At 67.9% G+C, this 48,052-nt stretch carries 48 protein-coding genes, 1 tRNA gene and 1 pseudogene (1 of these 50 only partly in view); 23 read left to right on the forward strand and 27 right to left on the reverse strand.

What is annotated here, in order from left to right; translation table 11 throughout:
- The 5 genes from GVY39_RS21370 to cobC form a co-directional block, all read right to left on the reverse strand.
- A protein-coding gene (locus GVY39_RS21370; RefSeq protein ID WP_159927283.1) for a bifunctional RNase H/acid phosphatase crosses the window boundary here: on the reverse strand, positions 1-224 show its 5' end (the start). It extends 958 nt beyond the left edge of the window; the window shows 224 of its 1,182 coding nt (coding positions 1-224); it begins with the start codon at positions 222-224; its stop codon lies off the left edge, out of view.
- A gap of 31 nt (positions 225-255) precedes the next feature.
- Positions 256-993: a zinc ribbon domain-containing protein gene (locus tag GVY39_RS21375; RefSeq protein WP_159927285.1), complete on the reverse strand. Its 738-nt coding sequence runs from the start codon at positions 991-993 to the stop codon at positions 256-258.
- 72 nt (positions 994-1,065) lie between these two features.
- On the reverse strand, positions 1,066-1,710 hold the full coding sequence (locus tag GVY39_RS21380) for a hypothetical protein (protein ID WP_159927287.1): 645 nt from the start codon (positions 1,708-1,710) through the stop codon (positions 1,066-1,068).
- 129 nt (positions 1,711-1,839) lie between these two features.
- The gene (locus tag GVY39_RS21385; protein WP_159927299.1) at positions 1,840-2,961 is read right to left on the reverse strand and encodes a Nif3-like dinuclear metal center hexameric protein; all 1,122 of its coding nucleotides are present in this window, start codon (positions 2,959-2,961) and stop codon (positions 1,840-1,842) included.
- A gap of 217 nt (positions 2,962-3,178) precedes the next feature.
- Positions 3,179-4,219, reverse strand: a complete 1,041-nt coding sequence (cobC, locus tag GVY39_RS21390) for an Rv2231c family pyridoxal phosphate-dependent protein CobC (RefSeq protein WP_159927301.1) — start codon at positions 4,217-4,219, stop codon at positions 3,179-3,181.
- Between the two features lie 44 nt (positions 4,220-4,263).
- Here cobC and GVY39_RS21395 point away from each other — a divergent pair, with 44 nt between their 5' ends.
- Both GVY39_RS21395 and GVY39_RS21400 read left to right on the forward strand, forming a co-directional pair.
- Positions 4,264-4,788, forward strand: a complete 525-nt coding sequence (locus tag GVY39_RS21395; RefSeq protein WP_159927303.1) for a low molecular weight protein-tyrosine-phosphatase — start codon at positions 4,264-4,266, stop codon at positions 4,786-4,788.
- Entirely contained in the window at positions 4,788-5,690 is a 903-nt protein-coding gene (locus tag GVY39_RS21400) for an SURF1 family protein (protein WP_159927403.1), read from the forward strand. Before GVY39_RS21395 ends, GVY39_RS21400 begins: the two co-directional genes overlap by 1 nt.
- A 61-nt stretch (positions 5,691-5,751) precedes the next feature.
- Here GVY39_RS21400 and GVY39_RS21405 read toward each other — a convergent pair whose 3' ends face one another.
- Together GVY39_RS21405 and GVY39_RS21410 are read right to left on the reverse strand one after the other, a co-directional pair.
- Positions 5,752-6,150 (reverse strand): VOC family protein, encoded by a 399-nt coding sequence (locus tag GVY39_RS21405; RefSeq protein WP_159927305.1) that lies wholly within the window; start codon positions 6,148-6,150, stop codon positions 5,752-5,754.
- 55 nt (positions 6,151-6,205) lie between these two features.
- Complete coding sequence (locus tag GVY39_RS21410) at positions 6,206-7,123, reverse strand: cobalamin biosynthesis protein (protein WP_159927307.1); 918 nt, start codon at positions 7,121-7,123, stop codon at positions 6,206-6,208.
- Between the two features lie 149 nt (positions 7,124-7,272).
- Between GVY39_RS21410 and sigJ the strand changes: the two genes are divergently transcribed.
- Entirely contained in the window at positions 7,273-8,232 is a 960-nt protein-coding gene (gene sigJ / locus GVY39_RS21415) for an RNA polymerase sigma factor SigJ (protein WP_236565579.1), read from the forward strand.
- Here sigJ and ald read toward each other — a convergent pair whose 3' ends face one another.
- Positions 8,233-9,342 carry an alanine dehydrogenase gene (gene ald, locus GVY39_RS21420; RefSeq protein ID WP_159927311.1) on the reverse strand — a complete coding sequence of 370 codons (1,110 nt, stop codon included), beginning with the start codon at positions 9,340-9,342 and terminating at the stop codon, positions 8,233-8,235.
- Positions 9,343-9,447: 105 nt separating this feature from the next.
- On the reverse strand, positions 9,448-10,251 hold the full coding sequence (locus GVY39_RS21425) for an MBL fold metallo-hydrolase (RefSeq protein WP_159927313.1): 804 nt from the start codon (positions 10,249-10,251) through the stop codon (positions 9,448-9,450).
- Between the two features lie 71 nt (positions 10,252-10,322).
- On the opposite strand from GVY39_RS21425, the gene GVY39_RS21430 reads away from it, so the two are divergent.
- The 3 genes from GVY39_RS21430 (at position 10,323) to GVY39_RS21440 (ending at position 12,150) form a co-directional block, all read left to right on the forward strand.
- Positions 10,323-11,279, forward strand: a complete 957-nt coding sequence (locus GVY39_RS21430) for a GlxA family transcriptional regulator (RefSeq protein ID WP_159927315.1) — start codon at positions 10,323-10,325, stop codon at positions 11,277-11,279.
- Positions 11,280-11,281: 2 nt separating this feature from the next.
- Positions 11,282-11,797, forward strand: a complete 516-nt coding sequence (locus tag GVY39_RS21435) for a gamma carbonic anhydrase family protein (protein WP_159927317.1) — start codon at positions 11,282-11,284, stop codon at positions 11,795-11,797.
- Between the two features lie 167 nt (positions 11,798-11,964).
- Positions 11,965-12,150 carry a hypothetical protein gene (locus GVY39_RS21440; protein ID WP_040776207.1) on the forward strand — a complete coding sequence of 62 codons (186 nt, stop codon included), beginning with the start codon at positions 11,965-11,967 and terminating at the stop codon, positions 12,148-12,150.
- 25 nt (positions 12,151-12,175) lie between these two features.
- Here the strand turns inward: GVY39_RS21440 and GVY39_RS21445 are convergent, their stop codons facing one another.
- Together GVY39_RS21445 and GVY39_RS21450 are read right to left on the reverse strand one after the other, a co-directional pair.
- Positions 12,176-13,168 (reverse strand): GAF domain-containing protein, encoded by a 993-nt coding sequence (locus tag GVY39_RS21445; RefSeq protein WP_159927319.1) that lies wholly within the window; start codon positions 13,166-13,168, stop codon positions 12,176-12,178.
- A gap of 126 nt (positions 13,169-13,294) precedes the next feature.
- Entirely contained in the window at positions 13,295-14,107 is an 813-nt protein-coding gene (locus GVY39_RS21450; RefSeq protein ID WP_159927321.1) for an SDR family oxidoreductase, read from the reverse strand.
- Positions 14,108-14,348: 241 nt separating this feature from the next.
- Here GVY39_RS21450 and GVY39_RS21455 point away from each other — a divergent pair, with 241 nt between their 5' ends.
- Entirely contained in the window at positions 14,349-14,954 is a 606-nt protein-coding gene (locus tag GVY39_RS21455) for a TetR/AcrR family transcriptional regulator (RefSeq protein ID WP_159927323.1), read from the forward strand.
- A gap of 1,215 nt (positions 14,955-16,169) precedes the next feature.
- On the opposite strand, the pseudogene GVY39_RS35315 reads toward GVY39_RS21455, so the two are convergent.
- A pseudogene (locus GVY39_RS35315) lies at positions 16,170-16,739 on the reverse strand (N-6 DNA methylase); the annotation flags it as partial.
- Between the two features lie 182 nt (positions 16,740-16,921).
- Here GVY39_RS35315 and GVY39_RS21465 point away from each other — a divergent pair.
- Positions 16,922-17,608 carry a nitroreductase gene (locus tag GVY39_RS21465; protein ID WP_159927327.1) on the forward strand — a complete coding sequence of 229 codons (687 nt, stop codon included), beginning with the start codon at positions 16,922-16,924 and terminating at the stop codon, positions 17,606-17,608.
- Positions 17,609-17,747: 139 nt separating this feature from the next.
- On the opposite strand, the gene GVY39_RS21470 is transcribed toward GVY39_RS21465, so the two are convergent.
- Together GVY39_RS21470 and GVY39_RS21475 are read right to left on the reverse strand one after the other, a co-directional pair.
- The gene (locus GVY39_RS21470; RefSeq protein ID WP_236565580.1) at positions 17,748-18,503 is read right to left on the reverse strand and encodes an SDR family oxidoreductase; all 756 of its coding nucleotides are present in this window, start codon (positions 18,501-18,503) and stop codon (positions 17,748-17,750) included.
- Between the two features lie 188 nt (positions 18,504-18,691).
- The gene (locus tag GVY39_RS21475; protein WP_159927330.1) at positions 18,692-19,174 is read right to left on the reverse strand and encodes a helix-turn-helix domain-containing protein; all 483 of its coding nucleotides are present in this window, start codon (positions 19,172-19,174) and stop codon (positions 18,692-18,694) included.
- 309 nt (positions 19,175-19,483) lie between these two features.
- On the opposite strand from GVY39_RS21475, the gene GVY39_RS21480 reads away from it, so the two are divergent.
- Together GVY39_RS21480 and GVY39_RS21485 are read left to right on the forward strand one after the other, a co-directional pair.
- Positions 19,484-20,851: a cytochrome P450 gene (locus GVY39_RS21480; RefSeq protein WP_159927332.1), complete on the forward strand. Its 1,368-nt coding sequence runs from the start codon at positions 19,484-19,486 to the stop codon at positions 20,849-20,851.
- 128 nt (positions 20,852-20,979) lie between these two features.
- Entirely contained in the window at positions 20,980-21,936 is a 957-nt protein-coding gene (locus GVY39_RS21485) for a hypothetical protein (protein ID WP_159927334.1), read from the forward strand.
- Positions 21,937-22,056: 120 nt separating this feature from the next.
- Here GVY39_RS21485 and GVY39_RS21490 read toward each other — a convergent pair whose 3' ends face one another.
- The 6 genes from GVY39_RS21490 to aceE form a co-directional block, all read right to left on the reverse strand.
- On the reverse strand, positions 22,057-23,490 hold the full coding sequence (locus GVY39_RS21490; protein WP_159927336.1) for an acyl-CoA carboxylase subunit beta: 1,434 nt from the start codon (positions 23,488-23,490) through the stop codon (positions 22,057-22,059).
- A gap of 121 nt (positions 23,491-23,611) precedes the next feature.
- Positions 23,612-24,862: a KasA/KasB family beta-ketoacyl-ACP synthase gene (locus GVY39_RS21495; RefSeq protein ID WP_159927338.1), complete on the reverse strand. Its 1,251-nt coding sequence runs from the start codon at positions 24,860-24,862 to the stop codon at positions 23,612-23,614.
- A 10-nt stretch (positions 24,863-24,872) separates the two neighbouring features.
- Entirely contained in the window at positions 24,873-25,172 is a 300-nt protein-coding gene (gene acpM / locus GVY39_RS21500) for a meromycolate extension acyl carrier protein AcpM (protein WP_014982996.1), read from the reverse strand.
- Between the two features lie 120 nt (positions 25,173-25,292).
- Positions 25,293-26,207, reverse strand: a complete 915-nt coding sequence (locus GVY39_RS21505) for an ACP S-malonyltransferase (RefSeq protein WP_159927340.1) — start codon at positions 26,205-26,207, stop codon at positions 25,293-25,295.
- Between the two features lie 128 nt (positions 26,208-26,335).
- Positions 26,336-27,670, reverse strand: a complete 1,335-nt coding sequence (locus tag GVY39_RS21510; RefSeq protein WP_236565581.1) for a CdaR family transcriptional regulator — start codon at positions 27,668-27,670, stop codon at positions 26,336-26,338.
- 11 nt (positions 27,671-27,681) lie between these two features.
- On the reverse strand, positions 27,682-30,597 hold the full coding sequence (aceE, locus tag GVY39_RS21515) for a pyruvate dehydrogenase (acetyl-transferring), homodimeric type (RefSeq protein WP_159927342.1): 2,916 nt from the start codon (positions 30,595-30,597) through the stop codon (positions 27,682-27,684).
- 214 nt (positions 30,598-30,811) lie between these two features.
- On the opposite strand from aceE, the gene GVY39_RS21520 reads away from it, so the two are divergent.
- The 4 genes from GVY39_RS21520 to GVY39_RS21535 all read left to right on the forward strand — a co-directional run bounded on the left by GVY39_RS21520 (position 30,812) and on the right by GVY39_RS21535 (position 32,551).
- Positions 30,812-31,369 (forward strand): hypothetical protein, encoded by a 558-nt coding sequence (locus tag GVY39_RS21520; RefSeq protein ID WP_159927344.1) that lies wholly within the window; start codon positions 30,812-30,814, stop codon positions 31,367-31,369.
- A gap of 126 nt (positions 31,370-31,495) precedes the next feature.
- On the forward strand, positions 31,496-31,918 hold the full coding sequence (locus GVY39_RS21525) for a DUF3052 domain-containing protein (protein WP_043688988.1): 423 nt from the start codon (positions 31,496-31,498) through the stop codon (positions 31,916-31,918).
- 78 nt (positions 31,919-31,996) lie between these two features.
- Positions 31,997-32,461 (forward strand): peroxiredoxin, encoded by a 465-nt coding sequence (locus GVY39_RS21530; protein ID WP_159927346.1) that lies wholly within the window; start codon positions 31,997-31,999, stop codon positions 32,459-32,461.
- Between the two features lie 18 nt (positions 32,462-32,479).
- Positions 32,480-32,551 (forward strand) — tRNA-Val (locus tag GVY39_RS21535).
- A 104-nt stretch (positions 32,552-32,655) separates the two neighbouring features.
- Here the strand turns inward: GVY39_RS21535 and GVY39_RS21540 are convergent.
- Positions 32,656-34,020 carry a tyrosine-type recombinase/integrase gene (locus GVY39_RS21540; protein ID WP_159927348.1) on the reverse strand — a complete coding sequence of 455 codons (1,365 nt, stop codon included), beginning with the start codon at positions 34,018-34,020 and terminating at the stop codon, positions 32,656-32,658.
- The gene (locus tag GVY39_RS21545; RefSeq protein WP_159927350.1) at positions 34,017-34,697 is read right to left on the reverse strand and encodes a hypothetical protein; all 681 of its coding nucleotides are present in this window, start codon (positions 34,695-34,697) and stop codon (positions 34,017-34,019) included. The genes GVY39_RS21540 and GVY39_RS21545 overlap by 4 nt, the downstream gene beginning before the upstream one ends.
- Before the next feature lie 56 nt (positions 34,698-34,753).
- Here GVY39_RS21545 and GVY39_RS21550 point away from each other — a divergent pair, with 56 nt between their 5' ends.
- Together GVY39_RS21550 and GVY39_RS21555 are read left to right on the forward strand one after the other, a co-directional pair.
- Positions 34,754-34,981 (forward strand): helix-turn-helix domain-containing protein, encoded by a 228-nt coding sequence (locus GVY39_RS21550; protein ID WP_159927352.1) that lies wholly within the window; start codon positions 34,754-34,756, stop codon positions 34,979-34,981.
- 393 nt (positions 34,982-35,374) lie between these two features.
- The gene (locus GVY39_RS21555) at positions 35,375-36,571 is read left to right on the forward strand and encodes an AAA family ATPase (RefSeq protein ID WP_236565582.1); all 1,197 of its coding nucleotides are present in this window, start codon (positions 35,375-35,377) and stop codon (positions 36,569-36,571) included.
- A gap of 744 nt (positions 36,572-37,315) precedes the next feature.
- Here GVY39_RS21555 and GVY39_RS21560 read toward each other — a convergent pair.
- Together GVY39_RS21560 and GVY39_RS21565 are read right to left on the reverse strand one after the other, a co-directional pair.
- Positions 37,316-37,849: a GNAT family N-acetyltransferase gene (locus GVY39_RS21560; RefSeq protein WP_159927354.1), complete on the reverse strand. Its 534-nt coding sequence runs from the start codon at positions 37,847-37,849 to the stop codon at positions 37,316-37,318.
- Between the two features lie 135 nt (positions 37,850-37,984).
- Positions 37,985-38,386: a hypothetical protein gene (locus GVY39_RS21565; RefSeq protein ID WP_236565583.1), complete on the reverse strand. Its 402-nt coding sequence runs from the start codon at positions 38,384-38,386 to the stop codon at positions 37,985-37,987.
- Between the two features lie 99 nt (positions 38,387-38,485).
- Between GVY39_RS21565 and GVY39_RS21570 the strand changes: the two genes are divergently transcribed.
- From GVY39_RS21570 to GVY39_RS21590, 5 genes are all read left to right on the forward strand, one after another.
- A complete protein-coding gene (locus GVY39_RS21570; RefSeq protein ID WP_159927356.1) occupies positions 38,486-38,818 on the forward strand; it encodes a hypothetical protein in 333 nt (110 codons plus the stop codon).
- Positions 38,796-39,323 carry a DUF6879 family protein gene (locus GVY39_RS21575; RefSeq protein ID WP_159927358.1) on the forward strand — a complete coding sequence of 176 codons (528 nt, stop codon included), beginning with the start codon at positions 38,796-38,798 and terminating at the stop codon, positions 39,321-39,323. The genes GVY39_RS21570 and GVY39_RS21575 overlap by 23 nt, the downstream gene beginning before the upstream one ends.
- Positions 39,320-40,159, forward strand: coding sequence for a helix-turn-helix transcriptional regulator (locus GVY39_RS21580; protein ID WP_159927360.1), 840 nt, complete (start codon positions 39,320-39,322; stop codon positions 40,157-40,159). The genes GVY39_RS21575 and GVY39_RS21580 overlap by 4 nt, the downstream gene beginning before the upstream one ends.
- Positions 40,160-40,200: 41 nt before the next feature.
- Positions 40,201-40,968, forward strand: a complete 768-nt coding sequence (locus tag GVY39_RS21585) for a hypothetical protein (protein ID WP_159927362.1) — start codon at positions 40,201-40,203, stop codon at positions 40,966-40,968.
- A gap of 803 nt (positions 40,969-41,771) precedes the next feature.
- Positions 41,772-43,355 (forward strand): hypothetical protein, encoded by a 1,584-nt coding sequence (locus GVY39_RS21590; protein WP_159927364.1) that lies wholly within the window; start codon positions 41,772-41,774, stop codon positions 43,353-43,355.
- Between the two features lie 385 nt (positions 43,356-43,740).
- Here the strand turns inward: GVY39_RS21590 and GVY39_RS21595 are convergent, their stop codons facing one another.
- Entirely contained in the window at positions 43,741-44,559 is an 819-nt protein-coding gene (locus tag GVY39_RS21595; protein WP_159927366.1) for a class I SAM-dependent methyltransferase, read from the reverse strand.
- 332 nt (positions 44,560-44,891) lie between these two features.
- Here GVY39_RS21595 and GVY39_RS21600 point away from each other — a divergent pair, with 332 nt between their 5' ends.
- Entirely contained in the window at positions 44,892-45,734 is an 843-nt protein-coding gene (locus GVY39_RS21600; protein ID WP_236565584.1) for a methyltransferase domain-containing protein, read from the forward strand.
- A gap of 349 nt (positions 45,735-46,083) precedes the next feature.
- Here the strand turns inward: GVY39_RS21600 and GVY39_RS21605 are convergent, their stop codons facing one another.
- Entirely contained in the window at positions 46,084-46,458 is a 375-nt protein-coding gene (locus GVY39_RS21605; protein ID WP_159927368.1) for a hypothetical protein, read from the reverse strand.
- 231 nt (positions 46,459-46,689) lie between these two features.
- On the opposite strand from GVY39_RS21605, the gene GVY39_RS21610 reads away from it, so the two are divergent.
- Positions 46,690-47,919 carry a helix-turn-helix transcriptional regulator gene (locus tag GVY39_RS21610; RefSeq protein ID WP_255466240.1) on the forward strand — a complete coding sequence of 410 codons (1,230 nt, stop codon included), beginning with the start codon at positions 46,690-46,692 and terminating at the stop codon, positions 47,917-47,919.
- Position 47,920: 1 nt separating this feature from the next.
- On the opposite strand, the gene GVY39_RS21615 is transcribed toward GVY39_RS21610, so the two are convergent.
- On the reverse strand, positions 47,921-48,052 hold a 132-nt coding region (locus tag GVY39_RS21615; protein ID WP_159927372.1), incomplete at its 5' end, for an integrase core domain-containing protein.

The following is a 48,052-nucleotide window of genomic DNA, read 5'->3' on the forward strand; positions in this document are numbered from 1 at the left end:
ATGCGCACCACGATCGACTCGGCGCCCAGCTCCGCCGCCGCTTCCAATCCGGCGATGAGCCCCCGGTATTCGGCGACGTTGTTGGTGGCTGTGCCGAGGAACTCACGACGCTCGGCGAGCACCCGGACGTGTCCGGCGTCGTAGACCACCGCGCCGTAGCCGGCCGGACCGGGGTTGCCCCGCGAACCGCCGTCGGCTTCGACGATCACCTCCGAGAAACTCATCGCACGTCCTGATCACCCGATCCCGGCGAGCTCACAGCCCCGATTCCTTGGTCCGGACCAGGATCGCCCCGCACTCCGGGCACCGCACGACCGCGTCGGGGGCGGCCTTGGCGATGCGCGCGATCTCCCCCCGATCGAGCTCGATGCGGCACGCGCCACAGCGGCGCGCCTGCAACAGCGCCGCGCCGACGCCGTGCTGTTCCCGCTGCCGGTCGTAGATCGCGAGCAGGTCGGCAGGCAGCTTGGCCACCAAGCCCGCGCGATCGGTCTCGCAGCGTGTCTGTGCCACGTCCAGATCGGCGAGCGCTTCGTCCCGATGCCTGCGCGCGGTGGCGAGCTCCTCGTCGGTCTTGCTCAACCGCGCGCCCGCGTGCTCGTGGTCGGCAGCGGAGGCCTCACGCCGTTCCATCACCTCGAGCAACTCGTCCTCCAGCACGGAGCGGCGGCGCTCCAGGCTGCCGAGCTCGTGCTGGATCTCCGAAAGTTGCTTGGCGCTCACCGTTCCCGCGGTGAGCATGTCCTTGTCGCGGTCCTCGCGCTTGCGCACCGCGTCGACCTCGCCCTCCAGCTTGCGGATGTCGCGGTCGAGGTCGTCCAGCACGATCTCCACGGCCACCGCGGCGTCGGAGTGCGCGTTGCGCTCGGCCTCCAGCCGGGCCACCTCCTGCTGCTCGGGCAGCACGGTGCGACGGTGCGCGATCCGGGTCAGCTCGGCGTCGACGGCGGCGAGCCGGAGCAGCTCGGCCTGGATCGGGGGTTCGACATTCAATGCGGACAAACTCCTGGACGGGGTGGACGAGACTGGTGTTCAACCGTACCCCGCCGGATCGGTGGACCGCCGTCAGCCGCCGACGGTGCGAGTCTTGATGGCGTCCCGGGAGATGTAGACGTCGTATTCGCCGGGCACCGCGATCACCGCGTTGCCGTACGCGGAGCGCACAAACGGCTGGGTCCACCAGCGGCCCTCGCGCATGTCGGCGAAGAAGTCGCGGTCGCCGTCGTTGAGGAAGATCTGGTTCTGCGTGGTCGCGACGCCGTCGAGGCGCTGGCCGTACAGGCGGCTGATCCGGTAGCCGGAGTGGAAACCGAGGGCGTTCACCCACGGCTCCAGCTCGACGATGCCCGCTTGCAGCACCCACATGTCGCCCTCGACCCGGTAGGTCAGGCGCTGCTCCGGGTGGTTGTCGTCGCCGTACAAGGTGAGGTCGACGTCGAGCTGGTGTTCCTGCCCGGCCACCGGCTGGGCCACCACGTGCGCCGCCTTGATCTCGCCGGTCAGCCCGAGGTAGGTCTGCACCAGGGTCGCGATCCACAGCAGCACCGCCGCCACCAGCAGGAGCGCGAGCCCGCCCGTACCGCGCGCGAGCGATGCCCGCATCCCGACCCGGCGCGCGGCGATCAGGCCGGAGACGATCAGCGCTACACCGACGACCAGCAGCAGGATCAGCCCGATCTGCACGAGCCCGAAATCAACCGGGAAGTTCATGCGGTAGTTGTACCCCGCGCGAACTACTCGATTCACGCAATCCGCCAACCTGTCCCGGTCCGGCTCGGACACGCCCCGACACGCCGTCGCCAGTTCGCCGCCGGGACAACGGCATCGGACGCTCGGCGGTCAGCTCGGGGCGTGTACCGTCCACGGGTCGGTGCGCAGTGTGGACACCCTGGTCTCCAGATCCGGCAGGGCAGTCCGGACGAATGCTTCCGCCTGTGCGCACCACGGGAACTCGGTCGCCCAGTGTGCCGCGTCGACCACCGCGGGACCGCCCTTGCGCAGGTGCTCATCGATGGGATGGTGGCGCAGGTCGGAGGTGACGTAGACATCGACGCCGAGCCCGGCGGCACGGCTCAGGTAGGAGTCGCCCGCTCCCCCGCACACCGCGACGGTGCGGACGGTGCGGTCCGGATCACCCGCGGCGCGCACGCCCCACGCGGTGTGCGGGAGTGCACGAGCCACGCGATCGGCGAAGGCGCGCAACGATTCCGGTCCCGGCAGGGTGCCGACCCGGCCGATGCCGCGCGCCGAGGGCAGCTGGGCGCGTTCGCTGATGTGGTAGGCCGGGTCCTCGTAGGGATGGGCGGCGCGCAGGGCGGCGAGCACGGCCGAGCGCGCCGAGGGCGGGGCGATCACCTCTATCCGGTCCTGCTCCGCGTGCTGGAGTTCGCCCGCGGTGCCGTGCGCCGGGTTCGCTTCGGCCATCGGCCGGAACTGCCCCGTCCCGGGCACTCGCAGCGCGCAGTCTCGGTAGTTCCCGCTCCCGCCCGCACCGGCGGCGAAGAGTGCGGCGAGCACTGCGTCGGCGTGGGCATGTGGCACCTGAATCGCCCAGTTGTCCACGGCTTCTTCTGGTTTCGCGTCCAGCGGACCGGTCACCGTGAGGCCGAGTGCCGCGGCGAGCGCGTCGGAGACGCCGGGGTCGGCGGAGTCGGCGTTGGTGTGCGCGGTGAACAGCGCGCAACCGGAGCGGATCAGCCGGTGCAGCAGCGCGCCTTTCGGCGTGCTCGCCGCGACGGTGTCGACGCCGCGCAGCAGCAGCGGGTGGTGTACCACCAGAGCTTGCGCGCGCCAATCGATCGCCTCGTCGACGACCGCCTCGGTCGCGTCGACCGCGAACAGCACCCGGGTCAACTCCTCGGCGGGGTCGCCGCAGACCAGGCCGACCGAGTCCCACGGCTCGGCCAGCGCGGGCGGGTAGGCCGCGTCCAGCACCCCGATGAGATCCGCGAGCGTGGTCATCGTCCACCTTCCTTCGCTTCGGTCCTGCACTGATTCGTTCGGTACCGGCCCGAGGCCGGGTTCCGGAACCGCACGCGGTCCGCTCCCGCGACTTCGCTGCGCAGGACACGCCCCCGCCCGCACAGCATGCGCATCGCGACCCCGGCGCGCAGTTCGCCCCACGCCCCCAGCTCGGAGGTTCGCACGACGGCCCACCGGCGCGAACGATTCCCCGCGCTCACCGCGCATCCGCCGACCGGATCGCGGCGACCAGCCGATCGACCTCCTCGGCGCCGCGAACGGCGACGCGCAGATGGTCCGGGCCGAGGCCGGGGAAGGTGTCCGCGCGGCGGACCGCGATGCCCTGGACGGCCAGGTGCTTACGCAGCAGTTCACCGTCCGCGACGCGCAGCAGCAGGAACGGTCCGTCCGCGGGCGTGTGGACGTCGACGCCGAGGGCGGTCAGGCGCTCGATCATCGCGGTCCGAGCCACGGCGAGAGCCTCGGCGCGTCGCTCGGCCTCGGCCACGGCGGCCGGGCTCGCGGTGGCGGTGATCGCTTCCAGTTGCAGGGTGCCCAGCGGCCAGTGCGGCCGTCCGTGGTCGAGGCGCGCGAGCACGTCGGGTGCGCCGAGGAAGTAGCCGCAGCGCAGACCCGCCAGCGCCCAGGTCTTGGTCAAGCTGCGCAGCACGAGCAGGTCGGGGGCGGGATCGGCGGCGAGGGAGTGCGGCTCGCCCACCACCGCGTCGGCGAAGGCCTCGTCGACCACGATCAGGCGGCCCGGCTTCCGCAGTGCCCGGATGGCCTCGGCGGGGTGCAGCACGGAGGTCGGGTTGGTCGGGTTGCCGAGCACCACCAAGTCGGCCCCGGTAGGCACCGCGGCGGGATCCAGCCGGTAGGGCGGTCCCAGCACCACCCTGGTCACGGGGACGCCCGCCTCGCGCAGCGCGAGCTCCGGCTCGGTGAACGACGGGTGCAGCACCACGGCCGAGCGCGGCGCGAGGCGGGGCAGCATCGCGAAGCCTTCCGCGGCGCCCGCCAGCAGCAGCACCTCGCCGGGCGCGCGGCCGTGCCGGGCCGCGACCGCGCGGCGGGCGGCGTCGGCGTCCTCGGCGCTCGGATAGCGGCCCAGCTCGGACAACCGCGCGGCCAGCCGCCGCAGCAGCCACTGCGGCGGCGCGGCGCCTTGGACGTTCACCGCGAAATCGAGCATGCCCGCACGTGCGTCCACGTCGCCGTGGTGACGCAGTTTCGCGCGATCGACGGTGTGCTCGGCCACGAGACCACACCCTACGTGGCGGTCCGGTAGCCGGACCGGCCAGAATGGCAGGCGTGGGCCAGCTGCACGTCTCGTTCGTCTGTACCGGCAACATCTGCCGCTCTCCGATGGCGGAGAAGATCTTCGCGTCGCACCTGTACCGGGCCGGACTGGCCAACCGGGTGCGGGTGAGCAGCGCGGGCACCGGTTCGTGGCACGTCGGGGCCGACGCCGACCCGAGAACCAGCGCCACCCTGCGTAGATACGGATACCCGACCGGCCACGTCGCCGCGTTGTTCGGCGCCGAGCACCGCGACGCCGACCTGGTCATCGCCCTGGACCGCTCGCATCATCGCGACCTCGCCCGCCTCGGCATCCCCGCCGAACGGCTGCGGTTGCTGCGCGCCTTCGACCCGGACGCCGACGGTCACGACGTGGCCGACCCCTACTACGGCGACGCGGCGGACTTCGAACTCGTGCGCGCCCAGATCGAGGCCGCCGTCCCCGGCCTGCTCGACTGGGTGCGCGCCGAACTGAGCGCCGCCGCCGAACCGCCCGATCCGCGCCTGGTCCCCGACGAGCGACCGTGATGCGCAGGCTCGCTTTCCTGTTGCGCCCCAGCTGGCTGATCCTGGCCGTGCTGGTCGCCGCGTTCGCCTACCTGTGCTTCACCGTGCTCGCGCCGTGGCAACTCGGCAAGAACACGGCCACCTCGCATCGCAACGAGCTGATCGCCGAGTCGGTGAAGGCCGATCCCGTGGACGTCACCACCGTGCTGTCCGATCCGGGCAGCGCCGCGCACACCGAGTGGCGACGTGTCACCGCTTCCGGCAGCTACGTGCCGGACTCGACGGTGCTGGTGCGGCTGCGCCACCTCGACGGCTCTCCGGGATACGCGGTGCTCGCGACCTTCCGGTTGGACGACGGCCGCGTGCTGCTGGTCGACCGCGGGCTGGTGTCAGCTGTCGACGGGACGCGCCCGCCGCAGATTCCCGAGCCACCCGCCGGGCCGCAGCGCGTCGAGGCCCGGATCCGGATGTCCGAGGGCGTCACGCCGGGTAAGGACCCCAGCGTCCAGGACGGCTATCGCCAGGTGTACTCCATCGACGTCACCCAGGAATCGACGGTTCTGCAACAGCCCTTCACCCCCGTTCCCACCGGCGGCGAGCGTGGCGGCTACCTGCAACTGAGCGAGAACCAGCCGGGCGCGTTCACACCCACCCCACTCCCCCGGCTCGACGCGGGCCCCTACCTTTCCTACGGCCTGCAATGGCTCGCCTTCGGCATCATGGCTCCCCTCGGTCTCGGCTACTTCGTCTACGCCGAGATCCGGGAACGAAGGAAAGAGAAGGCCTCCACCGCGCAGCAGCCCGGCGCGTCCGCCGCCGAACCAGCCCGATCGGCCCCGGCTTCGGCGACCACGCCGAGCGCACCCGCCGCACCGACCACGGAAGCTCGCCTCGCCGACCGCTACGGCCGCGGCCGGGGATGATCCGGCGCGACTTCTCGCCGCGAACACTGTCGACAGGCTGTGGCTCCACGCTGGAGAAGCACTACGGCTGATCCGGACCGAGCAGATCCCACCGATTCCCCGCGATGTCGAGGAAGACCGCCACCCGCCCATACGATTCGCCGCGGGGCACGCTCACGAACTCGACACCCCGCGAAACCATCCGGTCATACGCAGCCTGGAAGTCGTCGACCCGCAGGAAGAACCCGACCCTGCCCGCCACCTGCTGTCCGATCACGGCGGCTTGCGACCCACCGTCGGCCCGGGCCAGCAGGATGCCCGTTTGCGCACCGGGCGGCCTTACGACGACCCACCGTTTCGAGCGGCCGTCATTGGTGAGTGCGGGCGAGTCCTCGAGCAGCTCGAATCCCAGCGAGTCGACGAAGAAGCTGATCGCCGGGTCGTACTCCGCCACGACGATGGCCATGAGCTCGATGCGCACCCCGGAAGCCTATTGGGGTCCGCATCGCGCGGCGAGCGCTTACCGCGACGAACGCTCAGCGCCTCGTCGCGGCTACGACGGCGGCGAGCAGGGTGGCCGCGAGCTGCACGGCCTCGGAAAGGCGGACGGCGCGGCGCAGGTCGTCGACGGTAGGAGCCGGACCGTCGCCGAGCAGCGGGCGCATTTCCACGCCGTGCGGATACTCGGTGCGGCCACCCAGCCGGACGCCGAGCGCCCCGGCCATCGACGCTTCGACCACCCCCGCGTTGGGGCTGGGATGCCCGGCCGCATCGCGGCGCCAAGCGCGCAGAGCCGCTGCGGGGCGGCCGCCGATCAGCGGGGCGAGCGCGGCCGTGAGCAGCCCGGTGACGCGCGCCGGGAGCAAATTGGCCGCGTCGTCGACGCGCGCGGCGGCCCAGCCGAAACGCCGGTAGCGCGCGTTGCGGTAGCCGATCATCGCGTCGAGCGTGTTGACCGCGCGGTACCCGAGCAACCCCGGGACGCCCGCCACGGCCCCCCAGAGGACCGGGGCAACGGCCGCGTCGGAGGTGTTCTCGGCGATGGACTCCAGGGCCGCGCGGGCGAGCCCGTCCGCGTCGAGCGCTTGTGGATCGCGGCCGCACAGCGAAGGCAGCAGCGTGCGAGCGCCGTCCAGGTCACCGGCGGACAACCGGTCGGCCATGACGCGCCCGGTCCGCGCGAGGCTGTGTCCGCCCAGCACGGTCCAGGTCGCGGCGGCGGTCGCGGTCACCCCGCCGCGCCGCACGGCCAGGCCGAGCCCGACCACCGCGCCGACGGCAAGCGCCTCGTGCGCCAGCCCCGCCGCCCGCCGGTCGGCGTAGGTCACCGACTCCAAAGCCGCCACCGCCGTGCCGAATCCGGCGACCGGATGCCACCGTCGCGGGTCACCGAACACCCGGTCGAGTGCGAATCCGAGCAGCAACCCGACCGCGATGGAGGTCCCCTTCTGCACCCGGCGAGGTTAACGGGTGCCCGCCCGCGGCCGTGCACACGGCTCGCGCTGTCGGCGCCGTGTCACACTCGGTGCCCCTGCGTCGTCGACCTGGTGACGCATCCATGAACTCGCCCCGGCGGGGGCCGAACGACGAACGGCGAACAGCAGTGACTTCCGAGCAGCCCTCCTCCGAGCCCATCGACCAGGCCGAGCTGGCCAGGCGGTTCGAGGAGCACCGGCCCTATCTGCGCAGGCTCGCCTACAGCACCTTGGGCAGCCTCAGCGACGCCGACGACGTGGTGCAGGAGGCGTGGTTGCGGTTGCAGCGCCAGTACGAGGCGGGCGCCGCCGGTGAGATCGACAACCTGCGGGCGTGGCTGTCCACGGTGACCGGCCGTCTCGCCCTCGACCACCTCGGCTCCGCGCGCGTGCGCCGCGAACAGTACGTGGGCGAATGGCTGCCGGAGCCGGAGGTGACCAGCTGGGAGGACCCCGCCGACCGGATCACCCAGGACGAGCGGGTCACCACAGCCCTGCTGGTCGTGCTCGAGTCGCTCTCCCCTGCCGAGCGCACCGCGTTCGTGCTCCAGGACGTCTTCGGCATGAGCGGCCCGGAGGTCGCCGAAGTGGTCGGCCGCACCCCGGCCGCCGTCCGCCAGCTCGCTTCGCGGGCGCGCAAGCACGTCGAGAACGGCACCCCGCGTTTCCCCGCGTCCCCCGACGAGCAGAAGAGGGTGGTGTCGGCCTTCGCGCTGGCCTGGCGCTCCGGCGATCTCGGCGCTCTGCTCGGCGTCCTCGACTCGGACGCGAGCCTGACCGCCGACGGCGGCGGCAAGGTGCCCGCGATCCGGCAGCCCGTGCACGGCGCCGAACTCGTGGCCAAGCTGCTGCTCGGCTGGTACCACGCGCCGTCGGCTGTGGGCGGGTGGGGCCGCGCGGTGCTGGTCAACGGCCAGCCGGGGCTGGTGGTCTTCGACGGCACCCACACCGGCGTCTTCTCCTTCACCGTCGACGACGGCCACATCGTCGCCATCGACGTGGTCCGTAACCCGGACAAGTTGCGCGACCTGCCCACCACCGGTGAGCCCGACTGGTATCTGGGCGAGGGACGCACCGAACAGGAGTAGTCAGCCCGCGACGCCGAGCGGTCTGGAATAGCCGTGCGCGGCGGCTACTTCGCCGGAAAGCAGTCGCCCGGCGTCCGCGGTGAGCCCGTGGGCGAGATCGGGGCGCGCGGCGCACGCCTCCTGCCAGCCGAGACCAGCGATCGCCCGCACGTAGGGAAGGGTCGCGTTGGTGAGCGCGATCGTCGAGGTGTGCGGTACCGCGCCCGGCATATTGGCGACGCAGTAGAACAGCGCGTCCGCCACCCGGAAAGTCGGATTCGCGTGCGTCGTCGGGTGCGCGGAGGCGAAGCAGCCACCCTGGTCGATGGAGATGTCCACCAGCACCGCGCCGGGGCGCATGCCCGCGACGAGCTCGTCGGAGACCAGTTTCGGCGCTCGCGCGCCCGGTACCAGCACCGCGCCGATCACCAGGTCGGCCGACAGCACCGCGCGCCGGATCTCCGTGGTGTTCGACGCGACGGTGGTGACCCGACCGTCGAAGCGGGCGTCGAGTTCGCGTAACCGGCGAAGGTCGGTGTCCAGCACGCTGACGCGCGCGCCCATGCCCACGGCCACCGCGGCCGCGTTCGAGCCCGCGACGCCGCCGCCGAGCACGACCACCTCCGCCGGGCGCACGCCGGGGACGCCACCGGGCAGCAGTCCGGCGCCGCCGAGCGGAGCCATCAGGTGATAGGCGCCGACCTGGGCGCCCAGCTTGCCCGCGATCTCGCTCATGGGGGCCAGCAGCGGCAGCGACCCGTCGGCGGCACGGACCATCTCGTAGGCGATGGCGGTGATCCCCGACCGCAACACGGCATCGGTGCATTCGCGCGAAGCCGCCAAGTGCAGGAAGGTGAACAGCACCTGCCCATGGCGCATCCGCGGATACTCCTGCGCGATCGGTTCCTTCACCTTCAACACCAGCTCCGCTTCCCGCCACACCTGGTCGGCGTCCGGGACCAAGCGGGCCCCCACCGCGGCGTAATCGACGTCGGGAAACCCCGATCCGATGCCCGCGCCCGCCTGTACCACAACCTCGTGTCCGTGCCCGGCCAGCTCCCCGGCGCCCGCCGGAGTCAGGGCTACCCGGAACTCTTGCTCCTTGACCTCCCGTGGTACTCCGATCCTCATACCGCCATCGTGGCCCCGCCGACGTGCCGACGCCACGAGCGACGCGCCGGTCGCGCATGACGACCATCCGCGTCCGCTCTTCGAGCCGGTTTCTCGGCACGTTGCTCAGCTGAGCGTGGCACCGCGCTCGGCCGACTGCGGTCTCACGGCGGCCGCCCGTCCCAAGGGCGGGATGCGCAGTTGATCCCCGCGACCGGCGTAGCGGAATATCCGGCTGAGATGGTCGAGCGACTCACTGAAGTGCGCCCAGCCCTCGCCGTGCACCGGCACGATCAGGGCGTCGCCGAGCACCTCGGCGGCCAGCAGCGCGGTGCGCGCGTTCAACGTGAGGTCGGCGTCGCCGAAGTGGCCGATGTTCGCGGCGCCCACGTTGAGCACCGCGACATCGATGCGCCCGATTCGCTCGGCGATCCGCCGCACCACGTCGACGGAGGCGTTGTCACCCGAGACGTACACCGTCGGCTCTCCTTCGGCCCGCAGCACGAACCCGGTGACGAATCCGGTGAACGGTTCGCAGCCCTCGGGGCCGTGCAGGGCGGGCACGCCGGTCACCTGCACTCCGCGCACCGTCACGGTCTCCCAGTTCTGCAGTCCGCGCACGCCCTCGATGCGAGTCGCGGCGCCGGGCGTGGACAGTACGGTCGGCACGGTACGGAGGAATTCCCGGCCGGAGCTGTCCAGGTTGTCGGGGTGTTCGTCGTGGGAGAGCAGCACGACGTCCACCGGGCCGAGTTCTCGCGGCGACACTGCGGGGCCGACAAGTTTGTGCAGCGTGACGCGCCCCGGGTAGTCGCCGGGCTCGTCGAAGGTGGGGTCGGTCAGCCAAGTGCGCCCCGCGTAGCGCAACCGCAGCGTCGGCCCGCCGACGTGCAGGACTTCGAGGGCGGTGGTTTCGATCGTGTCGCTCATGTCGTCGATCCTGTCCGGCCCGCGCACCGGTCAACAGTGGCCCGGGAGCCGCTTATCGTTAAGATCGGGCCATGCGCACGGTAGCCGTCTTCGCGTTCGACGGGATCAGTCCCTTCCATTTGTCGGTGCCCAGCCTGGTTTTCGGGCGGATAGGAATCGACGGGTCCGCGCCGTATCAGGTAGACGTGTGCGCCGAGCGGCCCGGGAATTACAGCACTCCAGCCGGTTTCGACATCAATGTCCGGCACGGACTCGACACGCTGGCCCGCGCCGACACGATCGTGATCCCGAGCTGGCGGCCCGGAACGCGACTGTCCGCCGAAGTGCGCGCCGCGCTGCGCACCGCCCACGCCGGCGGCGCCAGGATCGTCGGGCTGTGCCTCGGCTCGTGGGCGGTGGCCGCCAGCGGGCTGGCCGACGGGCGCGAGGTGACAACGCACTGGGCCGCCGCCGCCGAACTGGCCCGCGCGTTCCCGGCGGTCCGCGTCCGCGCCGACACGCTGTGGACGGACCTGGGCGATGTCGTGACGTCGGCGGGCGTGGCCGCGGCCCTGGACTGCTGCCTGCACCTGGTCCGCGGCGATCTGGGCAGCAAAGCGGCCACCGAGCTGGCCCGAGCGCTGGTCACCGCCCCGCACCGCAGCGGATCGCAGGCACAGTACATCCCGGTCGCGGTCCCCGACGCCGCCGAGGACGATCCGATCGAACGCGCCATGGTGGGGGCGCGAACCCGTCTCGGCGACCCGATCGACCTGGACAGCTGGGCGCGGGTCGCACTCATGTCGCGGCGCACGTTCACCCGCCGCTTCCGCGACCGCACCGGCAGCAGCCCGCAACAGTGGCTGCTGCTCCAGCGCACCGACCGGGCGCGGCTATTGCTCGAATCCACCGCCGACACCGTGGAACGCATCGCCGTCGACACCGGGTTCGGCACGGCGGTGAGCCTGCGCCACCACTTCCACCGCCTCCTCGGCACCAGCCCGGCCGCCCACCGCGCCGGCTTCCAGGGGGCGCGGTTAAGTTCGTGACCATGCGGATTCAGCTGGGCGACTATGCGCCGGATATCGAGGACAGCGCGTGGCTCGCGCCGAACGCCACCGTGATCGGCCGCGTGCGGCTCGGGGCCGAGGTCAGCGTCTGGTACAGCGCCGTACTGCGCGGTGACCTGGAGACGATCGAGGTCGGCGCGCGCAGCAATATCCAGGACGGCTGCGTGCTGCATGCCGACCCCGGCTTCCCCCTGACCGTTGGCGCGGGAGTCTCGGTAGGACACAACGCGATCCTGCACGGGTGCACCATCGGCGACGACGTGCTCGTCGGCATGGGCGCCACCGTCCTCAACGGCGCCGTGGTCGGGCCGGGCAGCCTGATCGCGGCCAACGCACTGATCCCGGAGGGCGCGCGGATTCCGCCCGGCTCACTCGTGGCGGGCGTACCGGGCAAGGTACGCCGAGAGCTGCGCGCCGAGGAACAAGATCGCATTCGCCTGAATGCGTCTGTCTACCTAGCAAATACAGCTCAACATCGCACGGCAAATGAGGTGTGATACCGGACACACTGATCAAGTGTCCAGTAAGGTTCGCTGATAGCATTCAGCCAGCGTGCCCGGCGACCCGGGCTCTCCTGTCGACACGGTTGTCGTGCGACTTGTAGCGCAGTGGTGAACCCACCCGGGTCGGTGGGCGGGTGAGCGTGCAGGCAGGAGGTATCACGGTGTCGTACGTGCAGTCGGGTGTGCATCGGCCCAAGGGCCGGATCAGCGTGGCCGACATCGCGGCCCAACCCGGTGGAGTCGAGGCACTCCAGCGCCGGGTACATGAATTACGTTCCCGCGGCGTGGATTTCGCCGCGAACGCGATCGAGAAGGAAATGGCCGAGCTGGATCTGCCGCGCCAATGACTTCGCCTGCCACGGTCACGGCGGTTCACTCCGCGGTGACCGTGGCCAATCCGGCCGTGGTGTGCTGATCCAGCGCCATCAACGCGGCCCGTATTCGTACCGGTTGCCAACCACCGTCGATCCGGCGCAGGCGCACCGTTCCCTCGGTGCGATGCCGCGCCAGCTCTCGCGACATGGCCTTCGCGGCCTCCAGATCGTCCGGGTGGATCTGCGGTCTCGGCTGCTGCGGCAGATCCTCCCAGGCGATGTCCGGCATCGGCGCGCCGATCCACCGGATCAACCGCAACGACCGCAGATTGACGATCGCGCGGTACTCGCCGGGTTCGGTGGCGGCTTCCAGCACCGTGTACTCCAGGATCGTCGGCGGCGGCGCGGCGGCGACCGCGGTGGCCGCGCCGATGTCCTGCGTCACGCCGCGCAGGAGCACGTGACGCACGCCGGTGTCATCCGGCTCGACGACGATCCGGCAGGCGAAATGCCCGGCGCGCAGCGCGGCGTCGTCCCGACGGATAATCCAGACCGCCTGGTGCTCGGTGCCCGGCGCCGAGTTGACGATCTTGGCCAGCGCCTCGCTCTCGTCGCGGTTGGTGACCAGCCGGGTGAACGCACTGGCGATGGCCAGCTCGGCGGCCCGGTTCTCGGGCGCGACACCGTACAGGTCCAGCAGGTCGACGCTGCGCACCGAGCGGTTGGTCGTGAGGTCGAAATACCACGCGCCCATCGGGTCCGCGGCCAGGACGGGCTCCCGCACCGGACCCACCCACAGTCGAACGGCATGCGCCTGCCGCGGCGTGATGAGCAGCGGCTCGGCCCGCACCGTGCGCCGCCCGTCGTCGGAGACCTGTGCGACCGGCACACCGGTCGCACACGCCTGCCACAGCGCCGACTCCGCGTCGGCGAGCGACAGCGGGTTGCGCAGGATGTTGGCCAGCGGCACGAACGACTTCGGTGTGGACCCCAAGGCGATCACGCGTCCGGGACTACCGGAGAAACACTCGAGCAGAATCCATTTCGTCACCGAGCGGGCCTCCACGGCCCGCCGCCGGTGCGGCGCGACGCCTCACCCGTCCACCATAACGTGAGATACGTTCTGACAGTTCTCATTTCGCCATTTCCCATCTCTGACCGCGTACCCTGAGAGCGGTCAGGACCGGAATACCATGTCCAGCACCTTCTCGTGGTACGACCCGGCGATTCTTGTGACCAGGTCCACAACGACGGCGTCCAGTCCGACGAGGACCTTCGCCTCGCCGCGGGCGGCGCCGCGCAGAATGGTCCGCGCCGCCGCGGCCGGGCTCATCCGCGCCACCTGTCCTTCGAACCGGCGCACCACCTGCGCCGCGTCGACGCCCGGCGCGACCCTCGCCGACCGGGCGATCCCGGTGAGCACCCCGCCGGGATACACCCCGGTGACCCGCACGGTGCCGCCCGCCGCCCGCATGTCCTGGCGCAGCGAGTCGGTGAAGCCGCGCACGGCGAACTTGGCCGCGGTGTAGGGTGCGTGCCGCGCCACGGCCACCAACCCGAACGCCGACGAGATGTTGACGACATGCGCGCGTTCGGCAGCCAGCAGATGCGGCAGGAACGCCTTCGTTCCGTTGACCACACCCCAGAAGTCGACGGCCATCACCTCTTCGAAGTCGCTGAACGGCGACTCCAGCACGCTGCCGACGTGCAGGATGCCCGCGTTGTTGAACAGCGCCTCGACCCGCCCGAACCGCGCGACGGTCCGCTCCGCGTACGCGAACACGGCCGCGCGGTCGGTGACGTCCACCGCGCTCACCGCGGGCTCCCGGCCCGCGGCCGCGCACAGCCTCCCGGTCTCGGCGACGGCCTCCGCCGACTTGTCCGACAGCGCCAGCCACGCCCCCGCGCCGGCCAGCGCCACTGCCAATTCCCGGCCGATACCCGACCCCGCTCCGGTGACCGCCACGACGCGATCCGCGAAATATCCCATGGCTCAACCCCTTTCCGCATCGGCCGACGATGCGGCCGACACCGACCACAGGCTGCCCAGTTTATTCTGGACACGCGACCTACTGTGCGGGATCACGCGGTCGGGCGATGCCCGGTCACGCTCGGCCTACCCAATGAAATAATGAACGTCCCGTCCGCACCCGTCGCGATGCCGCGCCCACCGGCCACGGCCCGGCCACCGCGCCGAAACCACTGGAGATCCTGTGCCTTCCATCTCGCCCATGCTGCAACGCATCCTGGAGAAACCGGTCGCCGACGGCGAGAAGCTCCTGGAAAGCGCACTCTCGGCCTTCCTCGACTTCGGCATCAAGCGGACCAGTATGGGTGAGATCGCGCGCCGCGCGGGGATCAGCCCCGCCACGCTGTACCGGCGCTACGAATCCAAGAACGACCTCGTCGAGGCGGTCAGCGTCCGGGAGGCCCAGCGTTTCGTCGCCGCGATCGAGAAGCAGGTGCACACCGTCTCCGGCAACGACGATCAGCTGGTCGAGATCTTCGTCGCGTTCATCAGCGCCATCGCGGGCAACGAACTGCTGCGCAGGCTGCTGCGCACCGAGCCGGACCTGATCCTGCCCCGGCTGACCACCGAAGCGGGGCCGATCCTCGCCGTCGGCCGCGACTACCTGGCCGAGAAGCTGCGCGAGCTACGAGATGCCGGTGGCACGCACGATTTCGACGCCGACCTGGTCGCCGAGATCATGGCCCGGCTGGCGCTGTCGCTCGCGCTCACGCCCGACGGGCTGATCCCGGTGAGCGATCGAAGCGCCGCCCGCGACTTCGCCCGCCGCACCCTGCTGCCGATGGTCGGCGTCCAGGTCAGCGCGTAATCGGACGCCGAACGCCGCGGCCACGCGGTCGTCCAGCTCGGCTTGCGCCGCCGGATCGGGCATACGACCCTCGACGAACTCGCCCACCAAGTCGATCACGGCCCCCGACCGGGCTGCCGCGGGGTCGGGCACCGGCAGCCGCGACACGTACTGAGTGATCCAGCGCCGCCTGCCCGAGTACAACCGATTGCCGCAGACCGCGTCGTAGAACCGCAACCCGAGCGCCGAATTCGCCACACCCATCAGCAGATACGCCAAGCGTGTGGCCTCGGCTGGCACACCGGCCAGGTCCGGTAGCGAGATCCAATAGCAGTCGCCGTTGACCACGGCCCCCGAACTGTCCAGCGCGAAACGCGGACGGTCGCTGATGTCCGGAAAGACCAGCTTCGGCTCGCGCCACAGGTGCGGGCGCTGCGGAACCCAGATCTCGTACCAATCGCGACCGCTCTCCACGACGTAGCGTCGTCCGGCCAGCGTCTCCCGATGCGACAGCAGGTACGCGGCGGCGGCGGGAAATTCGGCGAGGTCGATGGGTGTGCGGCGCGTCCTGTCCAGGTCGTAGGGATACAGCACGCGAACGTCGCGGGCGCGGTTGGCCCGCCACGGCGTCAGATCGTGGTGGGTGATCAGATCGAGCAGCAATTCCGGTTCGGGGCACGGATCGGCGTCGGCCCAGCCGTCGGAGATGAACACGCGGTCGGCGGTGGTCTTGATGCCGACCCGGATGCGCGCCACGTCACCGAAGTCGCGCCAGGTCGCCGCCGCGATCCGCGTCAACCAGGAATCGATCGCCTCGTGCGACATCCGCCACGCGATGTCCGGTTCGCGCGCCACGCCCCGCTGTGTCCGGCGTTCCGCGGCTGACTCCGGCTGTCCGTCGTGCGCTGCCGCACCGCTCGAACTCTCGCCGCTGATCCGGTCGCCCCCGGCATGATCGAGGGGCGGCGGTGACTGGCGTCCGGTCACCAAACTGCCGACCTCGATGACGAAGGTCCGCCCGTTGTACTCGACTATCGAGCCGTACGGGTCTGCCAGCGCCTCGAAAAGCGTCTTCTCACCGGGTATCGCGCCACCGGCCTCGTAGGCGGAGACGTAGCGGCAGCCGTCGTGGTGGCTCGCGCGCCGCGCGATGGTGATCGCGGGCAGGACAGCGGCGGTGAACAACCTGGTGTCCCCCAGGTCGTACAGCTCGAGCGGAGCAAGGTCGGTCAGCAGCAGTCGCCGGATGTTCGCGCCGGCCTTGGTGGTCAGGAATCGGTTGGCGCACAACAGGCCGAGCACGCCTCGGGCGGCCAGCAACCGGGGCAGCGTCGCGACGAACGGATGCGTCAGGTCGATCCGCCCGCGCAGGCCGAACCGCTTGCTCAGCAACCGCGCGGTCGATCCGCCCAGCTGCTGGGTGCGCACGTACGGCGGGTTGGTGATCACCGCGTCGAACGAGCCGTCGGCGAGCTGGGCCTCGACCGCGAGGAAGTCGGCCCTGCGCCAGTGCGCGGCGATCCCCGCCGCGCCGGCACGCTCGCGCGCGACCGCGAGCGCGCGGGCGTCCAGGTCGTAGCCGGTCAGCACCAGCCGGGCGCCCGGGAACCGTGCCGCGGCCTCGTGCCGCACCGCGAACAGCAGCTCGCCGTCGCCGCACGCCGGATCGAGCACGCGCAGGACGCCGGTCTTCGAAACCTCCACATGGCGCAGCAGCCGCTGCGCGAGAAACCGGGCCAGCACCGGCGGCGTGTAATGCCTGCCGTGCCGTTTGCGGTCCCGCGCGGCGGGGGCTTCGGACGCCATATCGGGATTCTGCCTCGTCCGAGCCGCGCGGATCGTGCAACGCGAACAACCGGCTTCCCGCTGAGCGCGTCGCGGTCGGCTCGCCCGTCCTCGGCGATCGGCGTGCGCCTCCCGGCTTTCGCACCGGAGTGTTCGATGCTAGCGTCTGGTCTCGAAATAAGACTGCCAAAGGAGGCGGGGGAATGACAGTGACGACCGACGAGTTCACGGCGCTGACCCGGGTGCTCGACCAGCGGTGGACGTGCAGGCAATTCCGCGGGCAGCCCGTCGAGCGCGACACGGTCCGCGCCCTGCTGCGGCTGGCCCAGCGGACGCCGTCGTGGTGCAACACCCAGCCCTGGCAGGTCGTGGTGACCGAAGGCACCGGAACCGATCGCTTCCGGAAGGAACTGCTCGAACACATCGCCACCGCCACGCCCGCACCGGATTTCGCGTTTCCGGCGCAATACACCGGTGTCTACCGGGACCGCAGGCGGGAATGCGGCAAGCAACTGTATGAAAGCGTCGGCATAGCCAAAGGCGATCACGGGAAGACCATGCGGCAAGCCGTGCGGAACTTCGAACTCTTCGACGCGCCGCACGTGGCGATCGTGACCAGCGAAGCGGACCTGGGCGTCTACGGGGCGGTGGACTGCGGCCTCTATATCGGCAGTTTCCTCCTGGGCGCACAGGCCCTGGGCCTCGGCGCGGCGCCGCAGGCCGCACTGGCTACCTACTCCCCGTTCATCCGGGACTACTTCGGCATTCCCGATCACCGCAAAATAGTTTGCGGCATCTCCTTCGGCTACCCGGATACGGATCACCCGGTCAACAGTTTCCGCACCGCTCGCGCCGAGCCCGACGAGGTCGCCACCTGGTTCGCCGAGTGACGCCCCGAACCGCAGTCTCGACCACCTCCGAGCAGTAACCACCTGCTCGGAGGTGGCAGAGCAACCCACTTACGACGCACCGCCCGGCCGAACCCGAACCGAATCGGCGGGGCGCTGCACGCCGACCTCGGCGTTCGTGTCACCAGGGCAGCACACCGTATTCGTCGCCCGCCGGAGCGCCCCAACGGTATCCCCACAACTGCCCGCTCGGTCCGCCCGCCGGCAGAGTCGCGAGGTGGACGACCACCTCGGCGCCCTGCGCCGCAGCGCGAAAACCGGTGTTGCCGTTGAGATCGGTCGCACAGTAACCGGGGTTCGCCGCATTCACCTTGATCGGTGTATCCCACAGTTCCTTGGCATACATCGCGGTCACCATGGTGAGGGCGGTCTTCGAGGAGGGATACGCGATCGAAGCCATCGGCCACATGGGCCCGTCGGGATCCATCATCAAGGCCAGTGAGCCGACCTCGCTGGACACGTTGACGATACGACCGGCGTCCGCGCGGCGCAGTAGGGGCAGCATCGCATTCGTCACGGCCACGACGCCGAACACGTTGGTTTCGTACACCTCTCGCAGGATCGACAGCGCGGTGGACGAGGGCTTGCCGTCCCCGTCGAGTCGCCCCGCGATGCCCGCGTTGTTCACCAAGATGTCGAGTTCGCCGAACTCCTCCTCGATCCACGCCGCCGCTCGCGCGACCGAATCGGCGTCGGCGACGTCCAGTTGAACGAAGCGGGCGTCTGCCCCCTCGGCGTTCAGCTTGTCCGCGGCCGTGGTGCCGCGGGCGTTGTCCCTCGCCCCGACCAGCACGGTCGCGCCACGGGCGGCGAGCTGTCGAGCGGTTTCGTATCCGATGCCCTTGTTGGCGCCGGTGATCAGTGCTGTCGTCGTCACACCACGAGATTGGCAGCTGCCGATCCGGCCGGGGAGGACCGATTTGTACCACCCTCGGGCGCTGGCCGTGCGCCAGAATGTCCTCATGCCGAATCGAGCCGAGCTGGCCGCCTTTCTGCGCACGCGGCGCAGTCGGCTGCGGCCCTCGGATGTCGGGCTTCCTGACGTGGGCGCCCGGCGCACACCCTTCAGCGCGTGCTGCCCGCAGCCTTCGCACCGGTGGCGTCGAGCAGACCCGGACCCGGCTCCGGGGTGACATCGCGGGCGGTGAGTTCCTCTCCACACAAATCGCACTCGAGGCGTACATGTGCCTCGCCCGCACAGTCGCGGTGCCGGTAGCGCACCGGAGGTCCCTCGGGCGCCATGTAGGTGTCGCCCCAATCGCGGATGGCCAGCAGAATCGGGTAGATGTCGTGCCCCTTGGGAGTGAGGCGGTATTCCTCGTGTGCCCCCACGGCAGCCTTCTGCTTGACGAGGATGCCATTGTCGATCAGCCGGTCCAGCCGATCCTGCAACCTGCTGCGCGAGATACCCAGTGCGCTCTGGAACGCGTTGAACCTGCGGATGCCGGAGAAGCATGACTTGAGAATCAACAGAGTCCAGCGATCACCGAAGATCACGAGTGGGCGCGTGATCGAGCACGGCACATCGGCCAGTTCTTCGTAGCGCACCTCCCGATGCTACCGACCGCTCCCCCGCCCGCGCCCCGTGAAACCTCACTACCGCTGGGGGTGGGTGACCGGAGGTTTGCCACCACCGGGAAGCAGCGCGGCATCAGCGGTCGGACCCGAGTCCCGTTGACTCCCCGAGCGATGACGGCGGCGACTTGCGACCGACAGCCTGGTATGTGATCCATATCACGAACCATCTGGTCGGAAAGCGCCGTTGTGCGTATGCTGACGATTCGCCGAGAACGGGTGCCGCTCACGAGGTGCCGCCCCTCGGGCGCAGTGCCGGCAAGAAAGAACGAGTGCCACCTGATGAAGCGATCCGCTGCTCCCGTGATTCCGACCGCGCCGGGTGCGCTGCCTCTTATCGGCCACAGTCTGGCGCTGCTACGACAACCGTGGACATTCCTCGAGTCGTTGTCCGCCCTCGACAGTGGTTTGGTCCGGGTACGGATCGGTCCGATGGCTACCGCAGTTGTGGTGTGCGATCCGGTTCTCACCCAGCAGGTGCTGCGTAACGACCGCGTCTTCGACAAGGGCGGCCCATTGTTCGAAGTCGCTCGGCATGTCGTGGGCGACAACGTGATCACCGCCTCGCACGACGCGCACCGACGGCAACGCCGCCTGATTCAGCCTGCCTTTCATCGCGGGCGCCTACCTGGCTACGCAACCGCGATGTCCAGGGAGATCGATGCGGTGACCGGTCGATGGCGCGACGGTGAAACCATCGACGTACTGTCCGAGATGTTGCACATCACGCTTCGCAGTTTCCTGGCGGCGATGTTTTCCGAGAGTTTGACACCCGCTGCACTCGACCATGCACTGTCGGATGTCACGACGATCGTCACAGGCCTTTACCGGCAGATGTTACTTCCACGGCCACTCGATGAACTCCCGACTCGGCGCAATCTCCGTTATCACCGCGCGCGTGCCGGCCTGCGCCGGCTCGTCGATCGGATCGTCGACAAGCGGCTCGACGAGGGCGCCGACCACGGTGACCTGCTGTCGAGCCTGATCGCGGCACATGGGGGCGCTGCTCGGTGCGATAGGGACTCGCTGCACGATCAGTTGACTGCCTTTTTCATCGCGGGATCGGAAACAACCGCGAGCGTCCTGGCCTGGGCGTTGTACCTGTTGTCCCGGCACCCCGCTACCTGGCGAGCTGTGCAGCTGGAAGCAGACCGGGTATCGCTGGATGGCCATATGCGATACGGCCACGCAAGCGAGCTGACGACGACGCGCCGGGTGCTGGCCGAGACCATGCGGCTCTACCCGCCGGGGTGGCTGTTCACACGGACTGTGACCACCGAAACACTGCTCGGGGGATACCGGTTGGCTCCCGGCACCGCAGTGGTCTACAGCCCGTACCTCCTGCACCGCCTCCCCACCATGTTCCGCGAGCCGTCCCGATTCGATCCGGATCGCTGGAATGCCGATCCCGGACTCGACGACTGCCCCTCCTACATCCCATTCGGTGCCGGCGCCCGACGTTGCGCGGGTGAACACTTCGCGCTCGCCGAAGCCACGCTCACACTCGCCACAATCGCCCGCCGATGGCAGCTGCTGCCGTCTTCGATGCGGCCGGTCCGACCCGCCGTGGCCATGGCGCTGCGACCGCGCGCGTTTCGCCTCCGGGTAATGGCCCGAACTCACGCCGAGAGCGGTGTAGCGCAGTCATGATCGGATGCACACCCACCGGTCGGCACGACAACACCGTGGATGTCGACAGCCGACTCCGTCGTCTCCCCCCGATCGCCGTCTTCTGCCCGATCGAATCCGCGGTACATCCGCAGGCCGGCGAGCTCGAAATGGCGTCGATGCAGTGGCTGGCCGGCTTCGACCACCTCGGGGGCGCCGAGTACCGGCGCCGCCTGCTCGCCACGAGATCGGCCGAGTTCGCCGCACGTGTGGCGCCCCACGGCATCCTCGACAGACTGCAGATCGCGGCGGACTGGGACTACTGGGGATTCGCATTCGATGATCGCAGCGACGACGGTGCCCTCGCGAGGGATCTCGCGGGCTTCGTTGCTTATACACATCGGCTTATGCGATTGCTGGAGACGCCCGATCCCCGAACCCGCGAGACAGATCCGACGCTGGCGGCCATCGTCGATCTCTCGACACGGTTCTCGGCACAGGTCACCCACGCCCAGCATCGACGTTGGGTCGACGCGCATCGCAGCTGGTTGTTCGGGGTGACCGCCCAGATCGCGGCGGCAGGCGTACCGGATCTCGATCGGTATTTGACGATCCGCTTGAACAATGCCGCAGGCGAGGTGGTCACGGTGATGACCGAACTGGTGACCGGCTACGAGATTCCCGACTCGGAATACAGTCACCCCACGATCCGAGCACTGTCCGAAATGGCCAGGCTGATAGCGGCGTTGGATAACGACCTGCACTCCTTCGCCAAGACCGTAGTTATGGGCGAAGCCAACCGGCAGAACATCATAGAGGTCCTCGCCGCGCAAGACGGGTGTTCGAGTGGGTCTGCTGTCTCACGCGCGATCTCGCTGCGGGACCGAATCATGTGCCGATTCCTCACGCTGAGCGCGCGAGCAGGGGAGTTCAGCGTCGATACCCGCCAATATATCCGGGATCTCGGGCATGTCATACGCGGGAACATCGACTGGGCGCTGACCGTGCCGCGGTACATCGTCGACGGTCAGGCGGTGTCGGAGTTCTTCTCCGTCATCGATACGCCTGCCGATGGCTCAGTCCAAGCGCCTGGGATACCTTGCATCGACTGGTGGTGGCAGCTGTAACGCCTTCAACGCGCATCGCGCCCATCCCTCGAAAACGACACGGTCGCCGCAGCCCCTCGAATAGAAGCGTTGCGGCGACCGCGTGAACCAAGCGTGCCGGAGCCCGCTTCGATGGTTCGATCAGAGCGGGATGTTCTTGTGGTGGCTGGCGCGGGCCGGGGCCGCGGCGAGCGCCGCGGCGATGGTGCTGCGGGTCTTCGCCGGGTCGATGACCTGGTCGACGACACCGATCGCGATGGCGCGCTCCACGCCGCCCGCGATGCGCTCGTGTTCGGCGGTGAGCCGCTCGTGCAGCGCCTCGCGCTCCTCCTCCGGCGCGGCCGCGAGGGCCTTCTTGTGCAGGATGCCGACCGCGGCCTTGGCGCCCATGACGGCCACTTCCGAACCGGGCCACGCGTAGACAGCCGTCGCACCGAGCGAGCGAGCGTTCATCGCGATGTAGGCGCCACCGTAGATCTTGCGGGTGACCAGGGTGACCCGCGGAACGCGCGCCTCGGCGAACGCGTGCAGCAGTTTCGCGCCGCGCCGGACGACGCCTTCCCACTCCTGGCCGACACCGGGCAGGTAGCCCGGGACGTCGGTGATCACGATCAGCGGAATGCCGAACGCGTCGCACAACCGCACGAAACGTGCCGCCTTCTCGGCGCTTTCGGAGTTCAGGCAGCCGCCCAGGCGGATCGGGTTGTTCGCCAGCACGCCGACCGTGCGGCCGCCGAGACGGCCCAGACCGGTGACGATGCTGCGGGCGTACAGCCCCTGCAACTCCTCGAACGACGACTCGCCGTCGACGTTGTCGAGCAGTTCGTGGATGATCGGCTTCACGTCGTAGGCGCGCTTGGCCGATTCCGGCAGCAGAGCCTTCAGGTCCATGTCGCCGTGCTCGGCCGCCACCAGGTCGAATTCGCCCTGCTCGGCGAACATCGACACCAGGCGGCGCGCGCGGTGCAGCGCGTCGGCCTCGTCGTGGGCCACGATGTGGGTGACGCCGGACTTCTTGCCGTGCGTCTCGGGACCGCCCAGGGTGGCCATGTCGACCTGCTCGCCGGTCACGCTGCGGACCACGTCGGGTCCGGTCACGAAGACGCGGCCTTCCGGAGCCATGATCACGATGTCGGTCAGCGCCGGACCGTAGGCGGCGCCACCGGCGGCGAAGCCGAGCACCACGGAGATCTGCGGAACCAGGCCGGACGCGCGGACCATGGCCTCGAAGACCAGGCCGACCGCGTGCAGCGCCTCGACGCCCTCGGCCAAGCGAGCGCCACCGGAGTGCCACAGCCCGACCACCGGGACGCCGGAATCGATCGCGGTGTCGATCGCGTCGACGATGTGCTTGCAGCCCTCCACGCCCATCGCGCCGCCCATGACGGTGGCGTCGGAGCAGTAGGCCACGGTGCGGACGCCGTCCACCTCGCCGATGGCAGCGAGCACGCCGGACTTGTCACGCGGGTGCAGCGGAAGGATGGTCCCGGGATCGAAGAAACGCTGGAGTCGGCCGAGCGGATCGCGCGGGTCGGTTGCCGTCTCTTGATGCAACGCGGGAGCGATGATTGTCATCGCGTGGTCTCCTCAACCTCAAAAAGTGGGCCGCTGGCGCGGCTGCGTAAGTCGAACCACGGCGGGGCCGGGCCAGTTCGATGGCCGACCCCGCCGGGATCGTGTGCAGTCGATCGCGCGGCTATGCCCGACCGAAGGCGAGCGCCACATTGTGCCCACCGAATCCGAAGGAGTTGTTGATCGCGTACTCGATCTCCTGGCGGCGGGCTTCGCCCTTCACCACGTCGAGATCGATCTCCGGATCCTGGTTCTCCAGGTTCAGCGTCGGCGGAACGATGCCGTCGCGGATGCTCATCACAGTCAGCACGGACTCCAGGGCGCCGACGGCGCCGATCGAGTGGCCGAGCGCCGACTTGGGCGCGTACACCGAGGCATGGTTGCCCACGGCCTTGGTGATCGCATTCGCCTCGGCGGTGTCGCCGATCGGCGTCGCGGTCGCGTGCGCGTTGATGTGCGTGATGTCCTTCTTGGTCAGACCCGCGGACTGCATCGCCCTGGTCATCGCCCGCGCCGCGCCGTCTCCCGTGGGATCGGGCGCGACGAGGTGGAAGCCGTCGGAGGTGATGCCCGCACCGAGCAGTCGCGCGTGGATGGTCGCGCCCCTGGCCTTGGCGTGCTCTTCGGTCTCGATGACCATGAGCGCGCCCGCTTCGCCGAAGACGAAGCCGTCGCGATCCTTGTCGAAGGGACGCGAAGCGCCCTTCGGATCGTCGTTGCGGGTGCTCATCGCGCGCATCATGGTGAACGCCGCGATCGGCACCGCATCGATGAAGCCTTCGACGCCACCGGTGACGACGATGTCGGCGTCACCCATGACGATCATGCGCCAGGCATTGGCGATGGCCTCGGAGCCGGACGAGCATGCCGAGACCGGAGTGACCACTCCTGCCCTGGCCTTCAGTTCGAGACCGACAACGGCCGACGGGCCGTTCGGCATGACCATCTGCACAGCCAACGGCGAAATCTTGCGATAGCCGCCGTTCTTCAGCTTGTCCACCGAATCGATGAGGGCGTCGCCGCCTCCCAATCCGGTGCCGATGGCCACACCCAGCCGCTCCGGGTCGACTTCGGGGCTGCCCGCGTTCCGCCAGACTTCGCGACCGAGCACGGTCGCGAGCTGCTCGACGTAGGCCATGCGCCGACATTCGACACGAGACAGCAGAGTGTCGGGCCGGACCTTCAGATGACCGCCGATGCGGACCGGAAGATCGTATTCCTCGACGAAGGAATCCTCGAGAACGTCGATGCCGCTCTCGCCGTTGAGGAGTCCCTTCCACGTCGCATCGACGTCACCCGCGATCGACGTGGTCGCCGCAAGGCTGGTTACGACGACGTTGGGGAAATTCCCGTTCAAGGTGGAAGGAGTGGTCACAGTTTCGGCCCTACTCGGCGTCGAACTTGGCCTTGAGCTCGGCCGCCGCGTCCGCGTTCTCGGCCTCGAGCTTCTGGATGTAGGCGACGGCGTCGCCAACCGTCTTCAGGCTGGCCAGATCCTCGTCGGGGATCTTCACGCCGTACTTGTCCTCGGTCTGAACCGCGATCTCGACCATGGACAGCGAGTCGATGTCCAGGTCATCGACGAAGGACTTCTCGATCGTCACCTCGGAGGGCTCGATGCCGGTCACCTCTTCGATGATCTTGCCGAGTTCCTCGACGATTTGTTCCTGGGTCAGAGCGGCCACTTCGTGGCTCCCTTCTTGTTACTTTGTAGGGCTCTACTGGTTTTTTTCGGATCGAGGGCGGTAATAGTTACCGACTCTCGGTCACGACCTCGCATCTGCATGCATGGCCGCGGAGGAAAGCTAGCCGGATACGGTCAACTCAGCCAACGCGGGGAGGTCTTGCGGGGTCTTCAGGGCCAGCGTGGGCGTGCCCTTCAGCTCCCGCTTCGCGATACCGACGAGGGTGCCCGCCAGCGGCAGTTCGGCCACCGCCGAGACGCCGGCCCGCCGGACGGTCTCGGTGCACAGATCCCAGCGAACAGGCCGGGTGACCTGGGCGGCGAGCTTGTCGATCGCGTCCTGTCCGGACGCGACCGGCTTGCCGTCGAAGTTCGACAGCAGGGTCCTGGTCGGCTCGTTCGGCGTGATCTTCGTTATGGCATCGGTCACAGCATCCTGCGCCGGCGCCATGAACGCCGTGTGGAACGCGCCCGCGACGGGCAACGCCCGGACCCGGGCCTTCTCCGGGGGATTCGCGGCGAGCTCGGCCAGAGCGTCCAACCGGCCCGCGGCCACGATCTGACCCACCGCGTTGCGGTTGGCCGGAACGAGGTCGAGTTCGGTGAGCCGTTCGAGCACGGCGGCCTCGTCGCCGCCGAGCACCGCGGACATACCGGTCGGCTCCAGTGCACACGCCTTGGCCATCTCCGCGCCGCGGATGGCGGCCAGTCGGACCGCGTCGTCGGCGGAGATGACTCCGGCGACCGCCGCGGCGGCGAGTTCACCGACCGAGTGTCCGGCGACGATGGTAGCGGCGGGAAGCGTCTCCGGCGAGATCTCCGCGAACGCGAGCAGCGCCGCGGCGACCACCAGCGGCTGGGTGACGGCGGTGTCGGTGATCTCCTCGGCCGTCGCGGTGGTGCCGAGACGGACCAGGTCCAGGCCGGAGGCCTTGGACCACAGCGTCAGGCGCTCATTCGCGCCGGGAAGGTCGAGCCAGGGCGCGAGCATGCCGGGTGTCTGAGAGCCCTGTCCAGGGGCGAACAACGCGATCACGCCTCTAAGAAAACACTGTGAGGCGGGCCGCACGAGATGTCGACGCGGATGAAGGTTCGGAGGCGCTTTTGTGGGGGTCCCACAAAAGTCCACGTGGGCTGTCCGAATCGACCGATTCCACGGATGCGTTACAAGCCCTCGGGACCCAACGCGACCGGAGTGGCTTCTGGGGCAGGAGTCGACGATTCGTTACGGGTTCGTGTCAAACGACCCACTGTGGCGGCGATCCGGAGCACATAAGCGTCCCGCGGATTCATCGGATCACGGCCGGTGATCTCGGCGATTCGCTTGAGGCGATACCGGACCGTATTTGGATGGACGTACAGCTGACGCGCACACGTCTCGACGGCTCCACCGCAGTCCAGATAGGCATCCAGAGTGTCCGCCAGCGACGACCCCGCCGCGGCCAACGGTAGGACAAGGTACTCGTTCAGCGCGTCGATCGCAGCTCGATCGCCCAACAAAGCGCGTTCCGGGAGCAACTCCGCCGCGTGCACCGGTCGCGGCGCCCCGCGCCAGCCCACCACGGCCTCCATCCCGGCCAGCGCTTCCACCGCGCTGGCGTGGGCGGCGCCCAGTGTGCGGGTGGTCGGCCCGATCACCACCGGCCCGTCCGAGAACACCTCGCCGAGCAGATCGGCCAGGAACGGGGAGACATGCGACGGCTCGCCCAGATGGCCGGACACGACCATCACCAATCTGGTCCCCTGCACCACCGCCAAGGCGGCGCGACCGTGCCGCGCGGCGATCGAGTGCACCGCGCCCACCGACGAGACGCCCTGCTCCCCGGGGGGCGTGCCCACCAGCACTGTCGCGGGCGCGGTGGCATCCCAGTTCAGGGTGGCGGCCCGCGACAACATGTCCGGCCCCGTGTCGCCGCGCACCACGGCGTCGACGACGAGCGCCTCCAGCCGGGTGTCCCACGCCCCGCGCGACTCCGCGGCGCTGGCGTACACCGAGGCGGCGGCGAAACCGAGCTCGCGCCCGTAACGCAGTACCGCCTCGGTGAGGGCGACCAGCTGCCGGTCGTTGCGCGCGAGCGCGGGCAGCCACTGCTCGAAGAACTCCATCGCCACGCGGACCATGTCCACGGTCTGGCGCAGCGTCAGCCGCGGGGCCAAGTCCTGCGGGATCACCTGGAAGGCGTCCAGGCTGAACCGGATGTCACTGTCCGGGTCCTGGAGCCATTCCAGGAAGTTCACCACCGCGGTCTGCACCAGCATCTGCACGCCGGCCCGCTGCGCGGCGTCCAGATCGGCGAAGAAGGGCAACCGATCCTGCATCGACCCCACCGCCTCGGTGGAGAGGCGGCCGGAGAACTGCTTCACACGTTTGAGCAGCGTGTCCGGGAGAGGGTCGCGCGTCTGCCGGTTCGGGGAGAGCGCGCCCGTCGGCAGATACACCTCGTGCTCGGAAGAGCCCTCGGAGATCCGTCGCGGCCGCGGCGGTTTACGATCCACCATCCAATATTCCGCTACGCGACGTCTTCGTCCGAACTCACCGCTGCCTTCGGCGCGGCGTCCACGTCGGCGATCCGGTATTTCGCCGCCGCTTCCACGGCCTTCGCGGGGTCGATCTTGCCGGTCCGGCCGAGACCGGCCAGCGCGGCGACCACGATGGACTGCGCGTCGACGTTGAACACCCGTCGCGCGGCCGGGCGGGTGTCGGAGAAGCCGAAACCGTCCGTGCCGAGCGTGGTGAAGTCGCCGGGCACCCACTTGCGGACCTGGTCGGGCACCGCACGCATCCAGTCGGTCGCCGCGACGTAGGGGCCCTCGGCCCGCGACAGCGCCTCGGTGACGTACGGGACGCCCGGGTCCGCACCCGGGTTGCGCAGTGCGGCGATCTCCTTGTCGAGCGCCTCCTTGCGGAGCTCACCCCATGAGGTCACCGACCACACGTCCGCCTGCACACCCCACTCCTGGGCGAGCAGCGCCTGCGCGCGCAGGCCGTCCGGCACGGTGACGCCGGAGACCAGGATCTGGGCGCGCACCGCGCCCTCACCTCCGCGCTTGTACAGGTAGATGCCCTTGAGCAGACCCGCGACGTCGAGGTCCTCCGGCTCGGTCGGCTGCGGGTACGGCTCGTTGTACAGGGAGATGTAGTAGAAGACGTCCTCGCCGCCGAACTCGCCCGCGCTGCCGTGCGGATGGGTGCCGGGTAGCGGCGCCGCGCCCTTCGGCGGGGTGCCGCCGCCGTACATCCGGCGCAGACCGTCCCGCACGATGTGGGCGATCTCGAACGCGAACGCCGGGTCGTAGGTCACCACGGCCGGGTTGGTCGAAGCGAGCAGCAGCGAGTGCCCGTCGTTGTGCTGCAGGCCCTCACCGGTCAGCGTGGTGCGCCCGGCGGTGGCCCCGAGCACGAACCCGCGGGCGAGCTGGTCGGCGGCCGCCCACAGTCCGTCGCCGGTGCGCTGGAAGCCGAACATCGAGTAGAAGATGTACAGCGGGATCATCGGCTCGCCGTGCGTGGCGTAGGAGGTGCCCGCCGCGGTGAACGACGCCGTCGACCCCGCCTCGTTGATGCCCTCGTGCAGGATCTGCCCGACGGCGCTCTCCTTGTAGGCGAGCATCAATTCCGCGTCGACCGATGTGTACAGCTGACCGTTGCGGTTGTAGATCTTCAACGAGGGGAACCAGGAGTCCATACCGAAGGTCCTGGCCTCGTCGGGGATGATCGGCACGATCCGCTTGCCCATCTCCTTGTCGCGCAGCAGCTCCTTCATCAGCCGCACCAGCGCCATCGTGGTGGCGACGTTCTGCTTGCCCGACCCCTTGCGCACCGAGCGGTAGGCCTCGTCACCGGGCAGCTTCAACGGCTTGGCCGCGGCGCGCCGCTCGGGCAGGAACCCGCCGAGCGCCTTGCGCCGGTCGAGCATGTACTGGACCTCGCGCGCCTCCATACCGGGGTGGTAGTACGGCGGCAGGTACGGATCCTTCTCCAGCTCGGCGTCGCTGATCGGAATCCGCTGCAGGTCGCGGAAGTCCTTGAGGTCCTGCAGGGTCAGCTTCTTCATCTGGTGCGTGGCGTTGCGACCCTCGAAGTGCTTGCCGAGGGTGTAGCCCTTGATGGTCTTGGCCAGGATCACCGTCGGCTGACCCTTGTGCGCCATCGCGGCGGCGTAGGCGGCGTACACCTTGCGGTAGTCGTGGCCACCGCGCTTGAGGTTCCAGATCTCCTGGTCGGACAGATCCTGCACCAGCGCCTTGGTCCGCGGGTCGCGACCGAAGAAGTGGTCGCGAACGTACGCGCCGTCGTTGGCCTTGTAGGTCTGGTAGTCACCGTCGGGGGTGCTGTTCATCAGGTTCACCAGCGCACCGTCGCGGTCGGCGCCCAGCAGCGCGTCCCACTCCCGGCCCCAGATCACCTTGATGACGTTCCAGCCCGCGCCGCGGAAGAACGACTCCAGCTCCTGGATGATCTTGCCGTTGCCGCGCACCGGCCCGTCCAGGCGCTGCAGGTTGCAGTTGACCACGAAGGTCAGGTTGTCCAGGCCTTCCATGGCCGCGACGTGCGCGAGACCGCGCGACTCCGGCTCGTCCATCTCGCCGTCGCCGAGGAACGCCCACACGTGCTGGTCGGAGGTGTCCTTGATGCCGCGGTCGTGCAGGTAGTGGTTGAACCGCGCCTGGTAGATGGCGTTCATCGGGCCCAGGCCCATGGACACCGTCGGGAACTCCCAGAAGTTGTTCAGCAGCCGCGGATGCGGGTAGGACGGCAGCCCGTGGCCGGGACCGCCGTGGCTGTACTCCTGGCGGAACCCGTCGAGCTGATCGGCCGAGAGCCTGCCCTCCAGGAACGCGCGGGCGTAGATGCCCGGCGAGGCGTGACCCTGGATGAAGATCGAATCGCCGCCGCCGGAGTGGTCCTTGCCGCGGAAGAAGTGGTTGAAGCCGACTTCGTAGAGCGCCGCCGAGGAAGCGTAGGTCGAGATGTGTCCGCCGACGCCGATGCCGGGGCGCTGCGCGCGATGCACCATGATCGCGGCGTTCCACCGGATCCAGGCGCGGAAGCGCCGCTCCACCTCCTCGTCGCCGGGGAACCACGGCTCGTTCTCGGTGGGAATGGTGTTGACGTAGTCGGTGGAGGTCAAGGACGGGATGGCGACACGACGTTCACCGGCCCGCTCCAATAGGCGGAGCATGAGGTAACGCGCCCGACCGGGGCCTTCCCGGTCGAGCATTTCATCGAACGACTCGAGCCATTCGCTGGTTTCCTCCGGGTCGATGTCCGGTAGGTAGGACGCCACCCCTTCGCGGATCACACGCACCCGTCCACCGGGCTGCGGCGCATGCGACCCGTTCGGATCGCGGCTCGCGGACGGCGCGGGGGCGGAACTGGAACCGGCGGATTTCGCCGGCGCGGAAGAGTGGATCAGGTCGGTCAAATCTGCTCCTCGTACAGGGGTGGACATGCTGATGGCGTCGGTATCCCCGGGCGGGTTCGCCGGTTGGCGGACCGCCCGTTTACGAAAGGTTCGGGCGCATCATCCATCCTTGCCGATGACGCGTCCCAAATCATCATGTCAGCCGTAAATCCAGTACCGTTCGACAGGCAAGGTGAGGATGACGAGCGTGGCAGCCCTGAGGAGCGGGAGAGCGATGAAGCTGCTGAACCCACGCGGGTTCGGAATGGTATGCGCCAGCGGCGCCGTCGCCATCGGATTGGTCGTCGCGGGATGCGCCAACCGGGTGGAGGGCGTGGCGGGTCCGAACACCAGCGACCTGGCGGCGTACAAGACCGAGGCGGCGTCCTCGTCTGCGGCGGCGACCTCCTCGCGGCGTGCCGCGGCGCAGGCCAAGGCCATCGCCGACAATTGTGGCCAGTTCCCCTCCACCACCGGAGCGGGCGTGAGCAAGTACAACGAATTCGTCGACGCGCACGATGCGAACGCGCCCGACTACGTCGCCAAGCGCGACTCGGCGGTGCAGACCCTCGAGGACGCCGCGAACAAGGTGGAAAGCGGCGTGAACTCCGCCAGGGACGCGCTTCCTCCGGATCTTGCCGCGAAGTTCACCGAGTACGTGAACGCCGCCCGCGCGCTGGCCGCCGAGACCCGCCCGATGACCTACACCGCTCCGGTCGCGGCGCTCAACGACGCCAGCAGGCGGGTCAACGACGCTCGCAACGTCGTGCGCGACTCGTGTCCGAAACGCTGAGAAAGCCCTTGACACACCATCGCGACGCGACATTCCGTAGCTATTTCGCCGGATCGGCTTGCGCTGAAGCCCATAACCATGTTCGCTTGCAACTACCTACTGTCGGGAGTTGAGGAGGACACCACCGTGGTCGCCGCGGCGGACGCGCAGAACTACGCTCAGAAGCTTGGCATTACACACGGCTTGGTTGTCCAGGAATTGGGCTGGGACGAGGACGTCGACGACGAACTGAGGGCCGACGTCGAAGACGCGGTCGGCGGCGAACTCGTAGACGAGGACTCCGACGAGGTGATCGACGTCGTGCTGCTGTGGTGGCGCGACGGCGACGGTGACCTGGTGGACGCACTGATGGACGCGATCGGCCCACTGGCCGACGACGGTTTCGTCTGGGTGCTCACCCCCAAGACCGGACAGCCCGGCCATGTCGAGCCGAGCGAAATCGCAGAATCCGCACCGACCGCCGGTCTGACTCAGACCTCGGCGATCAGTCTCGGCTCGTGGACGGGTAGCAGGCTGGTTCAGCCCAAGGCGCCCTCGAAACAGCGCTGAACCACCGCGCTATGGTTTCCACCAGGGTTGGTCCCGCAGGGCCGCCCGGTGGAAACCCGACACGATGGAGGATTCGCTATGCCGCTCGAGGTCGGCACTGTCGCGCCGGATTTCACGCTGAAGGACCAGAACAACCAGGAAGTGACCCTGTCGGACTTCCGGGGCAAGAAGAACGTCCTCATCGTGTTCTATCCGCTCGCCTTCACCGGCATCTGCCAGGGCGAGCTGTGCAAGGTCCGCGACGAGCTGCCCAAGTTCCAGAACGACGACGCGGAGATCCTCGCGATCTCGGTCGGCCCGCCGCCCACGCACAAGATCTGGGCGGCCGAGCAGGGCTACACCTTCCCACTGCTGTCGGATTTCTGGCCGCACGGCGCGGTGGCGCAGGCCTACGGGGTCTTCAACGAGAAGTCGGGCTACCCCAACCGCGGCACGTTCGTCGTCGACCGCGAGGGCTACATCCGCTTCGCCGAGATGAACGGCCCCGGCGAGCCCCGTGACCAGGCGGCTTGGGAGAAAGCGCTCGCCGCGCTAGATTCATAAGCCGCCGGTAACGGCCACGGGCGTATAGCTCAGCGGTAGAGCACTGGTTTTACACACCAGCGGTCGGGGGTTCGATCCCCTCTGCGCCCACTCTCGAAACAGCAGTTCAGACGCTGTTTCGCTTCCCCCGTTCCACTCCCCCTACGTCGGACGCTCTGGCGAACTTGCCAAGAACGTGCCAACGGACCGGCGAACTAGGTTCCGGTTGCCGTGTTTTCGTCGCCGAACAGCGCCGCCCCCGCCGCCTCGAGCGCTTCGGGATAGACGTGGCCGTAGACCTTCAACAGCACCGCCGGATCATGGCCGAGCCACTTCGCCGCCGCGCTCGGCGTCGCGCCGGAATCCAGGAGGATCGTCGCGGCGGTGTGCCGCGCGTCGTGCAGCCGAATCACGGGCACCCCCGCCGCCTTCGCCTGGCGCTGGAATTCGTCAGTGAACCACTCCGGCCGAATCGGCTCGGCATCCTCGTACACAGCGATCAGACGTTCGTCGGTCCATGACTCCCCAAGGGCCAACGCTTCGGCCTTCTGGGTGATCTTGAGCGAGCGCAGCGCCGTCACCACATCGGCAGGCAGGGGCAGGCTGCGACGACTGCGGTAGGACTTCGGATCATCCTCGAGGACATCGGCACCAACCGCGACGCGGCCCCGGCGGATGTGCAACGTGCTGCCCTCGATCCGTGACCACCGCAACCCCATCACCTCGGATCGGCGCAGCCCGCACAGGGACAGCAGGAACAGGGCGTAGAGGCGGTGCTCCCGTACATGGGCACGGAACGCTGCCGACTGTTCCCGCGTCCACACCGACATCTCCATGTTCTCGATGTCAGGGCGCTTCACCAACCGGGCCACGTTGCGGGTCGCGAGCCCTTCGCTCACCGCGTCATCGAGGGCACTCGACAAGACTGTCAACATCGCTACTACGGTGCGTGCGGCGACCCCGCGCGGCTCGGCAGGCGGGACGGTGTCCGGGCCGATGGCGTAGACCCCACGCCGGGGCCGAACGATCTGCCCGGACTCGCGCAGCCGATCGAGGTAGCGACCGCCCTTGTCTCCGAACTTCTCGGTGACATCGGCGTAGCGGACGCCTTCGGGATGCTCGGCGACGAACGCCAACACGGTAGTCCGCATGTCACTGGTCGGCGCCTTCCCGCCGCGCCCTTCGGTAAGCCTCCACGTCACCAGTTCGTCAAGGTGACCCTTGGTGAGTTTCTGGAGTGGCAGCGTTCCGAGCCGGGTGATGACGGGCTTCAAGGCGTCGCGGTAGCCCTGCACAGTCACCCGGCGCACATCGCGCCGTCCGTCGAGCCACTGGCTCAAGAACTCCCCCACCGTGGTCTTGGTCGCGGCGACGTATCGGCCTTCGGCGACCTCGGTGGAGATGCGGCGGTACTCGCGGCGCGCTTCGGCCTTGGTCGAGTAGGTGAATCGGCGGCGATCACGCTTGCCGTCCGGTCTCACCCCGACATCGACCTGAAACCAATAGGTGGTCTTGCCGTTCTCGGCGGTGTGGGTATTGATCGGTTCGGCGCGGCGGGTGCGAGTGGATGTCTCGGTCACTGCTGCGTATCTTTCTGTGTGCGTTGCGCTTTCGGATTTCTAGCGAGTTCGCCAGGTTTGAGCAGTTCTCTTTCTCTTGCCTGAGAGAGCCACCACCGGACGGTTTCGGGTCTCGGCTGTTTGGTGGGTTCGGGCTCGACGGAGGCAGCGACGTAGGCATTGATCGGCTGGCCGTTGCGGTGGGCCTCATGGGCGAACTCGACTACTCGGCGGAGGAAGTCGTCGGTTAGTTTCCGGGGGCGCCCCCGTCCGGAACGCGGTTCGGGCGCGGCGGCGATGTGCTTTTCGGGTTCTCCGAATCGCCTCGTATCGAACAGGTTGCCTTCGAGACCGATGGCGGCAGCAATTCGAGCCAGCGGAACGGATTTCAGATCGGAATTCGTGATCGCTACATCACCACCGGCCGGGGAGTGCAGGCGCAGGTCAACCACTTGAGGTTTGCCGCCAGGCACCTCGACCACGCGAACCTCGAATTCGAACGGCCAGCCGTACAGGGTGACGTACGCATGCACTCCGGGCAGCCGTCGCAGGACTGTCAACGGTTCGGGGCCGTCCGGGTTGTCGATCAGTTCCTCGACAACAACCGGTGCCATGCCGCTGATCGAGCGTATCTGCCCGCGTTCGAACCCTGGCGGTATCCACTCGAGCTGTTTTCTGATGGGTTTGTTTCCCTCCATTTTCCCAACGGTAGAGAGGATGGAAAAATCTGGCAACACCAGACAGCATCGCAAGTATGACAACGCACGACACGAACATCCTGGAGCGGCTGCTCAGCCAACCGACCGTCTCGATAGACGAGACCGCGCAAGCCCTCGGCGTCGGCAGATCGACGATGTACGCGGCGGCGAATTCCGGTGAGCTGCCAGTGATCCGGGTCCGCAATCGGCTGCGCGTTCCCTCTGCATGGGTTCGTCAGCAACTGCGCCTCGAGCACGCTCCCGCAGAACCCTCGAACACATGAACCCCGACGACCGGCGAACAGAAGTCGATCATCTGAACGGAGTGTGCACGAATTGATGAGGAAAGGAGCGGCACCCGGCGAGGCGATCACCGGGGCCGCGTCAGGTCGCACCGACCATCGGCAGGATAGCGCGGAATACACAGTCGACGCATGCTGGCGTCGGCGAGCCGGAGCGGCCCGACGTTTGGCGGGGGGTGACCCGTGGCCCGTGCGCGATCGAGTGCCCTTGCCAGGCTTCTCGGAGTTGCAGGCGTGGCAGTCGGCAGTCAAACACGTTGCGATTGAGGGAGTTACACCAGTCATTCCTGTTGAGATCGCGCGGTTGTTGTGGCAACAGGGTGGAGAGCCGCGTGCGTTGGCCGAGCGCTTGTGGCGCGCGGGTGGGTTCGCGGCGTGAGCGGTCCTGTGAGCGGTGAACAAGAAACGCTACTGGCCGGGATGCGGGACGGCCGATGGCTCGACGCACAACAGTTCGCGCCGTTGGCGTGGTCCGTACCGGGCATCGTCCCGGAAGGGTTCGGGCTACTGGTCGCCCCGCCGAAAGCGGGCAAGTCGTGGTTGGTCGCCGGTATCGGGTTGGCCTGCGCCGCCGGTGGGATGGCACTGAGCCGCATTCCGGTGCGACAGCGGCCGGTGCTGTATATGGCGCTCGAAGACGGTCACCGCCGGTTGCAGTCACGGTTTCGCACGCTGATGGGCGATGGTCAGCCGATACCGCCCATAGAATTGATCATCGAGGCCACCCCCAAACAGGTGCCCGACATGATCGCGGAGTTCCTGACTCGACCGCATGGTTCAGCCGCGCCGCTGGTCATACTGGACACCCTCGGCAAGGTCCGTCCACCGAAAGCACGCGGAGAAGACGCCTACGGCACGGACTACCAGTTGGGCGGCAAACTCAAACGGTTGGTCGACAGCGTGCCCGGTTCGTCGCTGCTGGTGGTCCATCACACCCGTAAGGCCGAGTCCGCGGATTTCGTGGATGCGGTCAGCGGCACTCAGGGCATCGCGGGCTCGGCCGATTTCGTGCTTGTGCTCAACCGCGCCCGCACCAGCGATCAGGCCGTGTTGTCGGTGACCGGGCGCGATGTCCTTGAGGCCGAGTATGCGATGGTCTTCTCCGCTGGCTGCTGGTCGCTGGATGGCAAAGACCTACGCGATTCCGCCGCCACCGCGACCAACCGTCGCCAGACCGACAGGCTTAGTGATCGCTCTACGGACGCACTGGCATTCGTACAGGGACGCGACGAGACCCGCGCCGCTGACTTGGCCGACCACCTACGGACGACGCCGGACATCGCCGGGCGATACCTGCGGCGACTGCGCAAGCGTGGCGTGATCGACCGGACGAAATCGGGGATCTACGTGCCAGCCGCAGCGGCGGCGGACAACCACGACGGACACCCGGACACTCCCGCGCGCTCGCCATCTACTCCGTCACACGACCCTGAACAGGTGAAAGTCTTCGAGTTCGGACACTCGGACACTTCGGACACATCCCAGTTGAACAAGGCTGACCTTCCCGATGGTCCGTCGTGTCCGGGTGTCCGAGACGACGCAGAACCGCAGCTCAAACGCTTCGGGAGGTGACACCGCGAAGGTGTCCGGGCTCGCGCTGGTGTCCGCCCCCGCGCCGAACTGATCGGATGCCGCGTCCAGTGCGCACGACTCGAACGACCGAAGCACGGTCAACGACTCGACCATCGATGCGGGAACATGCCGCGTCACCGGATGCGGTCAACACCTGCTGTTGCCTGCTCCCGAAGAAACGCTGTGCCCACGACGCGACGCTGCCCGAACTGCGCCGATCACCAATCGCTGAACACCCTGCCGGTTCACGGATGTGACCGAGCACGCGCGGAGCGTGGCGATGGTTGCTGAATCGGAGCGCTCGTCGGTCGGTCAGCTAGCGGACAGCCCAACTGCCAAGCTCAGGAGGGCGACCACGTAAACGCGAAAGACTGAATTAGCTCTGCGGTCAGGGGCTCTGCGGATTGGCGCATTCGAGGCGGATCAACGCGGTATTTAGTCTCCCTATCCGCGCAGACGCCAGACGGTAGCCGAGCGGAACCATTTCCGTCTCGATGTAGGTGGTCCGTCGTCGCCGCGCTCCTGCTGAACCCGACGGGTGATCGCCTACACCGTGCGCTCTTTCGGTACACGCTCGGGCCAGGCCAGCAGCCTTCGCCGATCCTGGTGGACAAGATCGCCTTGCTAGAGGGCCGTCAGACGGTCGAGGACCCTGACGCGTTGCGATGGAGATGCGGATGCGGATGCCTCGATGTTCGGCTATATCGGTTTCTGCCGGTTCAGTGCTCGGCTCACAGTGGCTGGTCAAGTACCGCTCTGCGATGCCGCTGGGCCGGGAACCGTGAACGGATACATGCCTTTCACGGCGGGACCGTCCGGCGTGAGGCCGAGTTTTCGTAGCATCCCCAGACTTGCAGCGTTCGTGGCGTCGACTGTCCCGCTCAGCTTCACGACATCCGCAAGCTGGGGGAGGTCGAACAGGGCTTTGAGGGTGGCCGCACCGATGCCGCTGCACTGCCGCATCGGGTCAACGACGATGTTCACGCCGCCGTGAAAGGGCGGCATCACCGGCCCAGCCTTTCCGCGCGGCCCGCTCTGGCCGATGATTTCGACCGAGACGAACCCGACCGCCGTTCCGCTGCTGGCGTCGCGCGCCATCCATCGCAACTTCGGCCCGACAACGCGCATTTCTCCTGACAGGTCTCCCCGCTCGCGGTCTATCAGTTGGTGCTTCAGTTCGTGTACGAAGCGCAGAACATCCGCGTTCTCCCACCACTGTTCAAGGAACACCCTGTCTTCTGGCGCATATTCGGTGAGCACAATCTCAAGCAGCGACATGGCCGCTATCTTCCCGGTTCGGCGGTGTCGCCGGGCGGCTTCGGCGATCTGGAGCCGGTCAGCGCTTCGGCCAGCACGCCGCCCAGACCAGTACACCAATCGGCAGGCAGATGACGACGACCCACCCGATGACGATCATCGGCGGACCCCCTGCACTTTCGCGTGCCGCGCGAAGGATTCACGGGGCGCGGCGCATTCGATATCTGCGGACTGGAGAAGGCGTGCCAAGTCCCACGCGGTGACGTGCGCGACCGACGACAGGAGCACGGTTTCGACCCCCGCCGACTCGACCTGTTCCACCAGATCGAGCACCGAGGAGGGATCAGCCCACCGCACCCGGTAGCCGAGCCGCCGCGCCAAACGACGCACTTGGGCCGCGTCCCATTCCGTTGTCGGCGACAACGGGTCGATCCATCCGAGCGCATCCACCGTCCCCTGCCCTTCGCAGTCGTTGGCAAGCTCCCCGCGCCGGGGAATCGGGCCGCCCGGCGCGAGGGCCGAAAAGCACGCTAGGCGTGTGTTGTTCGCGTCCTCCACAAAAGTGCGCTGAAGTGCGCAAGGGATTGCGTATCCGCCTCTCAGGCTGTGACTATCGACAAGGCACGCACTCCATGTCACACCAGGGAAGGACTCCACATGCGAGTTCGATTCATCGGCGGGGAATCCGGCGGCGACGGATCGCCCCGGCTCTACATCACCGAGACCCAGCCACCGCGCTACGCGGTACAGGGCTGGAAAACCGACGACCCCGGCACTGTGGAGATTCCGCACAAGCTGTTGTGGTTCGCCGAACCGGGCACCTGTGTGTCGGGGCTGCGCGATACCGGACACGGTTCGTTCCTGCTGTCCGGCGAACCAGTCACCGACGCGGAAGCGCTGGAGATCATGGCGATTCCTGGTCACGAGACCGCCGTATTGGTGCCGATCGGCAAGGAGGTGCGCCCGGATGCGCCTGCTCCACGGCGCTAGCGAGCTGCGGCCGGTGTTCGCCACCGCGCACCGGTCCGCTTTCCACCTCGAGACGCACGATGACTACACCAGCGAGTCGGAATCCGAATCGCTGGCCGCGTTCCGTGCCGACGAGACCACCGACCCCGGCGGGGAATGGTTCGCCGGCTGGACGAACCACGTAGCCACCACAGTGGCGCGCGGTGTCGCGGTGCGCCGTGCACGGATCGTCACCGAGCCGCACACGCTCTACACGCGGTATCTGCTCGCACTGAGCCGCCACAACACCGCAGCCGGTGAAGACATCCGCTATCTCGCGCGGCGCGATGCCGATCCGTCCGACGCGGCAACCGAGGATTTCTGGCTGTTCGATGACCAGGCGGTCGCGTTCTCACTGTTTGACGCGCGCGGAATCTGGGTCGGCGCGGCGCTGACCGACGAACCCGTGATCGTCGCGCACGCGGTCGCGATCCGTGACCGGGTGTGGTCGGTGGCGATTCCGTTCGGGGAGTATGCCGCCCGATGAACGGCGCGGCACGGGCGAAAGTGGCTCTCGGGGCACGGCTCCGAGAGCTGCGCAGAGATGCCGGGTTGGATGGTAGACAGCTGAGTACCGCCGCCGAGTGGCACTGGTCGAAAACCTCCCGGATCGAGAACGGCAAGCAGATGCCGAGCGAGAACGACTTGGCGGTGTGGTGCCGCGTCTGTGACACGCCGCTCGCACTGCCCGATCTCGTCGCCGCGCTGCGCAATGTCCGCGCCCAATGGGCAGAGTGGCGGCGGATCACCGCGACCGGGCACACCCGCCGCCAACAACGCGGTCGGGAAATCGAATCCGAGACGCGGCAGCTCCGCATCTACAACCCGACGATCGTTCCCGGCCTGCTCCAGACCGAGGACTACGCCCGCGCGGTGCTGGCGCAGTGCATCGGGTTTCTCGGCACGCCCGACGATCTAGACACTGCTGTAGCCGCGCGCATGACGCGACAGGACATCTTGCGAACCGGCGGCACGCGAATAGCCGTGCTGATCCATGAGGCGGCGCTACACACCGAGCTCGGCGATAACGACGTGATGGTGGGGCAGTTACGTCATCTGCTCGATACGGCGTTCGGCAATCCCCGGCTGTCCTTCGCCGTGGTGCCGCTGTGCGCGCCGTTCGTCTACCTATCCGGCAGCTTTCACTTGTTCGACCGTCGACAAGTCCTGATCGAGACCGCCAGTGCCGAACTCAGCATCACCGCGCCGAGCGAGCTTGAGTTGTACGAACGGCTGTGGGCGGGCCTGTGCGGCCACGCCGTGCACGGAGACGCGGCCCGCGCGCTGATTGGGGCGGCGCTGGAACTACGGACAGGGACGTGAACGTGCGCCTGGCGAGCATCCGACGAACTACCGTAGCCACAGTGAGCACTGCCGACGACTCTGCGCCTCAGCGCAACTTGGCCGCCGAAGCGGATGAAATTTACAGGACGATTGAAGCCAATACGAAAGCGGCAAAACGCCTGTGGGTACCCTCACCAGTGATCGAGCGTCTGCTGTGGCAAGTATGCGGCGCGTGGGAGACCATCATCGAAGAAGTCAGATTCTTCCACTATGTCCTGCATGAGGACCCACCGACCGAACCACCTTTCCCCCACCCCGACGGGGAGAATCTCGCACGAGACATGCGCCGAATCGCGAGGAAAATAAATCTCCGGCTGCCGAGCGACACCATATGGACCGATGAGTGCAAACGCGCCAAGGCAATGCGCGACAACCTGGGCCACATGCTGCACTTCAAGTCGATCGAGGGTAAGACGCCGGACCAGTCGGTGACCTTGCTACGAGTGCCATATCGCGCGCTGGACGAGATGTCGGTCAGCAACGGCTGGGCGCGACACAACCGAGTGACGATCACAATCACTGAACAAGACGCGCGCGATGCTCTTGCGGGACTGAGCTACGTCAACGACTGCATCTTTGCATTCCGCAAGTTCGGGATGGACTTCGCGGTCTGGCCTGACACCATGTCTACCGACGATGTGCTTCCGATCCTGCCTTGGTGGCTGGACGATTGGGGTCCAAAACCATACGAAGAAGGCTGGGCAGCACCCACTATGCGGCAGCTCCGCAACCGCCCCAAGGTTGAGTTCGACGCTTCGCTCCCACCCCACATGCGCCCAGAGTTCTGAAACCGAGAGTCCGGCGACACTCGCAGCGCCGGACTCGTACCCGGACAGACTCGGGAGCTGCGCAGCGTCCGCGCAGCTCAGCGGGGTATTTCGAAACCCCCGAACTTGCCAAGAACATGCCAGGACAGGCAGATGCAGCCCGGACAGAACCGCATACAGTGGACGCCGCACCGTCCCTGAGCTGGACAGATTGGAGAGAGTGGAACGGGGTGGACGCAATCACGCGCTTTTACACACCAGCGGTCGGGGGTTCGATCCCCTCTGCGCCCACAGAAGAAGTACGGATGGAGCCCTGTGACGGCCCGGCGATGGCTGCCCCACGGCGATTTACGTGGGGTAGGTAGAAGGATGCTTGGCGTGGACACGCAGAATTCCCCGAGATGCCCGCTCGCCATGACAGAGAACCGGGCTGTACGGTGGCACCAGATTGTGACACCTTCCTGGGTGCCGGAGCGGGGCTCGTGACCATTCCCTCACTCGGCGGCCGGTTGGTGTTCGATCTTCGCCGCCCGAGCCGAAGTCGTTCCGCGAGCTCATCGTCGGCGGCACCCACGAAGGTTCGGCCGCAGCCCCGGCGCACAGCGGCTCGTGTGCCCAGCTCCCCCCTCCGTCAGTGGCGTCCGACCTCATCGAGGGATTACAAGGGGTTCCGGTAACAGTCGCTAACTGTGAAAACACAGCTGAACGGCCCGGAGCTCCGGGCCGCCGACAGCGGGCCGCGGCTCAGCTCAGGAGTCGGGTTGTGCTTCTGCGAGGCCAGCAATGGCTCGATCCCGGTTCTGGGAAGGCGATAGATTCTGGCCATGACGGAACCGTCGACCGAGCACGTATCCATTCACGACTTCCTGGCAGGTCATCGTGAGCCCGACGGCAGGTTGGGCGCGGGCGCGGTAACGTTACCCGACGAAGTCGGCGGCGGGGGTATCCAGGTCGGTCCCGGTGGTGATATCCGGTGGGGTCCCGGCACGCTGGACGGGATGCTGGTCCAGCATCATCCGCTCGGGCATCCGGAAGGACTCGAAGAACTGCTGCGCGCCCTGGTGACCTTCGTGGCCGGCGAGCAGTCCATGATAAGCACCGAGCTGGTAGAGGCAGCCCGCGCGCACGGGTCGGCTTCGACACTGCTGGCGACCCGCGGTGTGCTGCTGGAATGGGACACCTTCCGCGGCCGCCACGCCCGCGTCTATTCGCTTGGCTCCGCATTGGTTACTCAGGGTGCCGAACGCGGGCTGGTCAAGCTGGGCATTGTTCTGCTGTCGCTGTTCCGGACAGTGGAGGAGGCGGATCACCAGGCATTGCTGACGCTGGCGCTGCATGACGAGTTCACCCTCTACGTCATCCGAGCGTTGGAGTACAGTCGGCCGGATCCGGTCGCCGAAATGTTCTGGTTGGCTCAACGGGTATCCGGCTGGGGCCGCGTGCATCTGGTGGAGCGCTTGGTGAAGGCCCATCGGCCGACTCCGGAGATCATGGACTGGATTGTGCGGCACGGTTTCCGCAACGATGTCGACGTCCTATATCTGGCCTACATTCCCGCCATCCACGGTGACCTGCCCGGTCGACTGCTCGTCGCCGAACAGGACACCGAGCTGCTGTACGCGGTGAGCGATGTCCTCTCCGCCCTGTTCACCGAAGGCGGCCCGGTCACCTGGGATATCCGCGACTACCCTGACGCATTCATTGTGGCAACGCAGTTCCTGGCCCGGGTTGCCGAACAACCCGCGAATGTGCGTCTGCTGCATGGCGTCACCCGCATCCGCTCCGCACTGGACGGAGACCGCGCACAGTGGTCTGCGGACTGGACCACCGAGCGGCGCGCGGACCTCTCACGCCGCTGCACCGATCTGATTCGACACCCCGCTTGGATCGAGGCGGCCCGAACCGCCCTCTTCACCGCCACCACCAGCGCCGACTACTTCCAAGCTGCCGCGGCGTGCCAAGCAGCCGGTATCTCCACCATCAGCTCCGACGTCGACCGCCTGCGTGCCGACCCCCTGTCGCCGGGTCTGTGGTCGAGTGTGCTGGAACAGGCGGAAGATGATGTCATCGAAGACCTCATGGAGTTGGCCACAGACATCCTGCCGCTCGACCGGATCGGCACCGGGCCCGCCCACGAAACCGGTTTCGGCAGCGGGTTCGAACCGCACCGCTGCCTGTGGCTGCTGATACCGAAACTGTCGGACCATCCTGGCGTCGGCTGGCCGTTGATCGCCGCGGCGCTGCTCAGTCCCGTCCCCAGTAATCGAGCATCTGCCGCCGATATCCTCGCCCAGTGGACCCCCGATCGCTGGCCTCCTGAAGCTGAACCCAGCCTTCGTCAGGCCGCCGCCCGCGAACCTGACGACACCGTCCGCCGCAAGCTGCAGCAGGCGCTACGCGTCCGGTAAGAGGCCGCTTACAAAGGTCGATCCGCTTGTACGCTGTGCCGACCTCGATATTCCGAACGTGCCCACGAGCGCAGCTGCGTAAGTTAGTTCCTTGGCTGCCGCGCCGACCGTAGTCGCCGAGCGTGATTCGCCTGCGACAAGATGGGCTCGTAAGTCCATTCCCCTGGTCGCGTCGCGTCATCGCGGGTGCGCGCACCGCTGCCGGGTCGACCGCACGGGAGGCCGGAATCTCCTGGCGGAGCCGAGTGCTGGACCGATGAAGCGGTTCAGGGTTGGTACCGGTGCCCGCACCAACCGCTTGGACTGTTCCGTGCAGCTTTCAAATGCACAGGAATCGTTTGAAGCGTCGGTAGGCGGCTCGTTCGATCGACGACGGGTGACCAGGTCAGGCCGCGCGGCGTGCGGTGACCAAAAGGTACTCCCACTCCATGCGCCCGTTGCCCAGGTCGTGCCGGGCAGCGAGTTCCGCGAGTTCCCGGTCCAACCGCGCGATGCGCTCGGGTTCCGCGGCGATGGCCTTGTACACCGCGACCGTCGGGCCGTAGTAGGACTTGAAGAAGTCGCGGAACTCGGCCCCGTCGGCGAAACGATCGATTTCCGCGTTCTCGCGCCGCAACTCCAGGTCGGCGACGCGATCGCCCAGCAGGGACCGCACGTGCGCCTCGTCGCCCCACAGCGGAGGCGGCTGCGCACCGGGCGGGGGCGGCGGAGCGAACGGTTTCATGGTGGCGAACATCTGGCCGATGAATCCGCTGGGTGTCCAGTTGATCAGCCCGATCGTGCCGCCCGGCTTGACCACGCGCACCAATTCGTCCGCGGCCGCCTGGTGGAACGGCGCGAACATCAGGCCGACGCAGGAGATCACGGCATCGAACTCGGCATCGGCGTAGGGCAATGCCTCGGCGTCGGCTTCCTGCCATCGCAGCTCGACGCCCCGGGCAGCGGCGATACGCCGGCCCGCCTCGAACAGCTCCGGCGTGAGGTCGCTCGCCACGACGTCCGCACCGGCCTCCGCGGCCGGGATCGCCGCGTTGCCGGATCCGGCCGCGATGTCCAGCACGCGCTGCCCCGGACCGATACGGCAGGCCTCGACCAGACGCCGGCCCAGCGCGGGGATGACTTCGGCGGCGATGGACGGATAGTCGCCCAGTGCCCACATCGCGCGGTGCCGCCTCTTGAGATCAGCGGAGCCTGATTCGGCCATCTGACGCTCCCTCTGTAGTCGGGCCGGTGGACGCTGCCGAAGAATCCTTCAGCGCCGAACCGATCGTCGAAACCGCGAGCCGAGCAGGTGTTACCCCACAAAGATCATCACAAACGGGACCACCTCACGCGGCGAATCGACTACTTCCCTCATGCCTAGCTCCACTCCACCCTGACGACATCGGATGAAATCCGGCACGCCGACGAATGGAACCGATGCATCGCCATTCGAGCTTGGATCGGCATGCTGGGCGCGAAGGCGGTACCCGGCGTCGACAGCGAGGGGATGACCGGACACTGCCGTCGACAGCGGTGCGGGGCTAGTGTCGGGGCATGTCGAGCAAGCCCTCGCCGCCCGTCCCCTCGTTCCACGTGGACGCGATCCCGGACGCTTCGAGCGCGTCCACCGACGACCCGATGGCCGCTCTGGTCGGCATCCTCGACCTCCAAGCGGCGCTGCCGGGTATCCGGCGCATGCGCGCGTGGGGACATGAGGTCCTGGCCGTCCGGCCGGGCGAACGCGCGCTGGACATCGGCGCCGGAACAGGCACCGAGGTGATCGAACTCGCCGACCGGGTCGGCCCCGGCGGCGACGCGGTCGGGGTCGACCCGAATCCGGCGATGCTCGCCATCGCTCGTGGACGCGCAGAGACCGCGAACACTCGGGCCCGCTTCGTCGAGGGAACCGCCTATCACTTGCCGTTCCCGGACGGTTACTTCGACGCGGTGCGTTGCGAGCGGGTCTACCAGCACCTCGACGACCCGGCGGCAGCCACCGCCGAGATCACCCGAGTTCTGCGACCGGGCGGCCGCGCGCTACTCATCGACAGCGACTGGCACACCGTCATCACCCATCCCGGCGACCCCGACGTCATCGCCCGCCTGACCAAGGCGATGCTCGCGACCACCCCGAACCCCGCATCCGGCCGGCACCTGCGCGGCCTGCTCAGCGCGGCCGGGTTCGCCATCGACGACATGGGATCGGAGGCGGTGATCTGGAACCCGGAAACCGCGCGCCCCCTGTTCACCCAGATGATCGCCTACGCCCGCACCGACGGCGCTATCTCCGAACAGGAAGGCCGCGACATCGTCTCCGCCATGGAAACCGGCATAGCCAAGGGCGACTATCACTTCTCGGTAACCATGTTCGCCGTACTCGGCCACAGAACAGAGTGAGCCCGACTGTCACCGCCGCCGACCCGCATCCGGCCGGATACGCCCCGCCTCGACCAGCGCCTGCCACGCGGTGGACTTGCGCGGACACTCACCGACACGACAGGCACGGTGCTGCTGCATCGTCATCTGAGCTTCCATGACGCCCATTACATGCTCGGGTGCCTCATGCTGAAAGCCCGTCGGCCGTACCGGCGATCCATGCCAGAGCGCTCCCGTCGTACGCGCTGACTGATCTCCTCCACACTGCGTCCATCCGGTAGCCGGGCAGGCCACAGCGACACAGCCACGCCGACAAACACCGCCACGAGCAGACCTATGCCGACCGCGGCAGCAAACAACTGCAACCCGGTCACGGCAACCTCCGGTACGGATGGTTCGCGGGCAGCAACGACGGCCACCGATAACCACGCGGATACGTCTGTTCTGGACTGATCAGGTCGCATAGCTCGGTGATCGCCCGGACGAACGGCTCGACGTGCACCACCCCTGGCACGATCACCGCAGCCGCATCAGCCACCTGGATATGATCGACCGCCAGCAAAGCCGCAGTCCTGACCGCCGTTGCGAACACGACCACCTCCACCACGAAATATCCGCGCGCAGCGGCGATTTCCCGGATTGTCAACTCGTCGCGTATCACGTCCGGTCCGGAAACCTCGCGTCGGATGAATCCGACCGCGTTCGGCCCCAACTGTGTTGTTGCACAGCCGCTCTCACCGCCCATTGACGATCACTCCCCTGCTCGACTCATAGATGTGCCCTAGCCGCCGGGGATGTGAACGAATAGCGCTGCATCGACCTGGCGGCGGGCTGAGCAGCACGCTAGGCCGGTCCGATGAAGTGATCGGGTACGGTTCGTACCCCGCGCTTCTCAGAGGCATCGTTTGTCCCGCTACAGCGGAGACCATCCGGTTAGGCTTGTCTCAATCGAACCAGCGGCGAGAGGGGTACAGCCGTGTACAGCTCCGATGACAATGCCCCGGTAGGCACACGAATCCGTCGGCACCGTGAACGAGCGGGCATGTCACGACCGGTCCTCGCAGGCTTGGTCGGCCGATCCGCCGAATGGTTGAAGGCCGTGGAGAACGGCCGCTTACAGACTCCGCGCCTTCCGATGCTGCTTCGGATCGCCCGCGCGCTGGAACTGAACGATCTGGCCGAGCTGACGGGTGACGGGCACGCGGTTCCCGTTGCGGTCTTCGCGGGCGAACGTCACGCTGCGCTGACCGATGTACAGTCCGCGCTGGCCGACTATCGCCTTCCTGCGACGAACCCATCGGTGAGCATCGAGCACCTCGCTACGCGGCTCCGACAGGCATGGCACGTGCGCCACGCGAGTCCCGACCACCGGACGCAGCTCGGTTCGTTGCTGCCCGGATTGATCAGGGACGCGCAAAGCGCTGCGCGTTCGCCCGGCGGCGATCGCCGGGCCGCCCGCCGTGTTCTGGCCGGGGTGTATCAGCTGGCGGACTTCTTCGTGGCCTATCAACCGGCTCCGGAACTAGTCTGGCTCGTCGCCGATCGCGCACTGAACGAGGGCTACGAGGCAGACGACCCATACCTGATCGCGAGCGGCGCATGGTCGATGGTCCAGGCGCTACGAGACTCGGGACGGTGGGGGGAGGGAATCGCATTGGCGCGTACTGCGATCACACAACTGGAGCCGCATCTGGACCGGGACGAGGCGTCCGATGACTGGCGCGGAATCGCCGGAGCTCTCCAGGCCGAGATCGCCTACGTCCAGGCCCGTCGCGGCCGCTACGGCGAAGCATGGGCGTCCTGGGAAGCTGCCCATCGGATCGCTCAGCGACTCGGGCCGACCTACCGGCATGTCCAGACATCGTTCTCGATGCCAGTGATGCAAGCGCACGCCACCACACTCGGGGTAGAGCTGCGCCGAGCAGGTGAAGGATTACGCGCGGCCCGTGGGTTCGATGCAGCTCGGATAGCGTCGGTACCTCGCCGCAGCCGCCACTTCATCGAGGTGGCTCGCGCCCATTATCAGCGTGACGAGTACGTAGCCGCGCTGGCAATGCTCGACAAGTCCGAACGCACGGCGCCCGAGACCATCCGATACAACGGCTACGCCCGCGAGATGCTGCACACGTTGCTGAAACGGCCACCATCGGGAATGCAAGACGACGTTCGAGCTCTGTGCGACCGAGTCGGCGTCACAACCAGATGATCTAGGTGTACTGCCCAGGGAGGTTGGTCAACCGGCTGATGGGTGTCTGGCGGCCGATGGCGGTGTGTTGCCGGTGGTGATTATAGGTGTGCAACCAGGCTGGTAGGGCGGCTCGTCGGGCTTGTTCTGACCG

It is taken from the genome of Nocardia sp. CY15 (assembly GCF_009829295.1).
GTDB lineage: Bacteria > Actinomycetota > Actinomycetes > Mycobacteriales > Mycobacteriaceae > Nocardia > Nocardia sputi.

What these genes read in the sequence shown, in the direction of transcription:
- GVY39_RS21400 (WP_159927403.1), top strand. Translation starts at nt 4,788, where the DNA reads ATGCGCAGGCTCGCTTTCCTGTTGCGCCCCAGCTGGCTGATCCTGGCC.
- GVY39_RS21520 (WP_159927344.1), top strand. Translation starts at nt 30,812, where the DNA reads ATGAAGCTGCTGAACCCACGCGGGTTCGGAATGGTATGCGCCAGCGGC.
- GVY39_RS21550 (WP_159927352.1), top strand. Translation starts at nt 34,754, where the DNA reads ATGACAACGCACGACACGAACATCCTGGAGCGGCTGCTCAGCCAACCG.
- GVY39_RS21490 (WP_159927336.1), bottom strand. Translation starts at nt 23,490, where the DNA reads ATGACAATCATCGCTCCCGCGTTGCATCAAGAGACGGCAACCGACCCG.
- GVY39_RS21510 (WP_236565581.1), bottom strand. Translation starts at nt 27,670, where the DNA reads ATGGTGGATCGTAAACCGCCGCGGCCGCGACGGATCTCCGAGGGCTCT.
- GVY39_RS21380 (WP_159927287.1), bottom strand. Translation starts at nt 1,710, where the DNA reads ATGAACTTCCCGGTTGATTTCGGGCTCGTGCAGATCGGGCTGATCCTG.
- GVY39_RS21590 (WP_159927364.1), top strand. Translation starts at nt 41,772, where the DNA reads ATGACGGAACCGTCGACCGAGCACGTATCCATTCACGACTTCCTGGCA.
- GVY39_RS21480 (WP_159927332.1), top strand. Translation starts at nt 19,484, where the DNA reads ATGAAGCGATCCGCTGCTCCCGTGATTCCGACCGCGCCGGGTGCGCTG.
- GVY39_RS21465 (WP_159927327.1), top strand. Translation starts at nt 16,922, where the DNA reads ATGACAGTGACGACCGACGAGTTCACGGCGCTGACCCGGGTGCTCGAC.
- GVY39_RS21595 (WP_159927366.1), bottom strand. Translation starts at nt 44,559, where the DNA reads ATGGCCGAATCAGGCTCCGCTGATCTCAAGAGGCGGCACCGCGCGATG.
- GVY39_RS21605 (WP_159927368.1), bottom strand. Translation starts at nt 46,458, where the DNA reads ATGGGCGGTGAGAGCGGCTGTGCAACAACACAGTTGGGGCCGAACGCG.
- ald (WP_159927311.1), bottom strand. Translation starts at nt 9,342, where the DNA reads ATGAGGATCGGAGTACCACGGGAGGTCAAGGAGCAAGAGTTCCGGGTA.
- GVY39_RS21450 (WP_159927321.1), bottom strand. Translation starts at nt 14,107, where the DNA reads ATGGGATATTTCGCGGATCGCGTCGTGGCGGTCACCGGAGCGGGGTCG.
- GVY39_RS21425 (WP_159927313.1), bottom strand. Translation starts at nt 10,251, where the DNA reads ATGAGCGACACGATCGAAACCACCGCCCTCGAAGTCCTGCACGTCGGC.
- GVY39_RS21570 (WP_159927356.1), top strand. Translation starts at nt 38,486, where the DNA reads ATGCGAGTTCGATTCATCGGCGGGGAATCCGGCGGCGACGGATCGCCC.
- GVY39_RS21575 (WP_159927358.1), top strand. Translation starts at nt 38,796, where the DNA reads ATGCGCCTGCTCCACGGCGCTAGCGAGCTGCGGCCGGTGTTCGCCACC.
- GVY39_RS21435 (WP_159927317.1), top strand. Translation starts at nt 11,282, where the DNA reads ATGCGGATTCAGCTGGGCGACTATGCGCCGGATATCGAGGACAGCGCG.
- GVY39_RS21485 (WP_159927334.1), top strand. Translation starts at nt 20,980, where the DNA reads ATGGCGTCGATGCAGTGGCTGGCCGGCTTCGACCACCTCGGGGGCGCC.
- GVY39_RS21395 (WP_159927303.1), top strand. Translation starts at nt 4,264, where the DNA reads ATGGCAGGCGTGGGCCAGCTGCACGTCTCGTTCGTCTGTACCGGCAAC.
- GVY39_RS21545 (WP_159927350.1), bottom strand. Translation starts at nt 34,697, where the DNA reads ATGGAGGGAAACAAACCCATCAGAAAACAGCTCGAGTGGATACCGCCA.
- GVY39_RS21530 (WP_159927346.1), top strand. Translation starts at nt 31,997, where the DNA reads ATGCCGCTCGAGGTCGGCACTGTCGCGCCGGATTTCACGCTGAAGGAC.
- GVY39_RS21600 (WP_236565584.1), top strand. Translation starts at nt 44,892, where the DNA reads ATGTCGAGCAAGCCCTCGCCGCCCGTCCCCTCGTTCCACGTGGACGCG.
- GVY39_RS21580 (WP_159927360.1), top strand. Translation starts at nt 39,320, where the DNA reads ATGAACGGCGCGGCACGGGCGAAAGTGGCTCTCGGGGCACGGCTCCGA.
- GVY39_RS21455 (WP_159927323.1), top strand. Translation starts at nt 14,349, where the DNA reads ATGCTGCAACGCATCCTGGAGAAACCGGTCGCCGACGGCGAGAAGCTC.
- GVY39_RS21385 (WP_159927299.1), bottom strand. Translation starts at nt 2,961, where the DNA reads ATGACCACGCTCGCGGATCTCATCGGGGTGCTGGACGCGGCCTACCCG.
- GVY39_RS21560 (WP_159927354.1), bottom strand. Translation starts at nt 37,849, where the DNA reads ATGTCGCTGCTTGAGATTGTGCTCACCGAATATGCGCCAGAAGACAGG.
- GVY39_RS21430 (WP_159927315.1), top strand. Translation starts at nt 10,323, where the DNA reads ATGCGCACGGTAGCCGTCTTCGCGTTCGACGGGATCAGTCCCTTCCAT.